This is a genomic window from Candidatus Abyssobacteria bacterium SURF_5, from assembly GCA_003598085.1.
In the GTDB taxonomy this organism is placed as follows: Bacteria; Abyssobacteria; SURF-5; order SURF-5; family SURF-5; genus SURF-5.
Map to the genome: position 1 here is coordinate 1 of QZKU01000145.1, position 57671 is coordinate 57671.

Here is a 57671-nt window from a genome sequence, read left to right on the forward strand (position 1 = left end):
CATCTCCAAAACCACAAAGGAAACCCAACAGAGCCAATAAGAAGGAGCAGTCAGCAAAAATCCGCCCCCAAGGGCCGATTTAGATGCGTAAGCCCTATTGGAACGCCGGAACTTCCTTGAATTTACCCCCTGGTTTTGCTAAAATTAAGGAGATTTCCTGATTTTTTTAATTACCAGGAAAGTGGCCCATTGGGGGAGAACTCCGGGTACCAGACTGTTCGCAGCCATTCCCGGCAGCCCTCCACTAAATCATGATATTCAAGCTATTACAGAAAATCTTCGGAACGCAGCACGAGCGGGACATCAAGAAACTGCGACCGATCGCTGACGAGATCAAGGCGCACGAGCCCGCCCTGTTAGCGCTTTCCGACAAACAGCTCCGCGCCAAGACCTCCGAGTTTCGCCGCCGCCTGGGCGCGGGCGAAACGCTGGACGATATCCTGCCCGAGGCATTTGCCCTGGTCAAAGAGGCCTGCCGCCGACTCTACGGCAAGAACTGGTACGTGCGAGGGCACGAGATCACGTGGGACATGGTGCACTTCGACTGCCAGCTCATTGGCGGAGCGGTGCTGCACCAAGGCAAAATCGCCGAAATGGCCACGGGCGAAGGAAAAACGCTGGTGGCGACACTGCCCATTTATTTGAACGCGCTCGCCGGCAAAGGCGTGCACCTGATAACCGTGAACGATTATCTGGCCAGCCGCGACCGTGAATGGATGGGTCCCGTATATGAATTCCTGGGGCTGAGCGCCGGCTGCTTGCAGCAGCGAATGGACTCCGACGAGCGTCAGGAGGAGTACCGGGCCGATATCACCTCCGGCACGAACAGCGAGTTCGGGTTCGACTACCTGCGCGACAACATGAGCATCCACAAAGAGCGCCAGGTGCAGCGCGGCCATCACTATGCGATCGTGGACGAAGTCGACAGCGTCCTCATCGATGAAGCGCGCACGCCGCTCATCATCTCCGGGCCGGTCGAGCAGTCCAACGAGCAGTATGAGGCGCTTGCGCCCGCGGTCGACCGCCTCTACCACCAGCAGCAACGCATCACAAAGAAACTGATGGACGAGGCCGAGCCGCTCATCGAGAACGGAAGCGAATTCGAGGCCGGCAAAAAACTGCTCATGGTGAAGAAGGGCAGTCCCAAGGACAAGCGCTTCCTCGCGTTGATGGAAAATGCAAAGCTCCAGAGGTTGGTGCATCGCACCGAACTCGACCTGATGGGCGACAAACTGATGGGCGGCAAAGAGGAATCCCCGATCATGAAGCTCGTCTCCGACCTGTACTTCACGATCGATGAGAAATCCAATGTGGCCGATCTGACCGAAAAAGGCAGACGCACCATTTCTTCCGGCAAGCTCGATATGTTCGTCCTGCCGGAGATTGACGAGGAAGAACACGCACTCGATCGGGAACTTGAGGGCCTGCGGGCGGATAAGTCGCTCGATTACGATATCAAGCTCCAGCGCGAAATGGAACTCGAGGCCAAACGTTGGCAACTGTACGACCGCATGAATACCGTCAGCCAGCGCATTCACGCCGTCTCGCAACTGCTGCGCGCGTATTCACTGTTCGAGCGCGACGTTGATTATATCGTCTCCGACAATAAAGTCGTTATCGTTGATGAGTTCACCGGCCGCCTGATGCCGAGCCGCCGCTTCAGCGACGGCCTGCACCAGGCGCTCGAGGCGAAGGAGCGCGTGAAAGTCGGCGAGGCAAACCAGACGCTCGCAACCATCACCCTCCAGAATTATTACAAAATGTACGACAAGCTGGCCGGAATGACCGGAACGGCCGACACCGAGGCTCAGGAATTCCACGACATCTACAAGCTCGACGTCGTGGTTGTCCCGACGAACCGTCCGCTCATCCGCCACAATTTCTCGGACTGCATCTATAAGACCGAGCGGGAGAAATTCAAGGCGGTGATCAACGAGGTCAGGGAAATGCACAAGCTTGGCCGCCCGTCGCTCGTCGGCACGATTTCCGTGGAGAAGTCCGAGTTGCTCGGCAAGATGCTTCGTACCGAGCGCATCCCCCATCACATCCTTAACGCGAAATATCATGAGAAAGAAGCCGAGATCGTCGCGCGAGCGGGCCAGCGAGGCGCCGTCACCATTGCGACCAACATGGCCGGCCGCGGCACCGACATCAAGCTGGGCGAAGGCATCGCAAAGCTCGGCGGACTCCACATCATCGGCACGGAGCGTCACGAGAGCAGGCGCATCGACAATCAGCTCCGTGGTCGTGCGGGCCGGCAGGGCGATCCGGGTTCGTCGCGCTTTTATATCTCACTCGAAGACGACCTGATGCGCCTGTTCGGATCCGACCGCATCATGAAGATCATGGATCGCCTCGGCATTGAAGAGGACCAGCCGATCGAGCACTCGCTGGTCTCGCGCTCGATCGAGACGGCGCAGAAGCGGGTTGAGGCGCACAACCTCGAGATCCGCAAGCATCTGCTCAAGTACGACGACGTCATGAACAAGCAGCGCGAGATCATTTACGCCGAGCGCCAGCGCTCGCTCGACGAAGATAACCTGAAAGAGCACATGCTCGAGATGGTCGACGACCTCCTTGAAGAGAAAATGGAGGAGTTCGTGCCGCCGGACACGCTGCCCGACGAGTGGAACCTGCGCGGTTTGTCCGATTGGCTGCGTCGCCACCTCGCGATCCTCGTCCGGTTCGACCACGTCGACCTTGAGACCGTCGAGGCCGAGCACATATTCGACCGGCTGCAGCAGGCGGTCCGGGCGGCATATGACGACCGCGAGCGGCGATTCGGACCCGAGACAATGCGCGAGATCGAGCGTGTCGCAATTCTGCGATCGGTTGATTCTCGATGGAAAGATCACCTGTACGCGATGGACCTGCTGAAAGAAGGCATCGGCCTGCGGGCCCACGGCGGCAAAGATCCGCTGGTCGAGTACAAGCACGAAGGTTACAACCTGTTCAGCGAAATGATCGCCGACGTCAAGCTGGGCGCCGCGGAATTCCTCTTCCGCGTGCAAGTCGGCGAACCGCAAAAAATCCAAAAGAAGCTCGAACCGAAGCCGCAACCGGCGGAGGCGACATTGACCTCGCACGATTCGTCATCGCCGGGCGCATTGAGCGAAGCGCCGAAACAGCCGGCGCGGCTTATCGCCGGCGACGGATCGAGCAAGCCGGCAAGAGTTCCCGTCAAGGTCGGCGATAAGATCGGCCGCAACGAGCCTTGCCCGTGCGGCAGCGGAAAGAAATACAAGAAATGCTGCGGCTCGTGACTGCGGCAATCAGCACAAACCGTCCCCTACCACACCTTTCATGAAGCATCCGGCTCGGCCGGCGCATCGGACGGCCGTCCCGGCAACGAAACGAGGGAGCATGCCAGTAGTAAAATCCGGAAGAAGCAAAGTATCCATTGTTATCGCTGTCGTTATCTTTTGGGCGGTCATGAACGGGCAACTCGTGCGCAAGGAACTCTTCCTTACACGCCTGCCGACCGGCTCGACCAGCATCGCAGCTTCGCTCACGCCCGAGCTCTCCTTCAAGGAGCAGTGGATGGGCATCTACTACGAAGGCGAGAAGATCGGCTATTCCAATACCACGGTCAACCGAACTTACGGCTCGGAAAAACCCGGCTTCATCGTGCTCAATCGCACCTTCATGAAGCTCATGCTGATGGAACAGCCGCTGCAGGTAAATTTTGAGGGACTGCTCCATACCGATGGCGACTTCCGCATGCGCGCGTTCACCTGCAAACTGAACTCAGCCGACCACGAAATCCAACTCGACGGCAGGCGCGATGGGAATAACCTGCTGCTTGACGTGCTCTCCGGCGGGCGCGTATTTCGCAAGACGGCGACGGTCAATGAAGACGTCAATATCTCCAACAGTCTGACACCGCTCCTTTACCTGCCCGACTTGAAGGTCGGCGTCACGTACTCTATCCAGATCCTCGACCCGTTCACGCTCTCAACCAACATGGCGAAAGTGACGGTTAGGGGGATGGAGCCGTATGAATTTGATGGCAAAGAGATCGATGTATACGTGGTGGACACAAAGTATCAGGGCCTGACTTTCACGGCGTGGGTGACCGAGAGCGGCGAAACCCTGAAGGAGAGCACTCCGCTTGGGTGGACGCTCATCCGGGAAGATCGTTCGGTCGCACAGGAGTTCCGCAACCAGGCGGGACCTCCTCTTCGCTATGACATCGCCAAGATGATGGCCGTGCCGTCGGACGTCCGGATCGATACGCCCGAGCAGGCGCGCCGGCTCGAGGCTTTGATCACGGGCATCGATCTCGGCCAGTTCGAGCTTGATGGCGCATACCAGACGCTCGCCGACGCAAAACAGGGACTGATCCGCGTCGAGATGGTGAAAGCCGATCCTGCGCAGTGCGTGGCTTTGCCGGTGAGCGGCGCCGAATTCGCAGAGACGCTTTCTCCCACCGTTTTCATCCAGTCCGACGACGAGGCCATCCGCGCGCTCGCCGCAGAAATAGCCAATGGCGAAACCAACGGGCTTGTGGTGGCGGAGCGGATCAACCAGTGGCTGTTCGAGAACATCGACAAGAAAGTCACCTTCTCGCTGCCGTCGGCGGTCGAGGTGCTCGAGAAACGCGAAGGCGACTGTAACGAGCACACGACGCTCTTTGTCGCGCTGGCGCGCTCGCTCGGCCTGCCGGCCAAGATCGCCATAGGACTCGTGTACCACAAGGGAAGCTTCTATTATCATGCGTGGCCGGAGGTCTACGTCGGCCGCTGGGTCGCAATGGACCCGACATTCGGGCAGTCCGTCGCCGACGCGACGCACATCAAGCTGCTCGAGGGCGACCTCGAACAGCAGGCCAGGCTGATGCAGATCATCGGCAAGATCAAACTCAGTATTCGGTCGGTCTCCTACGAGAAAGCATAAGGAGTCGGCCGGGTCGGCCTTGACCGCATAGGCGGATGAGGCCTTCCCGCTCCGCCTGATATCGTGAATTTTTTTATCGTCTATCTCGCCGCCAAAGCGCGCCTCGCGCGCAATGTGATTCGATCGCTTCGAAACGAATCGAAGCTCAAGCTGGTAGTCGTCTCGACGTGGATGTTCATCTTCCTGACGGTCGGCTGCTGGCTGTTCTATAAGGGCTTCGATTTCCTCTTTAATTTTCCGGTCGGCGATCTCCTCGCGGTGCGCGTGCTCGCGCTTTTTTTCCTCACTCTGTTCGCGATGCTGGTATTCAGCAACATTCTGGTTGCCTTCTCGACGCTCTACAGGTCGTCGGAGACCGAGTTCCTTTTTTCGCTGCCGATGGACAGTCAGGAAGTCTTCCTGTGCCGGTTTGCGGAAGCGCTGGCCTACAGCTCATGGGCGTTCATTTTTCTAGGGATGCCCCTGATGATAAGCTACGGCGTCGTTTTCCGGGTCAAGTGGTATTTCTATCCGGCGCTCCCGTTGTTTTTCCTGCCGTTCGTCCTGATTGCCGGTCTCCTCGGCGCCCTCGTGATCATGGGACTGGTTCGCGTTTTCCCGCGGATGAATTTCAAGCTGATCATTGCGGTCATCGCGCTGCTTGGGATAGGATTCCTCGTGTTCCTGTACCGCTCATTCGCGGTTAGCAACCTCAGCCAGCTTGACGCCCTCGATAAGATTCTCTCCGCGCTCAGGACGACGCAGTCGCCGTTCTTCCCGAGCCATTGGCTGAATGAGGGCGTCCTCGCGGCGGGCGCCGGAAACCTGCGCGAGGCGTCGTTCTATTTCGGATTGCTGCTCAGCAACGCGCTGATGCTGTTGGTGATTTCTCTCTGGCTTGCGGGGTTGGGCTACTATGGCGGCTGGGCCGGCCTGCGCGGGTTCAGCCTGAAGCGTTACTACCCCGCGGGCAGAGGCATCCTGAACAGGCTCGAGCGATTGCTGCCGCTGAACTCGCCGATACGGGCGCTCGCGATGAAGGACCTCCGCATGTTCTGGCGAGATCCGTCGCAGTGGACGCAGTTCATCGTATTCTTTGGGCTGCTGATCGTCTACGTCGGCAATCTGCACAATTACGAGAAGTTCCTCGCTCCCGAGTGGCAGACGCGAATCGCGTTTCTGAATTTGGCGGCCGGCGCCCTCGTGCTCTCGGTTTTGACGACGCGCTTCGTCTTTCCGTTGTTCAGTCTGGAGGGAAAACGTTTTTGGATCGTCGGCCTCGCTCCGATCAAGCGCAGCCGGCTGCTCCTGCAGAAATTCTTCCTCAGCATCGCGATGACGCTGGTGTTCACCGAGGCGCTGATGGTCGTCTCGAGCATGGCCCTCAACTTGAGCGCTGTCGCGGTCGTCGTATGCTGCGCGACCATGTTCCTGATGAATTTCGCGATGGCGGGGCTGGCGGTCGGCCTGGGCGCCATGTATCCAAACTTCAGGGAGGATAATCCGGCGCGTATCGTTTCGGGCCTCGGCGGCACGCTCAACTTCATTCTCAGCATGATTTACGTCGCGGTGGTCGTGCTGCTCGAAGGGATTGTCTTCTGGCAGTATACAGTGCGCGGAGGCGGAGGGGGCCTGCTCGCCTACCTGCACATGGATTTCCACGAGGCGATCCTGCTGGCATTTGGCCTGGTCGCCGTTATCAGCATCATCGCCGCCGGCCTGCCGATGTACCTCGGCATCCGGAACGTCAATCGCCTGGAATTCTGAGGGAAAAGCCCCAGGCGCCGCGGCGCTTAACGAGCCGCGGAAAGCTTGACTTTGCCCCCCGCGTTGCTATAATAGACTTGGTTTCGGTTGCGCTCATGCGGGCCGCATGAGCGGCTGAATACGGGCGGTTAGCTCAGATGGCGAGAGCGCCTGCCTTACAAGCAGGAGGTCACTGGTTCGAGCCCAGTACCGCCCACGATAGGGATTGCAGGTCTATAGACTCACCTGCAATCCTTTTTCTTTTAGATATTGTTTCACCTGCGGGATGGTGAAGGTGCGGTAGTGGAAAACGGAGGCCGCCAGAACGATCTGCGCGCCGCCCTCGACAACCGCCTGATAAAAATGCTCGAGCTTTCCCGCGCCGCCCGAGGCGACGACCGGAACTGTTACCGCGTCGGAAATGGCTCGAGTGAATTCAAGATCATACCCGTCACGCGTGCCGTCCGCATCCATGCTGGTCGGCAGGATCACGCCGGCCCCCAGCTTCTCGCATTCTTTGGCCCATGCGACGGCGTCCTTGCCCACCGGTTTCGTGCCGCCGGAAACCACCAACTCGAATCCTGACGGCATTTTCTTGTTACGCCTGGCGTCAACCGCAACGGTGATCGTTTCCGATCCGAACTTTTTCGCGGCCTGAGAAACCAGCTTGGGATTCTTCACCGCCGCACTATTCATTGATACCTTGCTGGCGCCGGCCTCAAGCACCATCTCGATGTCTTCAAGACTCGAGATGCCGCCGCCAACGGTGAGCGGAATGCTGATCACGGCGGAAACGTTCCTGACCCATTCGAGACGCGTCTGCCGGTTTTCGAGGGTGGCCGCGATATCGAGCATCGCGAGTTCATCTGCGCCCTCCTGCTGATAATAGCGCGCGTTCTCGACCGGATCGCCCGCATCCTTCAAGTCGACGAAATGCACTCCCTTGACAACCCTGCCGTCTTTCATATCGAGACAGGGCATAATCTTGATCAATGACATATTGCTTCCTCTCGGTGATTCTCCCTACGTTTCGAAATTTTCGGAGCTTATTCGTAGATTTTTTCTTCGACCTCTGCCGCGCCTACCGCATCCTGTTCGACGTCGCGCACCTGGCCGTCCGCCGCGGCCAGTTCTTTATAATATTCGTGCTGGATCAGCAGGTTCATGATCTCGTTGGTGCCGGTCCAGATCATCGAGAGCCTGCAATCGCGCAGGTACTTCTCGACCGGATAAATATTCGTGTATCCGATGCCGCCCATGATCTGCATCGCGTTATTGATCACTTCCCATGCGGTCTCGGTGGCCACCTTCTTGGCCTGCGAAACGAGCCGGCGCGGGTTATCGCTTGTATCGGCCGCGCGCGCCGCAACATAATTCAGGCTGCGCGCCGCATCGAGTTTTGAGATGCTGTCGGCGACCATGAAATTGACGGCCTGGAACTTCATGATTTTCTGCCCGAATGCTTTGCGCTTGGTGCTGTAACGAGCGGCGATATCGATTGCCGCCTGCGCCATCCCGATCGAGCCGGCGGCGCTGGTCATGCGCTCGGGCACCATCATTCGATTGAAGATGAGGCCGCCCGCATTCAGCGGCCCGATAAGGTTCTTTGCCGGCACTCTTGAATCGTGAAACAACAGGCGTCCGGCGCCGCCGCCTCTCGTCCCCATCAGCCCGTACACGTGTTTCACCAGCACGGTGTCGTCGCGATCGACGATGAAGAGGCTGATCGATTCGTGCGGATGGTTTTCGGGCGCCGTCTTCGCATAGACGGCAAAGAAATCCGCGCCTTCCGCGCCGACCACAAATCGTTTCTGGCCGTTGAGGATGAAGCTGTCTCCGTCGCGCGTGGCGATTGTGGTCGCTCCGAAGAAGTCGCTGCCGCCGCGCGGTTCCGTCAGCGCCTCCGCACAAAAAATCTTGCCCTCGAGCATCGGGCGAAGATACTTGCGTTTCTGTTCGTCGGTGCCGAACTCGTTCAGCGCCTCGCCAACGATGCTGACCAGGGAATACAGGCAGGCGGGCGAAGCGCCGAGCATACCGATCTCCTCGATAGCCGCCATCTCGCCGACCCAGCCGAGCCCGCGGCCGCCCCACACCTCGGGGAAGCGAAGCCCGAGCAGCTTGCGCCGAGCAGCCTCCTGTGCTATCTCGCGCGGATACATTACTTTTCCTTCGTCCATGTCTTTGAGCAATTGCGCAGGAATGCTCTTGACGAAATCCCTGACTTCCCGCTTTACCGCCTTCTCTTTTTCATTGAGCAGCATGTCAAACATGGAAATCTCCTTTCTCAGGCCTTTGCCCGAAGAGGAAGACGCAGGTCGGAATCTCCTTGCGCATTGGCCGAATTCGGTGCCTACAGCTTGCTCTTCTTCGAAGCCGTGCGGTTCGCCGATTGTTTCCTGCCGTCACTCGACAGATACTCCTCGAGCCTCCGCATTCCCTCCTCAATATTGTCCAGTGAATTCGCGTACGAGAACCTGACGAAACCTTCAGCGTTCGAGCCGAAATCGATGCCGGGCGCGATCCCGACGCCGGCATTTTCGAGTACCTCAAAGGCAAACGCCAACGAATCCCGCGTGAATCGCCTCGCATTCGCCAACACATAGAATGCGCCGGTGGGCTCCTTCACCACCTTGAAACCAATTTCCCTGATTCGGCGGAGGATAAGCTTGCGGCGCTCATTGAAACATGCCACCATCCGGTCGACGTCCGGCTGAGCCTCCTTCAGAGCCGCAACGCCCGCCCACTGAACAAACGTATTCGCAGCGATGAAGAAATTCTGCTGCATCTTCTGGATCAGTCGCTGGTATTTCATGGGGGTGATGATATAACCGAGCCGCCAGCCGGTCATCGAGTACAATTTCGAGAAGCCGTTCAGAACAAATGCGTCATCCGTGTATTCGAGCGCCGTGTGTTCTTTCCCCTTATAAACGAGGCCGTGGTATATCTCGTCGGAGACAACAACTGGCCCGACCGAAGCAAGCTGCCGGATCACCTCTCCGTCCATTACATGGCCTGTCGGGTTGGCCGGCGAATTGAGAAGAACGGCTCTGGTTTTGGGACGGACCCGCCGGCGCACGAGTCCCGGCTCGAGCTCATAACCGGTCTCTTCTTTGACGTCGACGAAGGCGGGAGCGCCGCCAGCATACTTGATGAATTGCGGATAGCAGGCGTAATGGGGATTGGGGAGAATAACCTCATCGCGCTCTTGCAGGATGCAGGAAAGCACGAGCAGAAAGCCGGGAGACGTTCCCGAAGTGACGACGACGCGATCGGGAGAAATATCGACGCCATAGCGCGCACGATAGGATTCGCAGACTGCCTCACGCAGCGGCAGGATCCCCACGCTTGCCGAATAATGAGTCCTCTCGTCTCGCAAAGCTTTGACGGCGGCCTCTTTGATGCATTCCGGCGTCGGGAAATCCGGCTCGCCCACCTCAAGATGAATGATATGGCGTCCCTGTCGCTCGAGTTCCTGCGCGCGTTCGAGCACTTCCATCACCAGGAACGGCGGAATATCTATAGGACGTTTCATGGAGTCACCGGAAAAACCGATTTCAGGGGAAGCGGGCACATCGCTACGGGTACGATATTATACGACCGAAAACGGCATCGGCACGAATGTCACGATGAAAATCACGGCCGCGGCCGCGCCAATCAGTTTTCGCCTGCCGTCAAGTGGAACATGGGGATGAGTCGGCGGGGGATGACGCAGACCGAACGCCATATTGAGCATGCCCCATATGGCCCAGCCGAACCAGCCGTAAATGCCCATCACCAGTAAAACGACAACGACTGCGACCGAAATATGATAATGCCGCCTGCCAAACAATGCGTAGGAGATGTGGCCGCCGTCCATCATGCCAACCGGCAGCAGATTCATCATCGTCACCAGCAAGCCGATCCATCCGGCAAGCGCTATCGGATGCAGATTTATCGCGTAGCCGTCCGGTATCGAGGAAAAGAAAATGCCGGCGAGAACCTCCAGCAGAATCGACGACCCAAAATTGATCCCGCCGGTGATATCCGGTACCGGATATGACAACTCGAACCCGATTACCAGCGCCGGAATCGAGAACAGGAACCCGATGATTGGGCCGGAGGCCCCGATATCCAGAAGCGCGCGCCGGTCTGGAACATTCGAGTTCACCTTGATTACCGCCCCAAAGGTACCGACGAAGGTTGGAGCGGGGATGAAATACGGAAGAGTCGCATCGACGTTGTGGCGCCGCGACATGAGGTAATGGCCCAGCTCGTGTGAGAGCAAAATACCCATCAGAGTCAGCGAGAACGGGATCCCGCGGTAGAGCAGATGAGGATGAGTGACCGGATTGACTTCCGCAAGCATTGCGCCCGCAAAAATGGTGGTGAACAGCGTGGCGATAAACAGGATGATGTTCGTCGATATCTTTCGGCGCACCCGCGCCAGGGATGGGGCGTGCTCGTATCCATTAGCCGGACTAAAGACTTCCGGCTCTATCCCCCCAGCAGACTCTATACGCCCATTATCATTCATTTGCAAAATTCCTTGCGACGAAGCATCTTTGAGCTAATTCTAGCATACAGGCGAGAAGGCCTGCAAGAACACCTCTGGAGGAAACCGATGGGGACGTGAGCAACTCGCCCGGCCTGCGCCAATGAGAAGCTATGACCCAGCACCCTCGGCACAAAAAAAGCAGGCCCGGCATTTTACCAGGCCTGCGCCTGCTTGGGTCGGGCTGGTCAACGGCGGTCGGAGAGAGCCAGACCCTCTGGAAAAGAGACGCTGCGTCTTCGGCGATACAGGCGTAACGTCCTTCTTGAAATCGCAGTCGCGCAACATGCAAATTAGATGCCAGCTGACCGGAAATTGAATTGCATTGCATGGTGCGCTTATCGAGATGACCCATCATCGAACGGATGCTCCGCGTTTTCGGGACAAATCTGCGCGAACGAGCACGCGTTTTTCCCTCAAAAAGTTTTGGGCGATCCAACATCCGCGGTCGAAGCTCCAACAGGAATCCGGTCGACGCCCTTTTAGCTCCCTAAAAAGGACCGATATGGAGTTTTTTGAGAAAGAAGATATCCAGGCTCCGCCGCACACGATTGTCTTTCTTGACAACAAACGCAAGCGCTTGATACGGTATTGCCGAATAGTTGGCGGCTTTATATAAAGGCATGTATTTTATGGCATTAATGCTCGGACTGGATATTGGAACGACCGGAGTCAAAGCGCTTGCGGTCAGGCCGGATGGCGCGGTCGCGTTCGAAAGTTTTTCCAGTTGCGAGATATCTTCTCCTCAACCGAAATGGGCCGAACAGAATCCGGAGGACTGGTGGCGGGCTTTTTGCCGATCCACAAGCCAGCTCTTGGCCGCGGGGCTGAAACCCGGTGAAATCGCCGCCGTGGGCCTGTCCGGCCAAATGCATTCGTCCGTATTTCTGGATTCACAACTGCGGGTGTTCCGGCCGGCCATCCTGTGGTGCGACGTTCGCACCACGCGGCAGTGCCGGGAGATAACCGAGCGGGCCGGTCTCGATCTTTTGCGAAATGAGGCCTCAAATCCGGCGCTCGAGGGATTCACCGCACCCAAAGTCCTCTGGCTGCGAGAGCACGAACCGGCGCATTTTGAGCAACTGCAACACCTTCTCCTGGCAAAGGATTACATCCGTTTTCGCTTGACCGGCGAACTCGCGACTGATTTTTCCGATGCGGCCGGAACACTATTGTTCGATGTGGGCGCGAGAAAATGGTCGCGTCGCATCCTGTCGGCGCTCAACCTTGATCCCGCCATCCTTCCACCCGTCATCGCTTCGCAACAGATTTCCGGCACAATCACGCATCACGCGGCGGAGGAGACCGGACTCCGCGCCGGAACCCCTGTTGTCGGCGGGGGCGCCGACAACGCGTGCGCCGCCGTCGGCGCAGGCATCGTCGAGGAGGGCGTAGCGCAGGCAAGCATCGGCTCCTCGGGGGTCTTCCTGGCAGCGTTGTCCTCTCATCGCGCGGACGAGCATATGCGGCTCCATTGCATGAATCACGCGGCCCCAGACATGTGGTACCTGATGGGGGTGATGCTGACGGCTGGCCTCTCGCTGAAATGGTTCAAGGAAGCTTTCTGCAACGAAGAAGCGGAGCAGGCGCGGCGCGAGGGCCGCGACGTCTATGATCTTCTTTCGGAATCAGCCGCTTCCGTGCCGGCAGGATCCGAAGGCCTGATCTTCCTGCCGTATCTCAACGGCGAGCGCACGCCGCATGCGGATTCGGGCGCGCGCGGCCTGCTGTGCGGCCTGACGCTCCGGCATCAGAAAGCCCACATGGTCCGGGCGATCATGGAGGGGATCGCGTTCGGCCTGCGCGACAGCCTGGAACTGGTGCGCCAACTCGGCATCGAGGTTCACGAGATCATCCTTGCAGGCGGTGGAGCGAAAAGCCCTCTGTGGCGCCAAATCCAGGCCGACGTGTTCGGGCAACCAGTCCGCACGCTCAAGGTGTCGGATGCCGCCCCCTTCGGAGCGGCGCTCTTGGCCGGGGTGGGCGCCGGCATCTTCGCGGATTGCGCGCAGGCGACGCTGGCCACTGTCCGAAAAGCCGAACAGGTCGCCCCTGTCCCTGAGCATGTGCGCGTATATAATGATCATTATCCCCTATATAAGAAACTCTATGCCCTAAACCGGGACGTTTTCCACCGCCTCGGGACCATGACGTAGGGCGCGGCCACGAAATTTTCTTCCGGTTCTAAGACCCCAAGCACTCGCCCTTGTCTAATTGAATAATTCACCGGCGACAAACCCGAATTTGCGTGTTATATTTAAAGATAAAAGGGAGAAGGCTCTGTCCGACCTGTCCGACGCGTCCGATCTGTCCGACAAGTCACCGGCTCATTGGCAGTTGTTTTATGCCCCCAAACCGGACAAAAAAGCTCTTATTTGGCGGCCGTTATGATATAATGAAGCACATGCTCTACAGCAAAAAGCGTATCTAATACGTATGTGGGCCCCTCGGGAAGGCGGGAGTGAAAGAAGATGCCGAAGAAAAGAAGATTAAAGCTGAGCAAAAAAACGTATGTACTTGAGCAGGACTATTATCATTATGAGCTGCGCGATGTGACGGAGCCGAATCTTCATCGCACCATTTTCTCTTATGAAGATATTCCGAAAATCCCTTTTAATCACCGGCACGTTCCCATAGCAATGCCGAATGAAATCTGGATAACGGATACCACCTTCCGCGACGGACAACAAGCGCGGCCGCCGTACACGGTCGAGCAGATCGTTCAGCTTTACAAGTTTCTTCACCGCCTGGGCGGCGCCAAGGGGAAAATCCGGCAGACCGAGTTTTTCCTTTATACGGAGAAGGACCGCGAGGCCGTCCGCAGATGTCAGGAGCTTGATTACAAGTTTCCGGAGATAACCGGCTGGATTCGCGCAAACCGCAAAGATCTTGAACTTGTGAGAGAGATGGGCCTGAAAGAGACCGGCATCCTCACGTCCTGCTCGGATTACCACATTTTTCTCAAGCTCCACAAAACGCGGAAACAGGCGCTCGAGGATTATCTGGACGTCGTCAAGGCCACGCTCGACATGGGGATAATCCCGCGCTGCCATTTCGAGGATGCCACGCGCGCCGATTTCCTGGGGTTCGTGATCCCGTTTGCGCAGGAATTGATGAAGCTGTCGAAGCAGTACGGCATTCCGGTCAAGATCCGCATCTGCGACACGATGGGCTACGGCGTTCCCTACGACGGAGTATCGACGCCGCGCGGGGTTCAGCAGATTCTGTACAACATGCTCAACTACGGCGGAATCCCGAGCGAGTATCTGGAGTGGCACGGTCACAACGATTTCCACAAGGTGCTCATCAACGCATCGACTGCCTGGCTATATGGCTGTGCCGCCGCTAATGGAACTCTGCTTGGGATTGGCGAACGCACGGGGAATCCGCCGCTCGAGGCGCTGGTGCTCGAGTATGCGGCGCTTCGCGGCGACCTCGACGGCATGCACACACCGGTGATCACCGAGATCGGCCATTATTATCGTTCCGAACTTGGCTACAATATTCCGGCGAATTTCCCATTTGTCGGGGCCGAATTCAATACCACGCGCGCGGGCATCCACGCCGACGGCGCCCTCAAGAACGAGGAAATATACAACATTTTCAATACCGAGAAGTTTCTGCACCGTCCGCTCGTCGTCGCGATCAACGACAAGAGCGGGCTCGCCGGCGTCGCGTTCTGGGTCAACTCGATGCTCGATCTGAAGGGTGATAAACGGCTCGACAAACAGGATGAGGGTGTGAAGAAACTCTACGATTGGGTGATGGCGCAGTATGAGAACGGTCGCACCACCGAAATCTCCAGCGACGAAATGCTGCACGCCGCCCAGCAAATCATGCCCAAAAGGTTCAGGAAGTTCTGAGTCTCGCGCTTTTCAATTGAACTGGCAGAGAAGTTCTCATCCCTCCTGGCCGGCTTTCAGATACTTCAACTGGAATTTGCCGTCGACATATTCGAGGTACGAGAACTGTTCCTGCATGTCGCCGACGTTGAAGTAGCGCCTGGCTTTTCCATCGATCGAGATGGTTTCGTCGTGCGGCATGTGCGAATGGCCGGCGATCACGATATCAAATCCTTCCTCAAGCTTCCGGCGCGCATATTGCTGAATGCCCTCATCCTCTCGCAGTTTGCCCGCAACCGACGTGCTTTGCCGGCTGAACCGCGAAAACCGCTTCGCAATCCGCAGCAGCAAGTCCGGGTGGACCCAGCGTACGAACCACAGGATCGCCCGATTTCTTATGATTGCCTTCAGCACCAAGTAGCCGCGGTCGTATTCGTTAAGGCCGTCGCCGTGACAAATAAAAATGCGCCGCCCGTCCAACTCGATCTCTATCGGCGCATAATGTATCTTCATGCCGATGGTGTTTCTGAGAAAGTCGCCCGCCCAGTAGTCGTGGTTGCCGACGATCAGATGAACCTCGATTCCGCTCTTGACCGCTCCCGAAAGCGCAGTGAGGAAATGGAAATAGCGAGACAGAATGACCGACTCGTACTCGAACCAAAAATCGAAGAGGTCGCCGAGAATATAAAGCGTGGACACCCCCCTCTGGGGCATCCGATCGATGAAATCCGACAGCACCCTGCCTTTCAACTCCTCGTTTGTGCCGGAGCCCAGGTGTGCGTCACAGAGAAATAGAATCTTTTTTCCTCTCATGTCTCCCACAGGTTACCATGCATGTTACTTCGTTTCCTCAAGCTCCTTCATCATCTCGACGAACACGCGATGCGACCGCTGGACGTGCAAGTGCAGCGTATCCAGGAGCATTTCGGCCGGGTCCCGGTCGGCCGCGGCCCGAATCCCTAGTCGAAGCGCCAGCTTGTTCAGCGCGTCCACCTCCGCCGGCAGCTCCTTGAGCGGGCGGTCGTGCATCAGGCGCAAGCGGTTCTCGATGCGCCGGAGAAAAACCAGGCCGGCGATCAGGTCATCGTGTGCTTGCCGCGGGATCCTGCCGGTGCGGGCGAGCCGATCGAGCGCCTCGAGCGTATTCGGCGTCCGCAGTTCCGGCAGACCGTCCCCATATTTGATCTGCAAGAGCTGAACGAGAAACTCGATTTCGATGATGCCGCCTTCTGCATTTTTTATTTGTACGCCCTCGTGCTCCTCTGTTCGCGCGTTCGCGAAGATCTTCGACAGCATTTGGGCGGCATCTCTCACAACATCCGCCGAAAAGAAACCAGGCTGATAGATGAGCGCTTGCACAAATTCCTTCAGGCGCTCGCCAAGGTGCGCATCGCCGGCCACCGGACGCAATTTTGTCATGGCCCTCTTTTCCCAGAGGGCGCTCTTTCGGCGATGGTATTCCATGAAAGCATCGGCCGAAACAGCCAGCAGTCCCTGCTCGCCATCAGGTCTCAGCCGCGCATCCAGTTTATATAGATAGCCATAGGGATTCACTTCCGCCATCCTTTTCATTATACGCGCGGCCAGCGCATTAAAGAACTGCTGATTCGATATGGCGTCGGCAGTACCACCGCCAGTACCGCCGTCAGCCGAATAGACGAAAATAATATCAAGATCGGACGCATAGTTTATCTCGCCGCCGCCCAGCTTGCCTAATCCGAGAATCGCCAGCGTGGCAGGGCGGTTATCATCCGCTCGCGGCTGGCCGAAACGCGCCAACTCCTCCGCAAGACATTGCCGATAGACGCGTTCGAGCATGACTTCGGCGACCGAGGACAGCTCTCGGATCACCTCGGCGATATCCGCCAGCCCGAGAATATCGCGTAATCCGATCCGCAAAATTTCACCGTTCTTGAATCGCTGGATCGATTCGTAGAAGTTGGGGTTGATCTCCAGAAATTTTCCCAAGGCCCTGTCGATCAGCTCGCGCGAACTTTCTTCTTCCAGAATTCTCGTGCTCATGAGGAAATCGAGCACGCCGGGATCATTCACGAACAATCGGATGAGATAATCGCTATACGATGCAAGCGCCACGAACAATTCGATGGATTTCGGGCTGGTCGAGAGTACTTCATACAGATTCGACGGCGCCCCCATCGCCGTTATGCATTGCTGGAGATTGGTGAGTCCCATGTCGGGATCAGGCGATTGCGACAGATACTGGATCAAAAGGGGGGCGATACTCGAGAAGAAGGTGCGCGCGCGGGAGGTGTATGGCGATTGCGGCGGGCCATCCGCAAGAAATCGCAGATTGACATATGCGACGGACGGATTGCGAAATCCATAGCGGGAAAGCGCGCTCCGAATTTCCTCCTGGTCAGGCTCGGGATTCATCATCAGATCGACCACAGGCGAGACATGTTCATCCGCTGAGAACAGCTTGCTGAAGAACTTGTTGAAAAGCTCGCGCACGCGGCCTGTCTGCCGCCGGTGTTCGTCGGCCAGCGCCTCGCCTGCCGATTTTGCCGGTTGATCCCGATACCCGAGGCTGCGTGCTATCACCTGAAGGGATTCGGCATCCGTTGGCAAAACGTGCAATTGCCGGTTCTGCATGATTTGCAGCCGATTCTCAAGCCGGCGCAAGAACTTGTAGGCATCCACGAGAGAGGAGAACTCGGCGGACGTCAGGTACCCGATCTGTTCCAGTTTTCTGAGAACCGTCAGCGTATTAACACCCCGCAGCTGTTCGTTCTTCCCGCCGTGCAACAATTGGAGGAACTGAACAATGAACTCGATATCCCGGATCCCGCCTCGCCCGAGTTTTACCTCGGTCAGCGTCCGGCCGTGCTTGTCAACCTCGATCTCGCTCCGGCGCTTGAGATTCTGAATCTCGCGAATCCCGCGGTGGTCGAGGTATTTTGGATATACAAAAGGCCTGATCTCCGTGAGGAAGGCCTGCGCGAGCGCCAGGTCTCCCGCCACCGGCCGCGTCTTCAGGAGGGCCTGCCGCTCCCACGTCTCCCCGAAAATCTCATAATAATTCAGATGGCTTTCGAGCGAACTCACCAGCGGTCCTTTGCTTCCCATCGGGCGCAGGCGCATGTCCACTCGATACAGATGGCCCCGATCGGTCACGCGCGACAGCAAGTCGATGCACTTCTCGGCCACCTTCGAGAAGAACTGATGATTGGAAATCGGCTCGATCCGTTGATCAGGCGCCCCGGCGCGGGTCTCGCCTTCGTTCGAATACATGAACATCAGATCGATGTCGGAACTATAATTCAATTCCTCGCCGCCGAGTTTTCCGAAGGCCAGTACGACGGCAGCAGCACGGCGGTTTGTTTCATTTTCTCCAGGAATTCCGTGCCGCCGCAACACTTCCGACTGCGCGCTCTCGAAGGCAGCCTCGATACAGATATCCGCGAGAGCGGTCGTTTCTTTCAAGATTGCCTCGACATCCACTTTTCCGCATATGTCTCGCGCCCCGATGTGGAGCATCTGTCGCTGGTTGAATTCGCGCAGCACATCCAGTTTCCCAAGATAATCGGGCGCATCCTCGAGGCGCTCGGATAATTCCGATCGCAAACTTTCACGATCTGCGGGCGTATCTGCGAAATCGTCCGAAAGAATGCTCAGAAAAAGATGCGGCTGGCGAATCAGAATATCGGAGAGGTATTGACTCGCGCCGAGAATTTTGAGCAGGACGCCCAGCACCCGCGGTTTTGCCGCCAGATAATTGAAATGCGATTCCCGGTCGCGGATTACCTCCACAAGGCGCTCCCAGTTGTTCAACGCCATATCCGGATCGGCCGCTGAACTCAGCTCCTGCAGAACATCCGGCAGAATCCGGCAGAACAACTCGTAGCCGGGACCGTGGCCAGCCAAGAGCTTCAAATTCTTATCCGCCGTAACCGGATCGCGAATACCGGCGCCGGTCAGAACGCGGCGGACGGAGTCGAACGGAATCTTTTCAGTGAAGAAGATTTCCGCAAGTCGCTCGTGCTCTTGCAAATGAGACAACCTTTTCTTTTCCGGAAGTTGTTCAACCTGGCTTATTATAACATGTTCGCCTCAAACGCCGGGGCGCAAAATGCCTTCGAGGAATCGCCCGGTCTGCCGCGATGGCGGCTATCGGCTCGCTCGGCGAAACCCGCCGGCGAGCACCAAGCGCCCCTCCTTTTTTGAAAGTGAGAGGGGCTGTGTTTCGCAGTTTCGGCAAACCGCCGCCTGCAGTAAAGACAAGCGAGCAGAAGAGTTGCCGCACTGCACTCATTGGCTTGACTGCAAATTTTCCACACTGTATAATGAGATATTCGATTATCGGGGGCCGCTTCTACATAGGCCGCCATTGGAGTATCCGCAGCTGTTATCCTGACAGGACCAGCGGGGAGCATCAATTGTCTACAGGGGGAGAAGTTTTCTATGCCGCCTGCCATTGAAATCAACGGTTTGACTAAAACGTACCGCACACTGTTCGGCCTCCGACAAGTGACCGCGGTTGACGACCTGAACCTGACGGTTGAGGAAGGAGAAGTCTTCGGTTTTCTCGGTCCGAACGGGGCGGGCAAAACGACGACGATCAAAATCTTGCTCGGAATCATTTATCCCACCGCCGGCGAGTGCAAGCTCTTTGGGGAACGGTTCGCCTCCAATTTTGCATTCGCTCCGGAATCCGCCAACAGCAGGTTGAAGGCCAACATTGGTTATCTTCCCGAAGGTCCGTATTTCCATGAGTTCCTTTCCGGCCGGGAGGTGCTCTCGTTCTACGGCAAGTTGTACGGCCTGCGCGGAAATCATTTGAAGAGCCGGATCGATGAGACGCTCGATATTGTGGGAATGCAGTACGCAGCCGACCGGCTTGTGCAGCATTACTCGAAGGGAATGCGCCAGCGAATTGGATTGGCGCAGGCTCTGCTGAGCGATCCAAAGCTGATGATCCTTGACGAGCCGACGGTCGGCCTCGACCCGATAGCTCGCCGCGAGATACGCGACCTGATGATCAAATTGAGGAATCTGGGGAAGACGCTGTTCGTGTGTTCGCATGAATTGAGCGAAGTCGAGATGATCTGCAACAAGATTGCAATTATCAACCGCGGAAAGATGGTCACGCATGGAAAACTCCTCGATCTGATGCTGCAAGACCGCGCCGTGGAAATCGACGTGACCAATCTCCAGGAAGCTGTGTGGAAGAAACTGGAGACAGAAGGCTGTTTTGTCGGGAAGGCGGAGACCGGGCTGACTATGGTCCGCCTGCCCGAAAACCGCAGCCTTTACCAGATATTGGACATTCTAAAGGCTGACGCGACCGAGATAGTCGCGATCAGACCAAAAAAAGAATCTTTGGAGGATTTGTTCATTCGATCTGTGAAGGAGGAAGTCGCGTGAATTCGCTGGTAATCGGGATGAACGCATATCGGGAATCGATACGGCGCAAAACCCTCATCGCTTTCTTGTTGTTCGCCATGCTCGTCATCGGCAGTTCCACGTTTTTGACCGTGCTCTCGCCGGGCGAGGAAATCAAGATGGTCAAAGATGTCTGCCTGAGCTGCATCTCCTTTTTCGGCATGTTGATCGCGGTATTTTCCGCCGGCGCCCTGCTTCCGGGGGAGACCGATAACAGGACCATTCACACGATCCTGTCAAAACCGCTGAAGCGCGTGACTTATCTGGCGGGCAAGTACTTGGGAGCCCAGTTCACCATCCTGTTGAATATCGGATTAATGGCCGTCCTGTTCCTCGTCCTGCTGTATCTGCAATCCCGCAGATACGTTGACGAGACAGCGCCTTCGTTTTCCGTTACCGCGCTGGTCGCCTCAAAAGCCATGCTGCTGGTCTACTTCGAATTGCTCGTGCTCTCGGCGCTCGCGTTTGCCGTCTCCACCATGTCCACCTCGGCAACTCTTCCCGTGATCGGCGGCATCTTCATTTATATCGTCGGCCATTCGGTCAATTACCTGAAGAACCTGAGCGAGCACGCCTCCTCCGAGATGATGTCGTTCATCATCAGGCAGTTTTACCTGATCCTGCCGAACTTCAGCAACTTCTACTTGAGAAATCAGTTGATCCATAACGACCCGTACGTGCCGCAGGGAATCGCAAAACTGTTTGTTTACGCCCTGCTCTATGCCGGGTTCGGAATGCTGATTGCCTACATCTTGTTCCGAAAGAAGGATGTGTAAGCGCATGAGCAAGTTGAAGGAAAAAGCCATCTTCGGAGTTGTCGCCTTAGCTTTCCTGATTCCGATCTCGCTTGTCCAATCGGACATCGAGAGCGACACAGGAAGAATCACTTTCCTGCGATGGGTGGATAATCAAGAGGCTTACAGCCAGCAGGTGATCCAGCGCATCATCGTCGAACAGGACGAGCGCGACCCTGCGGAAACAGCCCTCTTTAATCAGGTAACGGAGCTCGGCCGCTCGTTAAATCCCGATTTTTCGGAGCTTCCGGTGCCCGCTAAGTGGAAACTGATTAATCGGCCGGAATTCAACCCCTTATACATGCAATTCGTTGAATTGATCAGGCAGTCCAAGGCCTCCCTGATCGAGGGTGGAATCGAGTGGAGCAATCCCGATGTCAGCGCAAATGTCGGCGCCCTCGTGCTGGGGTTCAGAAAACTGGTTGCCGATATGTTGTGGCTCAAGGTCGACGAGTACTGGCATCGCGGACAGGTGCAAAGAATGCTCCCAATGATGGAGACAGTGACCACGCTCGACCCCCATTTCATCGAGGCGTACGCACTTGGGGCGTGGCACCTGGCCTATAACGTGACGGTCATGTTCCACTCCGCTGAAGAAAGAATGAAATATATCGAGCAGGGGGTCAGTCTCCTCAAGAAGGGCATCAAGAACAATCCCCGGAGCTCCAAGCTGTATGCGGAAATGGGATTCACCATTTACTTCCGCAAGCTCTCCGATTGGGAAAAGGCCGCGTATTATCTGGGCGAAGCGACAAAGTACGAGCACGAACCCTGGGTGGAGCGGGCATACGCCCTCTCGCTCGAGCGCTTGCGAGAAGAAGAAAAGGCGTTTGCGCTCCTGGAAGATTACGACCGCAGGCATCCGGACTTCAAGATGCAGAAGCTCACTATGAAGCGTCTGGAAAAGAAGCTCGAGGCCCGCAAGTTGGAGCGCGAAGGCGATCTTGAGGCTGCTTTCGAATTATGGCGGTTCCTGAAGGATGACGATCCCTCTGATTTCATCGCCCCGCAGGAATACCTGCGACTAAAAATGGAATTAGAGAAGGCTAACGGCCTCACGTCGTGAATCGCACCGAACAATTTTGAAGAACCCCCGGCCTCCTCAGCGCCGGTTGGAAGCCGGCAACGGGGGTTTTTCCTCTTTCCACAGCCGGATCGGCTTCTGTTTTTACCGATATTAAGAGGATATGCGGTTCGTCATGAGCATTCAGTCGAACCTGGAGAACCTCCGCCGGCGGATTTCCGACGCCGCTCAACGAGCAGGCCGCAACCCAGCCGATATCAAATTGTGCGTCGTAACAAAGACTATTCCCGTTGCGAGAATACAAGAGGCAATCGCCTGCGGTGTCAGCATCATCGGAGAAAACCGCGTGCATGAGGCTACGCAAAAACAACCGGCGCTCGGGCGTTCGGTCGAGTGGCACATGATAGGCCACCTGCAGTCAAGAAAGGCCAGACAGGCGGTAGAATTGTTTGACATGGTGCAGTCGGTCGATTCCGTCTCAACGGCGGCCGCGCTGGAGAAACGCTGTGCGGAAATCGATCGCCCAATGCGGGTTCTCATCGAGGTCAACACCTCTCATGAGGAACAAAAGTACGGAGCGCCGCCCGCCGATGCGGAACGCCTGGTGCGCCAATTAGGGAAAATGGGACATCTGCGAATCGAGGGGCTGATGACCATGGCGCCCCTCGTTTCAGATCCCGAACTGGCGCGGCCCTGCTTCCGGGAACTGCGGCAAACCGCGCAACGGCTGCGGGAACAGGATTTTCCGGGCGCCTCGTTTGATGTCCTGTCAATGGGCATGAGCAATGACTTTGAAGTGGCTGTCGAAGAGGGGGCCACTCTGCTGAGAATAGGAAGCGCCGTATTCGCGAAATGAACGAGAAAGAAAACCATGGAACAGCAACTTGAGAAACTTCGAGCGGATGCGCTCGAAAAAGTGGGACAGGCTTCTGATTTATCACAATTGTCGCAGGTCCAAACCGAGTTCCTGGGACGCAAGGGAGAGCTGACAAAACTGCTCCGCCTGATGGGCTCATTGCCACCCGACCAACGCCCTGCTTTCGGCCAGAGCGCCAACCGAGTCAAACAGGAAATCCAGGACGCGATCGATCACAAGAAGAGCCTCTTCGAGCGGGAAGAGCGCGAGAAAAAACTGAAAAAAGAAAGCATCGACGTCACTCTTCCGGGTCTCAGGCCACCCATCGGCCATCTGCATCCGATCACGATCGTCTTTGAGGAAATCCGGAGAATTTTCGAGGGACTTGGCTTCCAGGTGGCTACTGGGCCGGAAGTGGAAACAGATTATCATAATTTTGAGGCCCTCAATTTCCCGAAGGATCACCCGTCTCGCGATATGCAGGCCACCTTCTTCATCAATGATGACGTGCTGCTGCGCACGCACACTTCTCCCGTTCAGATTCGCGCAATGACCGCACAGAGACCGCCGCTGAGAATTATTGCCCCCGGGAAAGTCTTCCGCCGCGACGACGATATCACGCACAGCCCCATGTTTCACCAGGTTGAGGGGCTTGTGGTGGACGAACAGATAACCCTCGGGGACCTGAAGGGCGTGCTTGAAGCCTTCATTCACCGCCTCTACGGCCCGCAGACCGCTCTGCGGTTCCGCCCCAGCTTCTTCCCGTTCACCGAACCGAGCGCGGAAGTCGATGTCCAGTGTGTCATCTGCGGCGGGAGCGGTTGCCGCACGTGCAAACAGTCAGGATGGCTCGAGGTATTAGGCTCTGGTATGGTGCATCCGAACGTTTTTCGCGCAGTCGGCTATGATCCCGAAGAGTATACCGGGTTTGCCTTCGGCCTGGGAGTCGACCGGCTCGCAATGCTGAAATACGGCATCGACGATATCCGCACATTATATGAGAACGACATCAGATTCCTCGAGCAATTTTAGGTGGATTGGAGAATGTAACGCATGCGCGTTTCACTGAATTGGCTCAAAGAATTCGTTGCCGTACGCCTCTCACCCGCCGATCTCGCTCACAAATTGACTATGACCGGCACCGAGGTGGATAGCGTACAGATCATAAAGTCCGCCTTTGAAAAGGTAACCGTTGGGCGCATACTGAAGATTCGGCGGCATCCCAACGCCGACAAGCTGGTCCTGTGCGAAGTCGACGTCGGCAATTCGTCACCGCTGAAGATCGTTTGCGGCGCACCCAATATCAAAGAGGGCGACATCGTGCCCGTCGCTGTATCCGGCGCGAAGCTGGCGGGCGGCTTCTCGGTGCATAAAACCAAAATCAGGGGCGAATCTTCGGAAGGAATGCTCTGCTCGGAGCGCGAGCTCGGCATCAGCGAGGACCACAGCGGCATCATGATTCTGCCGCCCGACCTGCCGACCGGCGTCCCTCTTGACGAAGCGCTCCAGCTTTCCGACGCGTTGCTCGAGCTCGGCGTGACGCCGAACCGGCCCGACTGCCTCAGCATATTCGGAACGGCTCGCGAGGTCGCCGCGATAACCGGCGAAAAGACAAGGCTGCCCGACATCCGGATGCGCGAAGCGGGCGCACAGATAGAATCCCTCACGTCGGTCACAATCGAAGACGAAAAAGGCTGCCCCCGCTATGCCGCGCGCGTCGTGTCCGGCGTCACGATCGGAGCATCCCCCGCATGGATGCAACAGCGGCTCCTGAAGGCGGGCCTGCGGCCGATTAATAATGTCGTCGACATAACGAATTATGTGCTGCTTGAACTCGGTCACCCGCTGCACGCGTTCGATTACCACAAGCTTTTCGAGAACAGAATCGTCGTCAGGCGCGCACTCCCGAAGGAGTCGATCGTGACCCTGGACGGAGCCAATCGCGGCCTGACCGAACAGATGCTGGTCATCGCCGACGCCGAAAAACCGGTTGCGATCGCCGGCGTCATGGGCGGAGCGAATTCAGAAGTGACCGAGCAGACGAAGACTGTCCTTATCGAATCCGCATATTTCGACCCCGTTACGATCAGGCGCACATCGAAAGCGCTCGGGTTGTCCACGGAAGCTTCGTTCCGATTTGAGCGTGGCGCCGACCCGCAAATGCTGACGGTCGCGCTCGACCGCGCCGCCGCACTCATGGCCGAAGTTGCGGGAGGCACTGTCGCCGCCGGAAGCGTCGACCAGTACCCGCACCCGTTCAGCCCGAAGGAAATCTCGGTGCGCCATGAGCGGATCAGACGGATTCTCGGCATCCGGGTTCCACCTGACAAAGCGATATCCATTCTCGATGCGCTCGGATTCGAAATTGTTTCCACCACCGGCGAGTCGGTCCGCGTGCGCGTGCCGAGTTACCGGCCCGACGTGGGCGAGGAAATCGATCTAATCGAAGAGGTTGCGCGCGTCTACGGATATGAAAACATTATTGCGACGTATCCCGAGGACAGGGCGCTCATGACGCGAGGACTGCCGGCAAAGTCGGCCGAAGAGGAAGTGAAAGCCCTGTTGAAGGGATGCGGTTTCACCGAGATCATCACGTTCAGCTTCGGGGACCCGGAAGAGATGAAGGATTTTTCGGGCGACGGCTATCCGGCTGCGCCGATCCGAATGAGGAATCCGCTGGCCGAGGACGAAAGCGTTTTGCGGACAACCCTTATGCCCGGACTGCTCGGAACAATCCGCAGCAATATCAATATCGGGAGGAAAAACCTGAAACTCTTCGAGGTCGGCAAGATTTTCTGGCCGGCTCCCGGAGAAACGCTGCCGGATGAACACGTGTCCGCCTGCGGCGCGGCGACCGGGCTGAGGAACTCTCTCCACTGGAAAGAGCAGCCTGCCGAGGTCGATTTCTTCGACTTGAAAGGCGTAGTTGAGACGTTGCTCGATTCTCTCGGTTTCGACGCGAGAGCTGTCAAATCTGCAAGACCCGGATTTCATCCGGGCAAATGCGCCGATATCGAAGTGGCGGGAAAAACGGTCGGCCGGGTGGGAGAGATTCACCCCGATATCATTCAGAAATATGAATTAAAACAAAAGACCTTCCTTTTCGAATTGGACCTTTCAACGCTTCTCTCGTGCCCGAAAACGGAAAAGGAATACCTGAGCGTTTCCCGCTTCCCGTACTCCGATCGCGATATGGCTGTCGTGGTCGATGAGAACATCGAAGCAGCCAAGCTGGTTTCCGCCATCACAGAGGCCGGAGAAGAGATCTTGAGGCGGGTGCTCCTGTTCGACGTCTATCGAGGTGCGCAAGTGGAAAGCGGAAAGAAAAGCCTCGCTTTCAGCCTCAGGTTCCAAAGCGTTCAGCGAACACTGACCGATGAGGAAATCACCGCCGCGTTCAATAAAATCGTCCAGTCCGTCCAAACGCGCTTCGGCGCCCAATTGAGAAAGTAATGAAATGGACGAGAAGCTGGCCAGACTCGAAGAACAGATGAAGCGCTTGGTCAGCAGCTTCCGCGACGCCTGCGAGAAAAACGAGCACCTCCGGCGCCAGAACGAACGCCTGCTGAATGAGCTCCTGGAGAAAACGCGGCAGATGGAAGTGCTCGAAGAGCGCGGCGAACTGCTGCTTGAAGCGCAGGCGGAAAAGAAAAAGCTCGAAGCGCAGCGCGAACAGATCCGAAAAGAAATCAACGCCCTGCTCGAGCGAGTGCGTGCGCTGAAGGGCGAACAACACAGATAGACAAGATGGGGACGGAAAATCTTCCCCCAGTTGTGCAGACGTCTTGAAAAAACTGTACGGTCTCTGTTGTCTTTAAGTTCTCCTTTGGTTTTCGAAAGGCGAAGACGATCATGAACCGACCCGCCGCCGTGACGGTCACCGTTCTCGGGACCGAGCTCAGTTTCAGAACCGAAGACCCCGAGTACATCAAACAGTTAGCCGCTTTTGTTGAAAACGAAATCCGCACAGTCGTGGATTCCGGAAAAATATCATCACAGACCAAGGCGGTTATCCTCGCGGCCTTTACCATGGCCGATGAATTGTTTCGGCTGCGCAAGGAAAAGGAACAGGTCTCCAAGCGAATCGAATCGATGCTTGAGATGGCATCAAATATGCACTGGGAGACTCCGGCGGCGCCGCCACATCCGGCCACGGAAATCTGAGGAACACGGGAGCGATTCCACTCCGGAATCTCTTGCCGTCGCCAATTCGTTCGTACGGAATTTCGCTTTTCTTGCACCGAAATGTTCAAACAAGACTTATTCGCTTCAACCAGTGCAGGGAGAAACATGATCGAGATCGCCGACCGCATCTACTTCATCGAGTCCGAAAACAGAGGGCGCTATCCGAACTCGCACTCGCTGTTTGTCGATGACGATTTGGGTATGGTTATCGACCCGGCCTGCCGCGAAGAATTGATGCTTGAACTGGCTGCGAGTCATAAGACGAGTATCATCCTCAACACTCACTACCACGAAGACCACAGGATCTACAATTACTGCTTCACCCGCGCACAGCTTTACACACATGAGCTCGATGCCCGCGGCTACGGCTCAATCGAGGACTTCATGCAGGATTTCTCGGTTGTCAACAGCGATACGCTCAAGAACTTCTGGCGCGATTTTCTGCTCGACAACTGCAAATACCGCCCCTATACAGTCGCTCAGACTTTTTCCGACGGCTTCCAGATCGACCTCGGACATACCGTTGTCAAAACGATTCATACCCCCGGCCACTCCGCAGGCCACAGTTGCTTTTATTTCCCCAAGGAACAGGTGCTGTACCTGGGCGATATCGACCTCACCTCCTTCGGGCCATGGTACGCCAGCCGGAATTCCGATATCGACGCCTGGCTGACCTCGATCGAGCGCGTCCGCCGGTTGAAACCTAAAATCGTGGTTACCTCGCATGGCGACGGCCTGGTGACTGAGAACCTCGACGCCCGAATCCAGACGTATGCTAATACAATTCATCAGCGCGATAACCGCATCCTCGAGTTCCTGCAGCGCCCCCGCACAAAAGAGGAGATTCTGGACCTCGAAATCGTCTACCGGCGCAATCATAAATCACCCGACTCTTTCTTCTACTGGGATGACCGTATGATGATAGAAATGCACATTTTTCGGCTGGAACGGCAGGGTCGATTGAAAAGACTTGACAGAAATTATGTTATAGGATAAAATGTTCACTGATAACCTATATCCTGAGGCGGGGCTTCTTTCCTCGGTTACTCTCGGCAATTTTCTTGACATCGAATCAAAAAGGAAGTAAAATGTCTCATAAAAGGGGAGGGACGTAAAGTTTGGCCGCTGGTCGGTAGCAAAGAGGTACTTGATTTTTTGATGTAATTACTTGCAGATACGCCACTTATAACCGGAGAATGTTTTCAGTCCCGCTGTCTAAGCACCCTCGCATGGAACAGCGGATCGATCCGGACCCGGCGGACACATGGGACCGGGTAATCAGGGAGAAGGAGTAGGAGCGGTGAACAGGCGTTGCGTAGTGACAGGACTGGGCGTGGTTTCATCGGTGGGGATCGGCAAGGAAGCGTTTTGGGATTCACTCGTTCATGGACGTTCGGGCGTTTCCTATATTACGCGCTTCGATACATCAAAACTGCCGGTTCATCATGGCGGCGAAGTAAAGAACTTCAATCCCACAGACTATATGGACGAACTCCGGGCGCAAATGTCCGGCCGTTACGTTCATTTTGCCGTTGCGGGCACAAAATTGGCGCTCGAGGACGCCGGCATCGAGCCTGATATGTATGACCGGTCCAGAATGGTCATGTATGGCGGCTCGACCGCGCCGGCGGCTGATTCTATCGAGAGCCACCTTCGAATCGCAATCACCGACGACCCGTTCAATGCGCCCCCCTATGCGCTTGCCTCTATCGCAATGCATTCCGCCATAGGAGAAGCCGCCCAGACCGCAAATGTTTTCGATTCCTCGACCACAATCTCCACACACTGCACTTCCGGCCTGAACGCCATAGGGTTCGGACTCGATGAGATTCGCAAGGGTCGAAAGGATATTGTGGTGGCCGGCGCAACCGATTGTACGCTCACCTACTACGCTTTCATCAGCTATATCCTCGCGGGTCTGCTGGTGCCGGAGGAAGGGGTTCCACCCGAGAAGATCATGCGCCCGTATGACAAGAACCGTCGCGGCGGCGTGATGGCGGAGGGAGCGGGATTCCTCGTGCTTGAGGACCTGGAACATGCGCGCGCTCGCGGGGCTCACATTTACGGCGAAATCATTGGACACGGGTATAAAGATAAAATCAACCTGTCGAAGTCGACAATGCTGACAATGTCCAGCGCCATCAGGGCGGCGCTTGCCAACGCACGAGTAAGACCAACCGACGTGGACTACGTTCTGGCGAACGGCAATTCAACTATCGTGCAAGATAAGATGGAGACAAGGACCCTGAAGGAGGTATTCGGCGAGCACGCTTATCGATTGCCCGTGAGCGCCATAAAGTCAACGATTGGCATACCGAATTCAGCCATCGGTCCGATGCAGGTGATCGCTGCTTGCCTCGCGTTTGAATCCAACCTGATCCCTCCCACGATCAATTATGAAACCCCCGACCCCGAATGCGACCTCGACTACGTCCCAAATCACGCGCGGTTCAATCGGGTGAATATGGCGGTTGTCAATAATTATGGCATGGACGGCGCCTGCGCCGCCGTACTCGTTAAGAGATACGGCAACGGGGAGGCCGTCTCATTTGGCGGCAGAGACGGCGCATGCAAAAGTGACGGCGACAGCTGAATGGATCCGAAACCGATAAGCATTCTCGTTACTGCACTTTTCATTTTCATTCTCGGCACCTATGTCTTCGCCAAGAATTCCAAAAAGATCATTAATATCTCCTTCCTTGGCCTCGCCTATAGCTGCGGCCTGTGGGCGCTCGCGCTGTTCACCATCAGTATCGAAACCCGCTATGAGGTGTTGAAGTTTGCGGGCCATATGGCATTCGCCACCGGCGCGCTCCTCACCTGCAATTTCCTTCTGTTCGCGTATGTGTTCCCGGATAAAAGAGATGAATTCCCGCCGCTGCGAACACTGCTCATCATCTGTGCGCCGGGCGCTCTCATGGCGCTGCTCAGTTTTACGCCTTTTATCATGAAAGATATTGCGTACGAAGGCGAGAAGGTCAGGCCGGTATACGGGGCCGGCATCTACATATTGATGTTGTACCACGTCGCCTGCGCCTTCATCGGTTTTTTCCTGCTGGCGCGGAAATTCCTCAAAACGAAAGTCCGCTTTGAGAGGGTGCAACTGAAATACACCTTCTGGGGAACCCTGCTTTCGGCCATCGGAATCGTCACGTTTGCGCTGCTTCTGCCCATTGCCGGCGTCTCTCAGTATTCGGGTCCCTTGAGCGCAGTCTTTATCGTGATTGCCAGCGCAAGCCTATCATACGCCATCGTGCGGCACCGCCTGATGGATCTGGGCGTGGTTTTCAGAAATGTCCTCATCTATATCGGAACGGTCGCGGCGCTTGGCGCCGTTATGGGACTGGTGACTCTCTTCACCCCTGTCCTGCGCCTGCAGCTCGAAGCAGTTGCCTTCCTCTCGGTTCTGGCGGCTTCGCTCCTGGTGTATCCTGTGCGCAACGGCATCGAGACGCTCGTGGACAGGTTCTTCTTTCACGGCCGCTACAATTATCAGGCCGCCCTGACCGAGTTCAGCCATTCGATGACGAAAATCCTGGACCTCGAAGACCTGCAGAACCGGATCGTCCATGAGGTGGCCTCCATCCTGCAGGTAAAAAGCGCCACCATCTTGCTTCACGAGACGGGCGAGAAGAAATACACGGTGAGAGCCGCGATACCCATAGAACTTGCTGATGCTCACCATGAGATCGGCGCAGACAGCCTCATTATCCGGCAGATGATGCAGGATCACACGCTGCTCGTGAAAGAGGAAATGAAACGCTCGCTTCCGGTCTCCCGATTTCAGCCGATCGAGAGCGAGTTCGACCAGATACACGCAGAGGTGATCATCCCGCTGTTCTATCGCGAAGATCTGCTCGGACTGCTCACATTGGGCGAGAAAATCTCGTCCGATATCTACTCGGTCGAGGACATCAATCTGCTCGTCACGCTCGGCAATCAGGCCGCCGTCGCGCTGGAGAACGCACTGCTGCACCACACCGTCATCATGCTCAAGAATCACAACGACAACATCCTCAAGTACATGAGCAGCGGAGTCGTCGCCATCGACAAGAACCGGATGATCAACACCTGCAACGACAAAGCCAGGGAAATTCTGCGACTCCCCCAGGACGGCGTCATCCATGGCAAGATCGATCTGCTTCCGTCTCCCCTGCGCGAGATGCTTTCCGACACCCTCGCCGGCAAGAACCGGTACTCGAATCAGGAGGTGCAGATATTATCACCCAAAGGCTCGATCTGTTATCTGAGCGCAAGCACATCGCTGATCAAGGAAGAGAAGGGCGTCGTGACCGGCGCACTGCTGGTGGTAAACGACCTGACCGAGATCAGGATTCTTGAGGGCGAGATGTGGCGGGCAGACAAGCTGGCCTCTCTGGGCACACTTGCCGCCGGCATGGCGCACGAAATCAAGAACCCGCTCGTCTCCATCAAGACCTTCGCCCAGTTGCTGCCCACCCGCTTCGAAGATACGGAATTCCGCGAAAAATTCTCATCCATAACGGTTGACGAGGTCGAGCGAATAAATTCTCTGGTGGAAAAACTCCTCGAATTCGCGCGACCGACGGCGCCGCTTTTTGAGACGGCTGACATCATCGACCTCATCGAAGAGGTCCTGCTCCTGCTCAGCAACGAGACGTCGAAGGTGGGCGTGACGGTCGTCCGTAATTTTGACGTCGATTCCGCTCCCATCGTCTGCGATAAGAGCCAGTTTAAGCAGGCCCTGCTCAATTTGTGCCTGAACGCGCTGCAGGCGATCGAGGCGTCCCGCAACAATTCCCATAAGGAATTGCGCGTCAGCGTCTCGCTCAGGAAAAGCAGATACTCCGGCGGGACTTCCCGCGACCAGGTCTCGGAGATGTTCTACGGCCTGGACATACCGGCCACCATCGATGACGCCCAGACCGTTGTCATCAAGGTGCGTGATTCAGGACAGGGCATCAGTCGCAAGAACCTCGGCAGGATTTTCGATCCGTTCTTTACGACGAAAGAAAAAGGGCTGGGGCTGGGACTGGCCGTCGTTCACGGAATCATCAAGGAACACTCGGGCAGCATCACCGTAGACAGCAAAGAGAATGTGGGGACCGAGTTCACCATCTCGCTGCCGGTGACACAGATATTCGCGAAGGAGAGGGCATGATATGGATGTAGTCGTCATTGCATCAAATGAAAACAGCATTCAGGAATCTCTCCGGATGCTGCTCGGCGAACGATACATGGTTCTGGTGGCGCGCTCGCTCCCGCAGCTCATCAATATCGTAAACGATCACCCGGTTGATGTGGTCATTCTCGATGAGTTCCTTGGGGCGGAGAACTGCGCCTGGGCGTTCGACCAACTGCGCTCGGTTTCGCCCGAGATTACCTGCATCGTGCTGGCGCTCCAGACCATATCCGAGGCGGCCAGCGAGCTGCGCGCCAAAGGCGCATACGATATCGTGAGCAAACCCTTTGACCGCGAGGTCCTCCTGACCGTTATCTCGCGGGCGGTCGAAAGATCGCGCCTGATGGCGCGGCTGGCGGCGGCAAAACAACCCGTCCGCACCACCGAACCGCTCCCCTTCGACGCCGTCGAACCGTCGAGCGAGCGAAAGGAGATGCTCGATTCGCTGCGACGATTCCTGCGGGCCGTCACCGACGTGCTTGCGCCCGAGCGCCTGCATGCCCTCGTGCTCGATGCGGTCGTCGAGATGTTCTCGCTCAATAAGGCCGTCCTGCTCCTCTGGAACGAGGAAAAACAGCGGATGGTGATGAAGGCGGCGGTGGGCCTCCAGGTGACCGGCCTCGAAGGGTACGAGGCGCCGTGGAAAAGCCTGATGCAGTGGCTCCACCGGCACGACCAGATTCTCAATCTTGACGACCCGGCGCGGGAGGCCGAGCCGGGCGAGATGCTCGAAGTGCGGAAAGAAATGGCCCTGCTCCAAGGCCGCCTGTGCGTGCCGCTGACGGCAAAAGGAAAAATGAGCGGCGTGCTCGTGCTGGGCAGGAAGATAACCGGAAAACGCCTCTCGGACGTCGAGATCGAGTTCCTGTACCTGCTTTCCCAGCAGATCGCCGCAATCATCGAAAATGCCCGGCATCATCGCGCTGTCCTCGTACAGAAGGAACGATACAAAGACATCCTGCAGGGCGTTACTTCCGGCCTCATCGCGACCGATGCCGCCGGCAGGCTCCTTCTTCTGAATAAGGCGGCCGAGCAAATCCTGAAAGTAAAGGCGGCGGATGTCACCGGACATGACGTCCAGCGGATCGGCTCGATGTTCGCCGATATCGTCAATCGCACGTTGCGCGAAGGAAAATCGTTTTGCAGGCATGAGGTGACCGACCCGGCCACCAAAGCGCTCCTCGGCATCAGCACCTCGGTCTTGACCGACGACGCCGGGAAACCCGTCGGTGCGGTCGCGCTCTTCACCGATCTGTCCACCGTCAAGTCCCACGCCGGAATGGATGTCGATGAAGCATGGCAACGCTGCGCGCTGTGCATGGCGCAGGAGATCAAGAACCCGCTGGTCGCCATCCGGACCTTCACCCAATTGTTTCCACAGAATTATGCGGACGAAAAATTCCGAACAGAATTTGCTCAAATTGCGCTCAAGGAGATAGATAAGCTCGATGCCGTCGTCGAGAAACTCCTTAAATTCTCTCAGCCGCTGCAACTTCGTCCGGAACAGGGCAACATCAATAACCTTATCGAAGAGGCCCTCAACCAGGCCCTGCAGGATGCGGACAAGCCAAACGTGGTGATTAACAAAAATTTCGAGACGGCCAACGGCATTGGAATGTTCGACAGGAATCTGCTCGGCGAGGCTTTTGTCCAGGTATTCCGGAATGCGCTGGATTCGATGCCTTCGGGCGGAACCCTGAACATCTCGGCTGCAACTCGAACCGGCGAGACCTCCGCCGCCGGCGCCCAGGGAAATGGGTCCTCGGTGCCGACCGTCACGGAAATTTGTATTTCCGACTCCGGCTCCGGAATCGCACCGGAGGATATGGGCAACCTGTTCAAGCCGTTCTATTCCAAGAAGGTCAAAGGGATGGGCCTCGGCCTGGCGATATCCCGGAAGATCATTCAGGGTCATAAAGGCGACATAAGCGTCTTGAGCGAACCGAACCGAGGGACGACCGTGAAGGTAGTTTTACCACATGGAGCATAAGATGCATAAAATTCTTGTGGTCGATGACGAATTAAGCGTGCGCGAAGCGTTGCGCATCATCTTGAAGGACAACTTCGAGGTTATCCTGAAGGATTCCGCCGAAGCGGGACTCGAATACTTGAATTTCAATGAAGTGGATCTCGTGTTTCTCGATATCCTGATGCCGGGGATGTCGGGGCTCGAGGCGCTCAAGATCATCAAAACGCGGCCGCAGCCGCCGGAGGTAGTCATCGTTACGGCGACGCGTACCGTAAAGAACGCCGTCGAGGCGATGAAGCACGGCGCATTCGAATACGTAACCAAGCCCTTCGACGTCGATGAGATCAAGTTGATCGCCGAGCGCGGAATCGAAAATCATCACCTCGTCCTTGAGTGCTCATCGCTCAGGCAGCAGATGGAAAACGAGAAGGAGCGGTTTTACAAGGAGCTCGAGGGCAAGGTGCGCGAGCGGACGGCGGAGCTCGAGGAAGCCAACCGGAAACTGCGGGAGACACATGAGCAGCTGGTGCGGTCGGAAAAACTGGCGTCTCTCGGCGAGTTGGTCGCAGGGGTCGCCCACGAACTCAACAATAAGCTGCTGCCCGTCCTCGCGTACGCGCAACTGCTGAAAGAGCAGAAATTCCCCGACGGCATCCTGCGCTACGTCGATACCATTGAGCGTTCGGCCTCGGCCGCGGCCTCGGTCGTCAGTTCGCTGCTGAATTTCTCGCGTCCCTCAAGCGCCACCAGAAACCCGGTGGACCTGAACGCGACCATGCGGGAAACCCTTTCTTTGCTCGATTACAAGATCAAGGCCGGCCGCGTGCGCGTCAAAGTCGAGCTCGAGGAAAGGATTCCGCTTACCATGGCGGATGAAAAGCAGATCGCCCAGGTGTTCCTCAACATCATCAATAATGCGTTTCAGGCGATGGAGCCGAACGGAGGCGAACTGAACATTCGCTCCACGCGAAAAGGCGACAACATCTTCTTCACGTTCACCGATACCGGCTGCGGGATTTCCGAGGAACACATGCTGAAAATCTTCGACCCCTTCTTCTCAACGAAAGGCAGCGGAGGCACCGGCCTCGGCCTCAGCGTCTCGCACGGATTGATTAGCGCCCACAAGGGCGAGATCACCGTAAAAAGCAAAGTGGGCAAGGGGACCACGTTCACCATTCGACTTCCCATCACGAGAGTCATGGAAGAAAGCGCTGTCAAGGAGGAACCGATCCGCTATACTCCTCAGAGGACAAAGCCCCGCGTTCTCGTCGCGGAGGATGATCCCGATTGCATGCTGGCGATCACCGATATTCTGAAGGCCGAACATGAGGTTATTTCGGTGTGCAATGGCCAGGAGGCGGTGAAAAACCTGAAGAAGGAGAATTTCGACCTCCTGATTGTGGATTGCAGAATGCCGGGCTTGAACGGGGTGGAATTGTATCGGTGGCTCATCGAGAACAAGAGCGAGCTCCAGCGGCGCGTCATCTTCATGACCGGCGATATTTTCGTGCCCGAAATCAAGTCCTTCCTAGAGAAATCCGGCTGTCCGTACATCACGAAACCGTTCGTTATGGATGACTTCAAGCGAACGATTACCGCCGCTCTCACGGCGCCATAGGCGGAATGCGACCTGCACATATGATTGCAAACCTCGTCAGCAAGCGCCCGTGGTATATCCTCATGTTTTCCGTTCTTGTCACTCTTGTGCTCGCAGTCGGAATACCCCGCCTCAAAATGCGCCCTTTCTTCGAGGGAGATCTCCCGGCCACCGATCCCGTCCTCGTCGCCAACGAGCACTATAGCTCCATATTCGGCAAGGACGAGGTGGCTTATCTGGCGCTGGTGAGGGATGATTCCATTTATCACGCCGACACGCTCGAAAAAATCGCCGCAATTACAGAAGAATTGAATTCGCTCGATCATGTGCTGGCCGAGCAAACGCTCAGCCTGGCCACCGCACGGAAAGTGACCTGGCGCGATTGGGGGCTCGACGTGCGAAAACACCTGTCGCCGCCGCCCGAATCGTCCGATGACATCGAGCGCCTGCGCCAGGACGTGCGACACGATCCCGATATCTACGACCGGCTCGTTTCGAAGGACGAAAAGGCGACGCTCCTTATCATCAGGCTCCAGCCGGGCTATAACCAGCGGCAGTTGTATCGGTCGCTTCATGCAATCGCAGATGAGTATGCCGGACCCGAGCGGATTTATCCTTTCGGACACCAGGTTATGAATGAAGAGGCGAATCTGGGAATCCTCCACGATGCCCGCGTCCTCGGTCCTGCGGCGCTGCTGCTCATGGCGGTCGGCATCTCGATTTTCTTCCGGTCGCCCCGCCTGGCGATCGGACCGGTGCTGATGGTGACCATGAGCATCGTGTGGACGATCGGCTTCATGCATTACATCCGCTTCCCCATGTCGGTGCTCAGCTCTTCGATACCTGCAATGCTGATAGCGATCGGCAGTTCTTACATGATCCACGTGATTTACAGCTACATCGAGCAGTCATCGAAGGGAAACGCGGCGGAAGCGATGGCGCAGGGGATTCGAAAGGTGGGTCCGCCGATCCTGCTTGCAGCCGTAACCTCAATGGTCGGCTTCCTCACCTTGATCGTTTTCAAGATTCTCACCATACGCGAGTTTGGGGTCACGGTGGCGATCGGCGTGGGGTTTTGCGCGCTCCTCGCCCTCATGGTGCTGCCGTCGATTATTATCTTGCAGAAGAAGTCCGTTCCACCTCGATCCATTAAGAACATGGATGTTCTCGATAGATTTCTGGCGTGGATCGGGCACGTCGGGGTGAACCATCGATACCGGGTGGCGATCGCGGGGTTGGCGCTTTTGATAGTATCCGGCCTGGGCGTATCTCGCATCAAGATCGGATACGCTCCCGAGGAGATTTTCCCGGAGAATCACCCGGCGCGCACCGTCGTCTCCCTCTTCATCAACGAGTTCAACGGGCCGTACTCGATCAACGTGATGTTTTCGACTACCGAAGTCGACGGGCTGAAGTCGCCCGACGTTCTGCGGCGGATTGACGATTTTCAGGCGTTCGCCGAGAGCCTGTCGAAGGTCAAACATTCGACCTCGATCGTCAATATCGTGAAAAAGATGAACCGCATCCTCAACGAGGATGATCCTGCTCACGACAAGGTTCCTGAAAGCAGAGAAATGGTGGCGCAGTTGTTGCTGCTCCACTCGATGACACAGGACCCCGTGCAATTCGAGAACCTGGTGGACTACGATATTCAGCGCTGCAAAGTCGCAATTGCCACGACCGCCATCGACAGCATGCAGCTCGAAGCCATCTTTGATCGGCTTGCCGAATATTGCAGCACGCACTTCGGCGAAGATGTAACGGTCTCTTTCGGCGGACGCAGCCTGATCTGGATGGCGATGAACGATTACATCATCCGCGGCAAGATCATGAATATCATCATGAATACCGTGCTCATCTGGATCATCTGCGCAGTCGCCTTCCGTTCGGTCCGATTTGGACTTGTCGGAATCATGCCGCTCACGCTGGCGACTCTCGCAACTTTTGGGCTGATGGGGCATCTTGGAATCAGGCTCGATACGGCCACCGCGGTTTTAACCGGCATCTCGGTTGGTGTCGGAGTTGATTTCGCCATCCATTTCATTTCTCGCCTGCGAAGCGAGGCGCGCACAGCTCAAACACTGAATGACGCGGTCGGGGTTACCGTTATCAAAAGCGGACGCGCCATCGTCTTTGACGCTGCTTCTAATATCCTCGGGTTCATGACGTTCATCTTTTCCGGCTTTGGGCCGGTGCGCAACCTGGGCATCCTGATGTGCTTCACCATGGTGGCGTGCCTCCTGCTCACCCTCCTCCTTATTCCAACCCTCCTTGCGCTCTTCCCGATACCGTTCCGCCGTTTACGGGAAGAAACGCTCTTTCTCCGGCCCGTCTCCGTCGAAGCAACACGGCCTGATTGATTGTTCTACAGCTATTGCGGAATTGGATCAAGATCTTCCTGAAAAGTACGGGTATGAAGGGGCGTGCGGGAGAGTGCTATCTCCAGATGGCGGAATGAAATCTAAGATATGTTTTGACTGCCGATCCTTTTACCCGTGCCTTCCTCGAACAGGAGCAGCTTATCTTGTGGAATCGAATAGGCAACGCGACTGCCCGGCGCCAAATCCAGGAACCCGAGCGACCTCGCGCAAAAGCTAATGCTCCCATCTTCGAGGTGAATGACTGTCTCGCCGGCCATTGGTTCTATCAAATGCACCAGCGCCGTCCCTGACAACGAAGCATTTTCTCCGGCGTTGCCAAGCAAAACATCTTCCGGCCGGAAGGCAAGACTGATGCGAGGCGGCACCGGCGAAACGTCCAATTGGAACTTCTTTCCTTCGTCATTTCCGCAGACAAGCTCGGTGCGGCCGTTCTTCATTTCGGCGCGGCACTCGACGAAATTGATCGGCGGGGTTCCCAGAAAGCCGGCAACAAACAGGTTCCCGGGGCGGCAGTACAAATCGGACGGCGTCCCCACTTGTTCCAGCACGCCCGCTCGCAAAATTGCGACGCGCCGCCCGATGAGCATGGCCTCGTGCTGGTCGTGCGTAACATAAACGACTGTCGCTCCGAGCGCGTCATGAATCTGCTTGATCTCCTGGCGCAGCTGCACCCGCAGGGCCGGATCGAGATTGCTCAGCGGCTCATCGAAAAGAAACACCTTCGGCTTTCGCACCAGCGCCCGTCCGAGCGCCACCCGCTGGCGCTGGCCGCCCGATAATTCTTTTGGTTTGCGTTCGAGCAGCCCATCGATCCCCAGCATCCGCGCGGTCTCCAGAACACGGGCCTGAATCTCGCTCTTGGGAACGCGGCGCATTTTCAGGCCGAACCCGAGATTTTGCGCAACGTTGAAGTGCGGGTACAGCGCGTAGTCCTGGAACACCATCGCGATGTCGCGCTCGCGCGGCGGCGTGTGCGTTGCCGGTTTTCCGCCGATAAAGATTTCGCCTGAACTCGGTTTGTCGAGGCCGGCGATCAGGCGCAATATCGTGGATTTTCCGCTGCCCGACGGCCCAAGAATGACCAACAGTTCGCCCTCATCGACTTCAAGACAGACTCTGTCGAGGGCGACAACTTTATTATCGAACACTTTGGTCAGACTTTTTAGCACCAGCGCAGACATCGATTCATCCCATCAATTCCGAAATCTTTTTGTTCAGCTTCCGCCGGCGGCGCACGTTTGAGCCGAGAAGAACAGTCCACCGCAACACGTAGTAAGCGACGATTCCCAGAAACGCGCCATAGAGCGCTCCCCACATGATGTCCGGCGTCGCGCCCACGAGCGCGCCCGTCACCTTGAAGGCGGTATTCGCATCATCGACTCGCTTCGACAGGTCCTCGCCGAGCACGATCCTGAGGGAATCGCCCAACCGCTGCTCTTCGCCGATCAGCGGATATAACGCCTTTGCGGCCTGATATTCAGCGCCGGCTATCAAGCCTATGAAGGGCGCTCCATAGCGCAGGACGAATCCGCTCGCTCCCGAAAACAGCCTGCCGGCCAACGAGCGCCTCCGCAATGGACCGTAGCGGCGGGCCATCTCACGCACCTCGTCACGGTCGATTGTGGCAGGAAGATAATCAAGCTCCCGGTCGAGCAACTGGTTCCGCGCAATGTTCCGCTTCAATCGCTTTCCAACCGTCCCCATTACTTCTCCCTCCGATCAAAGATGCAGCGGCCTTTGGAGGATCTCTCTAGTTATGGTAGTTTAACCGACCGCTTCTGTCAACCCGCTCAGCCAGAGCGATCCGGGCACCTGCGATTCTTGACTTGTCGCCTCCGCCGACTTTATAGTGACAGTGAATTTGTCCAACGGTCGCGATGAGAACTGCCCAATGCAGTGGGGACTGACACCACATACGGAAGTGCGAAGGGACCGGCTCCGGGAAGTGATGCCTTTTTGAATTCGCAGGATGGCGCCTGTCCCCAAAGCAAGAACAGCCGTCCAACCGTCGGACAGTCTCGCAGTCACACTTCGGCGGATTAACGAGGCGCATCAGACAGAGAGGAAAGGAGCGGCTACATGGACTACAGCCATTACAAGGATATTGCCGTCGAGCGCAAAGGCCGGATTTTGTCGTTGACCCTGAATCGACCCGAAAGTCTTAACGCCGTTACGCCCGCCATGCATGCGGAGCTTGCCGCTATTTTCAGCGACATTCGAAAGGACGATGAGGCTGACGTGGTGACGCTGACCGGCGCGGGCAGGGGCTTTTGCGCAGGAGCCGATCTGAAGCATCCGATCCCCGACAAGGAAACCGCCGACCGGATATTCGTTGAAGGAAAGGAAATCATTCTGAATATCCTCGAGATCGACAAGCCGATCATCACCGGCGTGAACGGCCCGGCGGCCGGCCTCGGCGCCACGCTTGCCGTGTTCGGCGATATCGTCATAGCGTCTGATCGCGCCCGCATCGGCGACACGCACGTGAAAGTCGGGCTGGCAGCCGGTGACGGAGGCGCCGTCATCTGGCCGATTCTGGTCGGCGTGAACAAAGCGAAGGAGCTGCTGATGACCGGCGAGGTGATCGACGCTCAGGAAGCCCTGCGGATCGGGCTCGTCAATCATGTGGTTCCGCACGAGAAACTGAATGAGACCGTCATGGAGATGGCGCAACGGCTCGCTTCCGGCGATACCATGGCCATCCGTAACACCAAGAAAGCGGTCAACCTGTACGTGAAATGGATGATGAACCAGGTATTCGAGTATTCGCTCCTTCTGGAATACCAATGCGCAATGAGAGTTTTCGGGCGCTGAACTGCTATTCGTGCGTTACGCTCGATTTGACCTGGTAATAAAGAACTCCATCCCGAAGGACTTGGTGCAGGAGATTTTCTTCGAGGAGTTTCTGCAGATGTTTCACTGCTTCATTTCGGTGAATTCCGAGCCCTTTCGAGATGTCTTCGAGCGTGCATGGACGGCGTCGCAACAGAGCAAGCACTTCCTCAGTCACCCTTTGCTGCTCCGGCTCGGCCGGATGCCGGCCATATGGCGTTATTACCTCAGCATTCTCAAAAAAATCGCAGATACGCGCCATTTCAGCGTCGGGCACCCTCTCGGCCCAGCCTTCCGCGGGCGGACGGATCACCGTGTTCAGTTGGAGCTTGTCCGCAACAATTCGCTCCGCACATTTTTTTATTCGATCAAGGGCGGGTGCGGACGTGTTGATGTTATTGACCAGAAACACTTCAAGCCATAGTTGTCCGGAATATTCCTTTCGGAAGAGAGAAAGTCCTTCAACGACCTGATCGAATTTCAATTCGGGAGCGGGCCGATTGATCTTCTGGAAAAGAGCTTCGTCGCCCGCATCGAGCGAGGGCACCACAAGGTCGGCCGGCAGAAGGTCCGCCCGCACCGCCTCATCCCATAAGAGCGATCCGTTCGTGAGGACGGCAACAGGAATCGCGCTCTTGTGCTTGATCGCTTTGATGAGCTTGCCGATTTCCGAGTGAAGCGTCGGTTCTCCCGAACCCGAAAGCGTTATATAGTCCGGCCGCTCGCCTCCTTCAAGCTTCCGCCAGAGCTGGCTCAAGATGTCCGAAAGCGGAACGTATTCTTTACGAGCAATGGTTCGACAAGTTGTCCGGCCTAGCTGACAGTATATGCAATCGAAGCTGCATGTCTTGAAGGGAACCAGATCAAGCCCCAGAGAGCGCCCCAACCGCCTCGAGGGAACCGGCCCAAAAACGTACCTGCAGTTTGGCTTCGTCATCTCTCTCCGTAGTTGGGTGACCACCGACTATGAAATGGCCGCCTGAGCACAAGCGGCGCCCTCACCAGCCGGTTGGCTTCGCCAACCCTGCCCCCTCGCTTACTGCTCCCTCGCCATAACCGAGCCGCACTTCGGACATTTGACCTGATAGCATGGCACTCCCCGCTCGTGAGTCGCTTTATGGCCGCAGTTGGGGCACACGCAATTGCCGCCGGGTCCCAGCCGGAAACCGCCGCCTCTTCCCATCCCGCCGCCCATCCCGCCGCCGCCTCCGCGGCGTCCCGAACCTGTTCCAGTCATCTCAGTTCCTCCTCGCATACTTGGGTAACCCAAATGCTTGTTTAAAAGTTGCCGAGGCGTCCCTATATCAGCTTAACCTTCCCATCCAAAATTGAATAACGCCTCAGTCCGGCACATCGTTCTCCACTCACTCTCGTTCTGAGCATCAATAATGCCAACGAAAAAGACTCTCCGCTTGCCAAGTCGCAAGGCATTGACAACACGTGCTTTAAATCCTTGCCTGTTGAGCTTTTGTCAACGCCACGAGGAATGGGGATTGCAGCCGCGCAAAACAATGTCTCTTCTCAATTGCACTCTTGCAAAAGAATTGGGCGATCTCGCTCACAACGAACTGCGGGAATGTATCCGTGCGGATATGTAGAGGATATGGATTGGATGGTGCGGAACAACGCGCTCGATATATTTTCCACCGCATTGGCGGCCGTATGATCATAAAACGAGCAGGATTGTCCATCGGAAACGTCTCTTCCGTTGATTCGGGTGGAGCGACCACCGATAGGGGAAGCCTCTATCGCGCGCGTGTTTCGCTGTCAGCGCAGGACGAATAAAGTTTAGGAAGCCTCCTCACGAGGACATGCCAGCGCTTCCTCTACCGCCGCGAGAAATTTATCCGGATCGACGGGCTTATCAAACACCGCGGCCGGTTTTCTGACGGCGAGGTCGCGCCCGGCAAGGCCGCTGACCACGATGATGGGCGTATGCTTCAGCTCCTTGTCTCTGGATAACTTGCGCGCGAAATCCGTGCCGGTCCTCTTCGGCATCAGAAGGTCGAGAATCACAAGATCCGGCTTTTCGCGGCGAGCCGCTTCGTAGGCCTCCTCCACGTTGTACGTCGGAATCGGTTGGTAGCCGTTCTTTCGCAAGAGCGTCTCGAAGAAGACCACTACGTGTTTCTCGTCATCCAGAATCAGAATCTTCTTCTTTTCTTGATCGCCGTTCTTCATTCGTTTATCCTTTCGTATGACCGGCAGCTCAGACCGGTTGATGCCGAGTGATGATCTTTTGTCATGTTGCTCCTCCTCGAAGCCTTCCTTTCGCTGATCTCATGCCGATTCGTTTGCGATTGGGCGCACGGCGGAAATCCCGCCAGTTCTTGGATGTCACACTTCTTTCAGAATATCGTTTATGTAGTACTTGGAGTACAGAGCGCTCACCGGATTGTTTGCGAGCGACTTGTCTTTTACGAACAGGGTGGACATGGGCGCCTCGCTGTATCGCGCGAAAATGCAGTCGCATCCCACGCACAGTCCCACCGCCGCGTTGATATCCGTCTTCAGGCTGTTCAGTACGCGCGCCTGCCCGATCGGATTGCAGCACATCCCTTCGACGGCCGTTATGGCATCATGCTGCGTCTGCCCCCCGATTCTGCAGCACACAGTGCTCACCTTGAAAAAGCGCCGGAGCAGGCGCGTGAGTATCTCGACTTCCTGAAACATCTCCACGCAGAAAGCGATCCCGATATGTTTGTATTCCATGCCGAGGCAGTAATAAATAAACTCGGCAATGCGACACAGCTTCCTGTCTGTCTCCGCGGATATATCCGCAGTGACTTCCATCGAATGCCGAAGGTCAGAGTACTCGTCCGCCAAGAAAAGGTCCTTCGTGTCATTCGTGCAACTCTTGTTCTCCATGCACGGACGATCGATACATTCCACACAATCGATCCTGTCCTTCTTCTGCGCGGATTCTTCTACCGGCTCCCTGTCGAGCAGGATCGCCCTCACGCTCGAAGCAAGCGCGCCGGCCTGGTTCGATAATCCGAACCCTGTCTCCAAACGGCCGCTGAGAAGGGCGGAAAGGATATCCTCTACTTCAGCCGCCACGTTGTAAATGACTCTTATCCCGAATGAATCCGCCCTCTCGATAAAATCCTCTTCTATTGCGCCGCAGATGAAGAGATCGATGCGCAGATTTACCAGTTGCGCGAGCCGTTCTTCATCACTCATGCCGCCTGTATCTATGATTTTCCTCGAGACCACTTCATTGTCTTTAATGCTGACGAGCAACATCTGGTCCGAATAGATACACCGGGGAGATACCCGCGTGCCGAATAAGGGGATTGCAACTCTCACAATCTGGTTCCTGTTCATTCCCTCAGCGCGCGAAGCGCATGTCCTCCAACCGAATGAATTGCCGGCGCACTCGCTCTTCTCTTGCCCGCCGGAATTCCTTCCAAAAACAATTCGGGCAATAACTGTGCCAAACCCCCGCGCCGTTGTTTCCGTCGCGGACGGAGCGGCAACATGCCCCCTTTATCGACGTTCACTGCATCTTCTCCGCAAAAAGCGGAGCGCTCGGGGACGCCGCCGGTGTTACATCGGGTGCTGCATGCAGCGCTGCACCGCAATAGTTCTTGATCGCGCGCTGCCCGCCCGCCCGTAAGACTGCGGCAACCCGTAAGCCGCCTTCGAAAAATTTTCTTTAGCGGAGCGACAGCCAGTGTCGATGTATTCCGCGGCATGACCTGCCGCGGCCGTGCGGAGCATTTGACGGTGGCATAGTTTTTGCCCAACTAAAAGACGGTGGTGGCATCCGACGCCATGAGGAAACGGCGAGCGAGCATTGAGCCGCCCCGCAAATGGAGCTTGAGAACAGGAGGTTCTTCATATGGCTTCTGTTTCCCCGATGCTTGAAATAACCGACGCCATCATGGAGGTCGGCGGCAAGACTCTGAAGGTATGCATGCAGTGCGGCACGTGCACGGGAGTATGTCCCTGGAATCTGGTGGACGAATTCAGCCCGAGGCTCTTGATCCGGCTGGTCAGCCTGGGCATCGAAGGATATGAACAGGACAGCCTGTGGAATTGCGTCACCTGCGCCACGTGCGTCACCCGGTGCCCCCGTGGAATCGATATCATCGATGTCATCAGATCGACGCGGAGCGTCATGCTCGAGAGCGGAATCGTGCCGCCGGCCTATCGCGTGCCTCTCGCAAGCCTGCGCAATGAGGGGAATCCGTGGAGCTCTCCCCGCTCGGAACGCGCGGATTGGGCGGCAAAATTGAATATTCCCGAGTTCTCCGAGGCGACCGAACATCTGCTTTTCGCCTGCTGCACCCATGCGTATGACGCCCGAAACAGGAAGGTCCTGAAGGAGACGGCCGAACTGCTTCTAAAAGGAGGCGCCTCCGTCGGCATTATCGGAACCGAGGAAAGCTGCTGCGGCGACCAGGCGCATAAATGCGGCGCTCTGGAAACATATACGGCGCTGCAGGAAGCCAATACCGAGCTTTTTGCCGCTCGCGGAGTCAGAAAGATCATCACCACGTCTCCTCATTGCCTGAATCTGTTCATCAAGGAGTATAAAGGCGAGTTCGATGCAGTCCATTACACGCAAGTCTTCGCGAAGCTCATCAAGGAGAAAAAGCTTGTTCCTGCAAAACCGGTCCCATTGAAGGTCGCCTATCACGATCCCTGCTACCTGGGCCGCCACAACAACATTTATGATGAGCCGAGAGACGTTCTCCGCAGCATTCCCGCACTGGAGTACGTGGAACTTCCCCGATGCAAGCAAAGGAGCCTGTGCTGCGGCGGAGGCGGAGGCGGCATCTGGTCTGAAATCGAAGTCGAAAAACGTTTCAGCGTGCTGCGCATACGGGAGGCGAAGGAAGCCGGCGCAAACGTGATAGCCACCGCGTGCCCGTTCTGCATGATCATGCTCGAGGACGGCCTGAAGGCTTCAGGCATCGATGAGAGCGAGATGAAGATTCTCGATGTGAGCGAGTTACTCTATGAATCGGTCGAATAAAACGGCGGGGAAATCATGAGCAGAGAATTTCCATTAAGAGAGGAACGAATCGGTTTCTATATCTGTCATTGCGGTATCAATATCGCATTCAAGGTCAGATGCGCTGAAGTAGCCGAGTATATCGGAACATTGCCCGGCGTCGCCGTCTCGCGCGATTACCTGTTCATGTGCTCTGATCCCGGGCAGGAGATTATCGAGAAAGACATCAGGGAGCTCGACCTGACGCGCGTGGTGGTCGCTTCCTGCTCCCCCCGCATGCACGAGCATACCTTCAGGGCGGCATGCGCGCGAGCCGGCCTCAACCCCTTCCGGGCATTTCATCATGTCTGCGTCCGGGAGCATGTATCCTGGGTCACTCTCGACGAAGACCAGGCCACCGAGAAAGCAAAACTGCTCGCTCGCGCCGGCATCAGGCGCGTGCGATATCAATCCGACCTCTTTCCCAAAACCTTCCCCGTCAATCCCAACACGCTCGTGGTCGGCGGCGGAATCACCGGAATGCAAGCGTCGCTTGACGTCGCAAAGGCAGGTTACAAGGTGTATCTCGTCGAGCGGCAGGCCACTATCGGCGGCCACATGCTCCAATACGACAAGACCTTCCCGACCATGGACTGCGCCGCCTGCATCGGTACGCCCAAGATGGTCGCCGTCGGCCAGAATCCGAACATCGAAATTCTCTCCCTGAGCGAGGTCGAAGAGATCAGCGGTTTCGTCGGCAACTTCAAGGTCAAAGTGAGAAAGCACGCCCGCTACGTGAAAGCTGACAAGTGCACAGGCTGCGCCGAATGCACCAAGTATTGTCCCATCATCGTGCCGAATGAATGGGATGTGAACACGAAGCAGCGCAACGCCGTGTACCGGCCGTTCCCGCAAGCGGTCCCCATCACGTTCGCCATCGATAAAAAGGACAGGGGCCCCTGCGTCCAGACGTGTCCCGCCGGCACCAATGTGCAAGGCTACGTCACGATGATCCGAGAGGGCAAATACAAGGAAGCCCTCAAGATAATCATGGAAAACCTCCCGCTCCCGGGCGTGCTCGGCAGAGTCTGTCCGGCCCCATGCGAAAAAGAGTGCAGGAGAGGCGAAGTCGATGAGCCGGTTTCAATCCGGAACCTGAAGCGCTTCGCCGCCGACCAGGCGGATTGGGAAACGCTCGAACTGCCCGAAATCGATATGAAGCCGCCTGAGGAAAAGGTGGCGATCGTGGGATCGGGCCCGGCAGGCCTTGCCTGCGCGTATTTCCTCGCCCGAAAAGGATATCATCCGACCGTCTTCGAGGCCTTGCCGGAGGTCGGCGGCATGCTGCGGGCCGGCATCCCCGATTACCGCCTGCCGCCCGAGGTGCTCAATCGCGAAGTGAATTATATCCGCCGCCTGGGAGTCGAGATCAAGACCAACGCTCCCATCGGCGGAGAAACAACAATCGAGAGCCTCCTCGCCAATGGCTTCAAGGCAGTGTTCTTGTCGACCGGCGCCCACAACGAATTCAAACTCGGTGTCGAGGGCGAAGACGCCGCAGGCGTGCTGAAAGGAATCTCGTTCCTGCGCGACGTGAATTTCTGCGCGAATGGAGAGGTGGGCAAGAAGGCCGTCGTTATCGGCGGCGGCGCGGTCGCCATGGACGTGGCCCGCGTCGCTCGGCGCAAGGGCGCCTCGGAAGTGCACGTCTATTGCCTTGAGAAGCGACACGAAATGCCCGCGTGGGTCGAGGAGATCGAAGCCGCCGAGGCCGAAGGAATCGAGATTCATAATGCATGGGGCGTCAAACGGATATTGACGAACGACGCGAAAGTCAAGGGCATCGAGTTCAAGCGATGTACCGCGGTATTTGACGAAAACAAGAGATTCAGTCCGCAGTACGATGATTCTGAAACCATAACCGAAAACTGCAATACGGTTCTGGTTGCAATCGGCCAGAGACCTGATCTGTCCTGCCTCAACGGCTCGAAGGATGTCCAGCTTACCCGAAGAGGCCTTATTGCCGCCGATCCGGTCACCTTGCAGACCAGCAAGCCCGGCGTTTTTGCGGGCGGCGAAATGTATTCCGGGCCCTCGCTTGTGGTGCAGGCGGTGGCGACCGGCAAGGAGGCCGCCATTTCCATCGAGCGCTACTTGAAGAGCGAAGACCTTGTTCTCGACAGGCCCGAGCGTCCAAAGGGCGAGAACTGGGCCCCCATCCCTGAAGACGTCCAGAAGGCCGCTCGTGCGAAAATGCCCGAACTCGCGCCCGCTGACAGAGTGAACGGCTTCGTCGAAGTCGAGACGGGCTTCACCGAGGAGCAAGCCAGAGCCGAAGCCGCCCGCTGTCTCTCGTGCGGCGTGTGCTGCGAGTGCAAGCAGTGCGTGCCCGCTTGCGAGGCGAAGGCAATCGACCACGATGCCAAGGACGAAATCGTCACGCTCGACGTGGGCTCAATTATCCTGGCCACCGGCTTCGACATCATGGACCCGACGCCGATGCAGGAGTACGGCTACGGCAAATACCGCAATGTTCTGACAAGCTTGGAATTCGAGCGCCTCTCCAACGCCACGGGTCCCACCTCCGGCAAAATCCTTCTCCGGGACCCGAACGACAGGTGGAACCACACCCGGCCCCCCAAGAGCGTCGCATTCCTGCACTGCGTCGGCAGCCGCGACAAAAACTATCACGACTATTGCTCGCGAACCTGCTGTATGTACGCGCTGAAAATGGCGCACCTGGTTAAGGACAAGTGCGGCCATGACACGCAGGTGTTCAATTTCTACATCGATATGCGGTGCTTCGGAAAAGGACAGGAGGAGTTTTACCGCCGCATCCAGGATGAGGGCGTGAGGATGGTCCGGGGCAAGGCCGTCGAGGTGACCGATAAGGCGGAGGACCCGAGCGAAGAAGGAATGCTCATCGTACGGGCGGAAGACTCGCTGATCGGCAAAATGCTGAGGGTGCCGGTCGAGATGGTGGTTCTGTGCACGGCCATGGAACCGCGGCCGGACGCCCTGGAGGTGGCCAGAATCTTCGGCCTATCACTCAGCGCCGACGGCTTCTTCATGGAAGAACATCCGAAGCTCGAGCCGGTCTCGACCCCAACCTCCGGCGTCTTCCTCGCCGGCGCTTGCCAGGGTCCGAAGGACATAACTGATTCAGTCGCGCAGGCAAAAGCGGCCGCCAGCGAAGCGCAGGCGCTTTCCACCCTGGGGAAAGTGATCGTCCCGCCGATGATAAGCCATATCGACGAAGACATCTGCATCGGCTGTCAAGTCTGCATCGGGTTGTGCCCGTACTCTGCGATCGAATTCGACGAATTCAAAAAGGTTAGCGTGGTGAATGAGGCTGTTTGTAAAGGATGCGGGAGCTGCGCCGCCTACTGCCCGAGCGGCGCCGCCGACATACGCCATTTCACCCAAAAACAGATTTTCGGTGAAATCGAGGGAATCCTCGTAGGAGCCAAGGAGACACGCGATGAGTAAGGAGTTCGAACCCACAATTGTTGCTTTCCTCTGCAACTGGTGCACGTTCACCGCTGCGGACCTCGCCGGCACGTCGCGCCTCAGTTATCCCGAGAACGTCAAGATAATCCGCATGATGTGCAGCGGCATGGTCGATCCGCTCTATGTTCTCAAAGCCTTCATGGAGGGGGCGGACGGCGTTTTCATCGGAGGATGCTGGCCCGGCGACTGCCATTATATCAACGGCAACCTGAAGGCGCGCCGGCGAGTGGCGTTGCTTACGGAAATTCTGAAGCAGTTCGGAATCGAGGAGGACAGGTTCTGGCTGCGCTGGGTTGCCGCCAGCGACGGCGTCATGTTCCAGGAGTTCTCCAAACAGATGACTGAAAAGCTCCGACAAATGGGGCCGAGCCCGCTCAGTGTCAATCAAACAATCGCGTGAGGATTCGCTGAGGAGAATTGAGATGACGGAATACAGCAAACTGGTTGCTCAAGATGGTTCGATAAACAAATCGCTGGCCTCTTTTTTCAGGACCATGCTCGAGAAGAATGTCGTGGACGCCGTCCTCGTGCCGGCCCACCAGAATCCAAAGGGAGTCATGCAGACGCTGATTACCGCCCCGGAAGCGCTCGATGCCGTTGACCCCTTCGCGCCTGTAGCGCCGACGAATTCGGCAAGACTCGTGACCCGGCTCACGAACGTCCCCTCCGGGAGGCCGGTGGCGGTGGTGATGCGGTCGTGCGAGATACGGGCGCTCCTCGAACTGGTCAAACTCAAGCAGGCGAACGTCGACGACCTCCTTTTGATCGGAATTGACTGTCTCGGCAGATACGAAAATGCCGATTACTTGAAATACGAACAAGGCGGCGCCACGACCGAGGACTTCCTCAAAGCCGCTTGCGGAGACAAAGGAACCAAAAGCGCCGACGGGTTCGACGTTGCCGTCGCCTGCCGGATCTGCGAATATCCGGCGGCAGACAATGCGGATGTCCGCCTCTGCGTCATTGGCGCCTCTCCGGGCGAGGTCTTTGTCGAGTGGGCCACGGAGAAAGGGCTGAATGCACGCAAGGCGATGGGACTCGAAGCGGAAGCAGGCCCGGCCGGCCGCGACGCGGCGGTGCAACAGATCAAGAAAACGAGAACCGCGCAACGAGACAAGGTGTTCTCCGATATGTATGAGCACGTCGGGAGCATGGAGAAGCTGCGGGATCATCTGGCTGGTTGCATAAATTGCTATAACTGCCGCGCGGCCTGCCCCGTCTGTTATTGCAAAGAATGCGTCTTCGTCACCGATACCTTCCGCCACCCCGGCGACCAATACCTCTCATGGGGCGATAAGCGCGGCTTCATGAAGATGCCAACCGAGACAGTGCTGTTCCACCTGACTCGCATGACTCACATGAGCGCGCTGTGCGTGGGCTGCGGCCAGTGCTCGAGCGCGTGCCCGAATGATATCCATGTGACCGAGCTTTTCAGGTCGGTCGCCAACAGGACTCAGGCCAGATTCGACTACCATCCGGGCAGATCGCTCGATGAGCCTCAGCCGCTGGCGGTGTTCTATGCGGAAGAGCTTACGGAAGTAACCGGACAAGTTAAGTAGGAGAAACCAATGACTGAGGAAAACGCTGTCGGAACAGTGCTCGTCGTGGGCGCCGGCATCGCCGGAATCAAATCCGCCCTCGAATTGGCCGAGACGGGTTATAAAGTTATCCTTACCGACAATTCGCCTTCTGTCGGCGGCATCCTGCAAAAGCTCGACCATCAGTTCCCAACCGACCACTGCGGAATGTGCAGGATGCTGCCGCTGGTCGGACGCGAACACGCGTCGCAGCACTGCATGCGCAAAAGCCTGTTCCATGACAACATCGAGATTCTTCCGTTCACCGAGATCACATCCGTTAAAGGAGACGCAGGCGCCTACACAGTGGAGCTGCTCAGACGGGCGCGGCATGTCAATACCGATATCTGCAACGGACTCGGCAAGTGCATCGACGTGTGCCCGGTGGAAGCGCCCGACGAATTCAATCAGGGCCTTACCCGGCGCAAAGCCATCTACAAGCCTGTCCCTCATAATGTCCCCCAAATGCTGCTCATAGATATGCAAGCCTGCACCAGGTGCGGCGAGTGCGTGAAGGCGTGTCCGGTGAACGCGATCGACCTGGAGGCGCAGGACGAAGCGAGCCTGGTCGAGGTGAATGCAATAATACTCGCGGCCGGCGCGACTCTCTATGATCCCGCCACAGATGATGACGCGAAAGCATATGCGGTCTCGCCCGACGTCGTCAGCTCGTTGGCCTTCGAGCGCATCTTGAGCGGATCGGGCCTCTACGACGGGACGATCCGCCGCCCGTCGGATGGCAAGCCCGCCAAACGCATTGCCTGGATTCAATGCGTCGGCTCCCGCAACCGCAGGAAGGGCCGAGATTATTGCTCGTCCATTTGCTGCATGTTCGCGCTCAAAGAGGCGGTGCTCGCCCATGAAAAGGGAGGGCCGGACACCGAGACAACCATCTTTTACATGGATATGCGCACCTTCGGGAAGGAGTTTTATCAGTACCGCGAGCGGGCCGAACGCGAATACGGCGTGCGCCTTGTTCGCTGCCGCGTTCAGAGCGTGTTGCGGGAGGCCGACGGCTCGCTGCTGGTCCGATACCTCGATCAGAAAACCGGAGAATTTGTCGAAGACTCCTATGACATGGTGGTGCTTTCGACCGGTCAGGCGCCTTTCGAAGACCATCGCAGGCTCGCCGAATTGCTCGGCTTGGATCGCGCGCCCTCGGGACTGCTCCCCCTGCTCGACTTCGAGAAAGTGAAGCTGGTGAAGCCGGGAATCTTTATCTGCGGCTCGCTGATGGGGCTCACCGACATCAGCGAGGCCATCACCAGCGGGATCGCAGCGGCAGGTGAAACATCGAAAATGCTTCTTGCCTCCGGGATCAAAAGGCTGGAAGACGAGCCGGCTCCGGAACGGCCGGTGGACAAACAGGCTCCGCTTGTATCGGTCGTTCTGTGCAGTTGTAAAGGAGTCAAGGCGCCCGAAGGGCTCGACCTCGAGCCGCTGATCTCGACCATCAAGAAATATCCCGGAGTGGGTGAAGCTCATCTCGTGGAGGCGCTGTGCCGGGAAGAGGGAGAGCAGGAGCTTAAGGAAATCCTCGAGCAGACAAAATGCAACCGGCTCATCATCGGAGCCTGCCTCCCGTACGTGTACCGGCAGCGGTTCAGGAAGCTGGCTCAAACCGCAGGTTTCAATCCGGCCCTGGTGGAGATATTTGATCTGTTGAGCGCGGCGAGACATGGCCTGCCGGAGACAAACGGGACCGATTGGGTGCAGTTGGCTTTAGAGGAAATGAGCGCGCTGCTCGAAAAACTTAAGCTGGCGCAGGCGCTTCACTCTCATGCTCTGCCCATCCATCAGACGGCGCTCGTGGTCGGCGGCGGCGTCGCAGGTATGCGAGCCGCCCTCTCCCTTGCCGATCGAGGGATCAAAACACACCTGGTGGAAAAATCCGACCGGCTCGGCGGGCATGCGGCCAATGGATTGCATTACACGATTGACGGATTAGACCCCGCCGGCCTGGTCTCCGAACTGAACCGGAAAATCGAGGAGCAGCGGAACCTGACAGTCCATTTGAACAGCGAGATTATTGGCTCCAAGGGTGCGCTCGGACGCTTCACTACCGAAATCCGCAGCAGCGACAGCAACCAAAAACTCGAGCACGGCGCGGTGATCATAGCCACCGGCGGTCATGAAGCCAAAACCACTGAATACGCCTACGGCCAGAGCGAGCGCGTTGTGACCCAGGTTGAACTGGAGGAGCGACTGACAGCCGGGGAACTCGATGCGGCAACTCTGGAGAACGTGGTGATGATTCAATGCGTCGGCTCGCGGGAGAAAGGCGCGCGCGAGTACTGCAGCCGCATCTGCTGCGCGGCCGCATTGAAGAACGCATTCAAGATCCTTGAGAAGAATCCTGCGGCCCGCATCTACATCCTCAATCGGGACATGATGACCTACGGCTTCCTCGAGAAATACTATACCAGGGCGCGAGGCGAAGGGATCATGTTCATCAATTATGAACTCGATCAGAAGCCGCAGGTGGAGATCGTTGACGACAAGCCGCTCGTGAAATTCACCGATCCGGTCCTCCAGATGCCGCTCGAGGTGACCGCCGATCTGCTGGCGCTCGCCACCGGCATACAGCCCCCTTCATCCAACGAACAGCTTGCCCAAAGCTTCGGCTTGCCGCTCACGTCGGAAGGCTTCTTTCAGGAGGCCGATTCGAAATGGCGGCCGGTCGAATTCAAGAAGCTGGGCGTCTTTCTCGCGGGCACGGCGCACAGCCCGCTGCCACTGAACGAATCGCTCATGCAGGCTGAGGCCGCGGCGCAGAAAGCCTACGCCCATATCTCCCGACGCACGATTCAAACGGCACGAGCCGTATCCAAAGTGCACGACGCCATCTGCGCCCGCTGCCAAATATGCGTGGAAATCTGCCCGTACAATGCGCGCGCGTTTGATCCTGAACAGAACTGCATCGTCGTCGACTCGGCAGCATGCCAGGCCTGCGGCCTGTGCGCGGTCGCTTGCCCGAACAAAGCCGCGGAAGTGCAGGGCTGGAGCGAGAAACAGACGCTGGCGATAATCGACGCGAAGCTGAGAAGCACCGGCCATTCGCGGCGGCGGGCCGGCAAGGAGGTAACAACGTGACTGATCTTGCGACAGCGAATAAGGACCTGTGGCGGGACGTCTTCGACAGCGAAGACCTGCGCTATTGCTTCAATTGCAGCACCTGCATCTCCGGCTGTCCCGCATCCAATGCGAACCCGCCGCTTCTGATCAGGAGCCTTGTTCGCATGGTAATCCTCGGGCTGGAAGACGAATTGCTCGAGCAGGACACGCCGTGGACCTGTGTCACCTGTTCGCGGTGCGAGGAGTTCTGTCCCATGGATGTGAAACCGTTTGAGCTGTGCCTCGCGGTGCGCCGGTGGCAAAGCCGCAACGACGAGACGCGCATCCCGCCGTCGATCGTCGAGATTTACAGCCGGGGCTACACGCAGGCGGTGGAACGAAACACTGAACAGAGAAAATCACTCGGTTTGCCCGAAAAACTGCCGGTAATCACCGAATATCCGGAACTGCTGGAAAAGTTCCGGCAAATGCTCATGCAAACCAAGGTGATCAGCGATAACGCCTATATGTTCGAAGGGGTGTGAAATGGAATTCGGACTCTTTCTCGGATGTAATACCCCCGCAATCAGGCCGGACGTCGAGCGCGCAATCCGGCTCACCATGCCGAAGCTCGGAGTCGATCTGATAGACCTCGAGGGCTACGTCTGCTGCCCGGCTTTCGGCACGTTTCCCTCAGCCGATGAAGACTCCCACCTGGCGGTCAGCGGTTGGAATCTCTCGCTCGCCGAGCAGAAGGGGCTCGATCTGCTGGTCGAATGCGGCTCGTGCTACAGCTCATTGCGGATGGGGAGGGAACACATCCTCCATGATGAAAAGAAAAGGGCGCGCGTGAACGAACTGCTGCAGCCGGTGGGGAGGACGGTCGAGGGCAAAACGAAGGTGCGCCATATCAGCGACGTTCTCTACAACGACGTAGGCCTGGAGAAGATCGCCGCCAGCATCGACAAGAAACTCGAAGGATTGCACGCCGTCGTGCAATACCCCTGCCACACTCTGTTTCCCAGCGAACACGTGGGTTTTGACAGCCCGCCGGCGCGGCCCCATATCATGCGTGACCTCGTCGAGGCGCTGGGAGCGAAAGTCGACGCCTTCAGCCGCGAGTACCAATGCTGCGGCGGCGCTGGCGGCTTCCATGGAACTTCTTCCGCTGAAGCGCGCGCTTTTGCGCAAAGCAAATTCGACGCCATTAAAAAAGAGACGCAGGCGGATTTTATTGTCGTCTCCTGCATTACCTGCCTCATGTTCCTCGATAATGTTCAAAAAGAGTTGAATGAAGGCAACGGTAAATACAATCTTCCCGTTTTTGATTACAACCAGATACTGGCGCTCTGCATGGGCTTCGATCCGAAACAGGTGGCTCCCATCTGCAGCGTTCCAAGAGACACAATCATTAGCAGGCTCTGAAGCCTGCTTGAGATTCATGGGAAACGTGATTTTATGGTTGAAAGAGATTTTACGCAGTGGCTTCACGCCGAGCTTTTTGATCGGGTCCCGAGCAACGTCGCGATAATTAATCGAAAGTATCACATCATCGATGCCAACCAAAACTTCTCCGCCGAGTTCGGTGAGTGGAACGGCAAGTTCTGCTATGAGGTTTTCAGGGGACGCAAGACTCCGTGCCTCTCCTGCAAGGCGGACTTGACGTTCGCCGACGGCAAGGGGCGCGTGAGCGAAGAGCGGCGCCTGAACCGCAACGGCAAATATTCCTACTATGTCGTATATTTTGAGCCGATCAAGAACAGCGCGGGCGACATCCTGTACGTGATCGAGATGTCCTCCGATATCACCGAGACGCGCCTGCTCCAGAGAGAGCACGACATCATCTTTGACCGCGTCCCCTGTTATGTGGCCGTCATCGACAACGACATGACAATCTCCCGCAACAACGAGCTGTTCCGCAAGACCTTCGGCGAATCCATCGGGAGAAAATGCTATGATATCTATCAGCACCGATCCGAGCCGTGCGAGGATTGCCCCGCCATGCAAACATTCACCGACGGTCAGACGCACGTCGCCAGCAAAACGGGTTTGGATAAAACCGGCCAGCCGGTTTATTATCACGTGACCACTGCTCCTCTCTCGCGGGAAGGTCGTGAGCCTTCGCACGTGATCGAAATGGCCCTGGACATCACCGAGGTAAAGCAACTGGAACGGGAAGTGCTCGAGGCCGAGCGGCTCGCGGCGGTCGGAGAGACAGTGGCCGGCCTGGCGCATGGCATAAAAAACGTGCTCCAGGGCCTCGAGGGCGGCGTCTACGTGCTGAAGACCGCCATGGAAACCGATGACAAGGACCTCACAGGGCAAGGCTGGGACATGCTGGAGGAAAATGTCGACCGCATCAGCGCCTACGTGAAAGACTTCCTGAATTTCGCCAAAGGACACGCGCCGCACGTGGAGCGGGTCGATCCGGTGCAGGTGGCAAAAGCGGTTTATGACCTCTACAAGGATGTGGCCGACCGGAGCGGCGTAAAGCTGCTGTTCGACCCTCAGGAAGGCATCGATCCCGCCAACCTCGACCACGAAGGTATTCACGTGTGCCTCTCGAACCTGATCTCCAACGCCGTCGACGCCTGTGAAATGAGCGACAATCCGCATTGCGAGGTTCGGCTCTCGGTGTTCGAGCGAAACGGCAGTCTGATCTATGAGGTCGCCGACGACGGCTGCGGAATGGACTACGAAGTCAAAAAAAAGGTGTTTACGACCTTCTTTTCCACCAAAGGAACCGCCAGGGGAACGGGTCTGGGATTGCTCGTCACCCGCAGGATCACCCAGCAGCACGGGGGGAAGGTCGTCTTCGAATCAATCGAGGGTGAAGGCTCCATTTTCCGACTGAAGTTCCCGCGAAATCGGCTGCCCGAATTGTCCCAGCCGCAGCCGGACAACGGGGAAGCCGCTGATCAATGAAAAGGAGGGTATGCCGGTGACGCAACCTTCGGAAAAAACCGTTCTCGTGGTTGATGATGAAAAAAACGTGAGGCTCTTTCTGAAGACCGTTCTCGAGAAGGCCGGTTTCAGAGTCGAGACCGCCGCCGACGGTCTCGAGGCGCTGGAAAAGGTGAAGGCGAATCCTCCGGATGTGATTTCGCTTGACCTCGTGATGCCAAAGAAATCGGGAGCCACATTTCTGCTCGAAATCCGCAAAGACAAGGAACTGCAGAACATCCCGGTAGTCTTGGTCACCGCCCACGCAAAGGATGCCTTAGGCAAGGAAGATTTTGATACGATCATGTCCGGCGAAACGATCCGAAGCCCGGAGTCGTACCTGACAAAACCGGTCAAGGCCGAAACCTATCTCAACAGCATAAAGCGCGCGCTCGACACCAAACACATCAAGACGCTGGTGACCGCCGGAGTCACCGGGTCAACAT

General features: G+C 56.9%; 42 protein-coding genes and 1 tRNA gene (1 of these 43 running past the window's edge). 30 read left to right on the forward strand and 13 right to left on the reverse strand.

Features of this window, described 5'->3' with window-relative positions; genetic code table 11:
* The first annotated feature begins 251 nt into the window (after window positions 1–251).
* The 4 genes from secA to C4520_21830 all read left to right on the forward strand — a co-directional run bounded on the left by secA (window position 252) and on the right by C4520_21830 (window position 6841).
* Window positions 252–3263: a preprotein translocase subunit SecA gene (gene secA / locus C4520_21815; protein ID RJP13992.1), complete on the forward strand. Its 3012-nt coding sequence runs from the start codon at window positions 252–254 to the stop codon at window positions 3261–3263.
* Between the two features lie 40 nt (window positions 3264–3303).
* Entirely contained in the window at window positions 3304–4896 is a 1593-nt protein-coding gene (locus C4520_21820; protein ID RJP13993.1) for a hypothetical protein, read from the forward strand.
* Window positions 4897–4959: 63 nt separating this feature from the next.
* Complete coding sequence (locus tag C4520_21825) at window positions 4960–6642, forward strand: hypothetical protein (GenBank protein ID RJP13994.1); 1683 nt, start codon at window positions 4960–4962, stop codon at window positions 6640–6642.
* A gap of 122 nt (window positions 6643–6764) precedes the next feature.
* Window positions 6765–6841, forward strand: a tRNA-Val gene (locus C4520_21830).
* Window positions 6842–6855: 14 nt separating this feature from the next.
* Here C4520_21830 and hisF read toward each other — a convergent pair.
* The 4 genes from hisF to C4520_21850 all read right to left on the reverse strand — a co-directional run bounded on the left by hisF (window position 6856) and on the right by C4520_21850 (window position 11137).
* Entirely contained in the window at window positions 6856–7620 is a 765-nt protein-coding gene (hisF, locus tag C4520_21835) for an imidazole glycerol phosphate synthase subunit HisF (GenBank protein RJP13995.1), read from the reverse strand.
* A 47-nt stretch (window positions 7621–7667) separates the two neighbouring features.
* Entirely contained in the window at window positions 7668–8894 is a 1227-nt protein-coding gene (locus C4520_21840) for an acyl-CoA dehydrogenase (GenBank protein RJP13996.1), read from the reverse strand.
* An 80-nt stretch (window positions 8895–8974) separates the two neighbouring features.
* Complete coding sequence (locus C4520_21845) at window positions 8975–10156, reverse strand: pyridoxal phosphate-dependent aminotransferase (protein ID RJP13997.1); 1182 nt, start codon at window positions 10154–10156, stop codon at window positions 8975–8977.
* 57 nt (window positions 10157–10213) lie between these two features.
* Complete coding sequence (locus tag C4520_21850) at window positions 10214–11137, reverse strand: site-2 protease family protein (protein RJP13998.1); 924 nt, start codon at window positions 11135–11137, stop codon at window positions 10214–10216.
* Window positions 11138–11787: 650 nt separating this feature from the next.
* On the opposite strand from C4520_21850, the gene xylB reads away from it, so the two are divergent.
* Entirely contained in the window at window positions 11788–13311 is a 1524-nt protein-coding gene (gene xylB, locus C4520_21855; GenBank protein RJP13999.1) for a xylulokinase, read from the forward strand.
* 315 nt (window positions 13312–13626) lie between these two features.
* Window positions 13627–15018: a 2-isopropylmalate synthase gene (locus C4520_21860; protein ID RJP14000.1), complete on the forward strand. Its 1392-nt coding sequence runs from the start codon at window positions 13627–13629 to the stop codon at window positions 15016–15018.
* Window positions 15019–15054: 36 nt separating this feature from the next.
* Here C4520_21860 and C4520_21865 read toward each other — a convergent pair whose 3' ends face one another.
* Complete coding sequence (locus tag C4520_21865; protein RJP14001.1) at window positions 15055–15810, reverse strand: UDP-2,3-diacylglucosamine diphosphatase; 756 nt, start codon at window positions 15808–15810, stop codon at window positions 15055–15057.
* 24 nt (window positions 15811–15834) lie between these two features.
* On the reverse strand, window positions 15835–19008 hold the full coding sequence (locus tag C4520_21870) for a bifunctional [glutamate--ammonia ligase]-adenylyl-L-tyrosine phosphorylase/[glutamate--ammonia-ligase] adenylyltransferase (protein RJP14002.1): 3174 nt from the start codon (window positions 19006–19008) through the stop codon (window positions 15835–15837).
* Window positions 19009–19419: 411 nt separating this feature from the next.
* Between C4520_21870 and C4520_21875 the strand changes: the two genes are divergently transcribed.
* The 14 genes from C4520_21875 to C4520_21940 all read left to right on the forward strand — a co-directional run bounded on the left by C4520_21875 (window position 19420) and on the right by C4520_21940 (window position 38346).
* Window positions 19420–20382, forward strand: a complete 963-nt coding sequence (locus C4520_21875; GenBank protein RJP14003.1) for an ABC transporter ATP-binding protein — start codon at window positions 19420–19422, stop codon at window positions 20380–20382.
* Window positions 20379–21176 carry a hypothetical protein gene (locus tag C4520_21880; protein RJP14004.1) on the forward strand — a complete coding sequence of 266 codons (798 nt, stop codon included), beginning with the start codon at window positions 20379–20381 and terminating at the stop codon, window positions 21174–21176. The genes C4520_21875 and C4520_21880 overlap by 4 nt, the downstream gene beginning before the upstream one ends.
* A gap of 4 nt (window positions 21177–21180) precedes the next feature.
* On the forward strand, window positions 21181–22260 hold the full coding sequence (locus C4520_21885) for a hypothetical protein (GenBank protein RJP14005.1): 1080 nt from the start codon (window positions 21181–21183) through the stop codon (window positions 22258–22260).
* Between the two features lie 121 nt (window positions 22261–22381).
* A complete protein-coding gene (locus tag C4520_21890) occupies window positions 22382–23074 on the forward strand; it encodes a YggS family pyridoxal phosphate-dependent enzyme (protein ID RJP14006.1) in 693 nt (230 codons plus the stop codon).
* Window positions 23075–23089: 15 nt separating this feature from the next.
* Window positions 23090–24106: a phenylalanine--tRNA ligase subunit alpha gene (locus C4520_21895; protein RJP14007.1), complete on the forward strand. Its 1017-nt coding sequence runs from the start codon at window positions 23090–23092 to the stop codon at window positions 24104–24106.
* A 21-nt stretch (window positions 24107–24127) separates the two neighbouring features.
* The gene (locus tag C4520_21900) at window positions 24128–26527 is read left to right on the forward strand and encodes a phenylalanine--tRNA ligase subunit beta (GenBank protein RJP14008.1); all 2400 of its coding nucleotides are present in this window, start codon (window positions 24128–24130) and stop codon (window positions 26525–26527) included.
* Between the two features lie 4 nt (window positions 26528–26531).
* On the forward strand, window positions 26532–26816 hold the full coding sequence (locus C4520_21905) for a hypothetical protein (GenBank protein RJP14009.1): 285 nt from the start codon (window positions 26532–26534) through the stop codon (window positions 26814–26816).
* Between the two features lie 110 nt (window positions 26817–26926).
* A complete protein-coding gene (locus C4520_21910) occupies window positions 26927–27238 on the forward strand; it encodes a cell division protein ZapA (GenBank protein RJP14010.1) in 312 nt (103 codons plus the stop codon).
* A gap of 81 nt (window positions 27239–27319) precedes the next feature.
* Complete coding sequence (locus C4520_21915; protein ID RJP14011.1) at window positions 27320–28255, forward strand: MBL fold metallo-hydrolase; 936 nt, start codon at window positions 27320–27322, stop codon at window positions 28253–28255.
* Between the two features lie 268 nt (window positions 28256–28523).
* Complete coding sequence (locus C4520_21920; GenBank protein RJP14012.1) at window positions 28524–29852, forward strand: beta-ketoacyl-[acyl-carrier-protein] synthase family protein; 1329 nt, start codon at window positions 28524–28526, stop codon at window positions 29850–29852.
* Complete coding sequence (locus C4520_21925) at window positions 29853–32399, forward strand: PAS domain-containing protein (GenBank protein ID RJP14013.1); 2547 nt, start codon at window positions 29853–29855, stop codon at window positions 32397–32399.
* Between the two features lies 1 nt (window position 32400).
* Window positions 32401–34410, forward strand: coding sequence for a response regulator (locus C4520_21930; protein RJP14014.1), 2010 nt, complete (start codon window positions 32401–32403; stop codon window positions 34408–34410).
* Window positions 34400–36007 carry a response regulator gene (locus C4520_21935; protein RJP14015.1) on the forward strand — a complete coding sequence of 536 codons (1608 nt, stop codon included), beginning with the start codon at window positions 34400–34402 and terminating at the stop codon, window positions 36005–36007. Before C4520_21930 ends, C4520_21935 begins: the two co-directional genes overlap by 11 nt.
* Before the next feature lie 5 nt (window positions 36008–36012).
* The gene (locus C4520_21940) at window positions 36013–38346 is read left to right on the forward strand and encodes an RND family transporter (GenBank protein ID RJP14016.1); all 2334 of its coding nucleotides are present in this window, start codon (window positions 36013–36015) and stop codon (window positions 38344–38346) included.
* Between the two features lie 101 nt (window positions 38347–38447).
* Here C4520_21940 and C4520_21945 read toward each other — a convergent pair whose 3' ends face one another.
* Window positions 38448–39548: an ABC transporter ATP-binding protein gene (locus C4520_21945; protein RJP14017.1), complete on the reverse strand. Its 1101-nt coding sequence runs from the start codon at window positions 39546–39548 to the stop codon at window positions 38448–38450.
* Between the two features lie 4 nt (window positions 39549–39552).
* Window positions 39553–40071 carry a hypothetical protein gene (locus C4520_21950; protein ID RJP14018.1) on the reverse strand — a complete coding sequence of 173 codons (519 nt, stop codon included), beginning with the start codon at window positions 40069–40071 and terminating at the stop codon, window positions 39553–39555.
* A 375-nt stretch (window positions 40072–40446) separates the two neighbouring features.
* Here C4520_21950 and C4520_21955 point away from each other — a divergent pair, with 375 nt between their 5' ends.
* Window positions 40447–41181 carry a hypothetical protein gene (locus C4520_21955; GenBank protein RJP14019.1) on the forward strand — a complete coding sequence of 245 codons (735 nt, stop codon included), beginning with the start codon at window positions 40447–40449 and terminating at the stop codon, window positions 41179–41181.
* Between the two features lie 4 nt (window positions 41182–41185).
* Here C4520_21955 and C4520_21960 read toward each other — a convergent pair whose 3' ends face one another.
* The 5 genes from C4520_21960 to C4520_21980 form a co-directional block, all read right to left on the reverse strand.
* Window positions 41186–42136, reverse strand: a complete 951-nt coding sequence (locus tag C4520_21960; GenBank protein RJP14020.1) for a radical SAM protein — start codon at window positions 42134–42136, stop codon at window positions 41186–41188.
* 99 nt (window positions 42137–42235) lie between these two features.
* Window positions 42236–42436, reverse strand: a complete 201-nt coding sequence (locus tag C4520_21965) for a hypothetical protein (protein RJP14021.1) — start codon at window positions 42434–42436, stop codon at window positions 42236–42238.
* 551 nt (window positions 42437–42987) lie between these two features.
* On the reverse strand, window positions 42988–43380 hold the full coding sequence (locus C4520_21970; protein RJP14022.1) for a response regulator: 393 nt from the start codon (window positions 43378–43380) through the stop codon (window positions 42988–42990).
* A 156-nt stretch (window positions 43381–43536) separates the two neighbouring features.
* Window positions 43537–44526 carry a DUF1847 domain-containing protein gene (locus C4520_21975; GenBank protein RJP14023.1) on the reverse strand — a complete coding sequence of 330 codons (990 nt, stop codon included), beginning with the start codon at window positions 44524–44526 and terminating at the stop codon, window positions 43537–43539.
* A complete protein-coding gene (locus tag C4520_21980; protein ID RJP14024.1) occupies window positions 44523–44702 on the reverse strand; it encodes a hypothetical protein in 180 nt (59 codons plus the stop codon). The genes C4520_21975 and C4520_21980 overlap by 4 nt, the downstream gene beginning before the upstream one ends.
* Before the next feature lie 341 nt (window positions 44703–45043).
* Between C4520_21980 and C4520_21985 the strand changes: the two genes are divergently transcribed.
* The 9 genes in view from C4520_21985 to C4520_22025 are tightly spaced (at most 33 nt apart) and all read left to right on the forward strand, a layout consistent with a single transcriptional unit that may run on beyond the window.
* Window positions 45044–46183: a (Fe-S)-binding protein gene (locus C4520_21985; protein ID RJP14025.1), complete on the forward strand. Its 1140-nt coding sequence runs from the start codon at window positions 45044–45046 to the stop codon at window positions 46181–46183.
* A gap of 15 nt (window positions 46184–46198) precedes the next feature.
* Window positions 46199–49630, forward strand: coding sequence for a 4Fe-4S dicluster domain-containing protein (locus C4520_21990; protein RJP14026.1), 3432 nt, complete (start codon window positions 46199–46201; stop codon window positions 49628–49630).
* Complete coding sequence (locus C4520_21995; GenBank protein RJP14027.1) at window positions 49623–50051, forward strand: hydrogenase iron-sulfur subunit; 429 nt, start codon at window positions 49623–49625, stop codon at window positions 50049–50051. The genes C4520_21990 and C4520_21995 overlap by 8 nt, the downstream gene beginning before the upstream one ends.
* Window positions 50052–50073: 22 nt before the next feature.
* Window positions 50074–51210: a formate dehydrogenase gene (locus C4520_22000; GenBank protein RJP14028.1), complete on the forward strand. Its 1137-nt coding sequence runs from the start codon at window positions 50074–50076 to the stop codon at window positions 51208–51210.
* Between the two features lie 9 nt (window positions 51211–51219).
* Window positions 51220–54321: a CoB--CoM heterodisulfide reductase iron-sulfur subunit A family protein gene (locus C4520_22005; GenBank protein RJP14029.1), complete on the forward strand. Its 3102-nt coding sequence runs from the start codon at window positions 51220–51222 to the stop codon at window positions 54319–54321.
* Window positions 54168–54827 (forward strand): hypothetical protein, encoded by a 660-nt coding sequence (locus C4520_22010; protein RJP14046.1) that lies wholly within the window; start codon window positions 54168–54170, stop codon window positions 54825–54827. Before C4520_22005 ends, C4520_22010 begins: the two co-directional genes overlap by 154 nt.
* Window position 54828: 1 nt before the next feature.
* Window positions 54829–55707: a heterodisulfide reductase gene (locus C4520_22015; protein RJP14030.1), complete on the forward strand. Its 879-nt coding sequence runs from the start codon at window positions 54829–54831 to the stop codon at window positions 55705–55707.
* Between the two features lie 33 nt (window positions 55708–55740).
* Window positions 55741–57207 (forward strand): PAS domain-containing protein, encoded by a 1467-nt coding sequence (locus tag C4520_22020; GenBank protein RJP14031.1) that lies wholly within the window; start codon window positions 55741–55743, stop codon window positions 57205–57207.
* Window positions 57208–57217: 10 nt separating this feature from the next.
* Window positions 57218–57671, forward strand: partial view of a response regulator gene (locus tag C4520_22025; GenBank protein ID RJP14032.1) — the 5' portion only. 110 nt of this gene lie beyond the right edge of the window; 454 of the gene's 564 nt are visible here — the first part of the coding sequence; its start codon is at window positions 57218–57220; its stop codon lies beyond the right edge, outside the window.

Coding starts and splice junctions, on each gene's coding strand:
- C4520_21930 (RJP14014.1), top strand. CDS start 32,401: ATGGATGTAGTCGTCATTGCATCAAATGAAAACAGCATTCAGGAATCT.
- C4520_22000 (RJP14028.1), top strand. CDS start 50,074: ATGACGGAATACAGCAAACTGGTTGCTCAAGATGGTTCGATAAACAAA.
- C4520_21995 (RJP14027.1), top strand. CDS start 49,623: ATGAGTAAGGAGTTCGAACCCACAATTGTTGCTTTCCTCTGCAACTGG.
- hisF (RJP13995.1), bottom strand. CDS start 7,620: ATGTCATTGATCAAGATTATGCCCTGTCTCGATATGAAAGACGGCAGG.
- C4520_22020 (RJP14031.1), top strand. CDS start 55,741: ATGGTTGAAAGAGATTTTACGCAGTGGCTTCACGCCGAGCTTTTTGAT.
- C4520_21820 (RJP13993.1), top strand. CDS start 3,304: ATGAAGCATCCGGCTCGGCCGGCGCATCGGACGGCCGTCCCGGCAACG.
- C4520_21890 (RJP14006.1), top strand. CDS start 22,382: ATGCGGTTCGTCATGAGCATTCAGTCGAACCTGGAGAACCTCCGCCGG.
- C4520_21915 (RJP14011.1), top strand. CDS start 27,320: ATGTTCAAACAAGACTTATTCGCTTCAACCAGTGCAGGGAGAAACATG.
- C4520_21845 (RJP13997.1), bottom strand. CDS start 10,156: ATGAAACGTCCTATAGATATTCCGCCGTTCCTGGTGATGGAAGTGCTC.
- C4520_21885 (RJP14005.1), top strand. CDS start 21,181: ATGAGCAAGTTGAAGGAAAAAGCCATCTTCGGAGTTGTCGCCTTAGCT.
- C4520_21840 (RJP13996.1), bottom strand. CDS start 8,894: ATGTTTGACATGCTGCTCAATGAAAAAGAGAAGGCGGTAAAGCGGGAA.
- xylB (RJP13999.1), top strand. CDS start 11,788: ATGGCATTAATGCTCGGACTGGATATTGGAACGACCGGAGTCAAAGCG.
- C4520_21965 (RJP14021.1), bottom strand. CDS start 42,436: ATGACTGGAACAGGTTCGGGACGCCGCGGAGGCGGCGGCGGGATGGGC.
- C4520_21975 (RJP14023.1), bottom strand. CDS start 44,526: ATGAACAGGAACCAGATTGTGAGAGTTGCAATCCCCTTATTCGGCACG.
- C4520_21935 (RJP14015.1), top strand. CDS start 34,400: ATGGAGCATAAGATGCATAAAATTCTTGTGGTCGATGACGAATTAAGC.
- C4520_21950 (RJP14018.1), bottom strand. CDS start 40,071: ATGGGGACGGTTGGAAAGCGATTGAAGCGGAACATTGCGCGGAACCAG.
- C4520_21960 (RJP14020.1), bottom strand. CDS start 42,136: ATGACGAAGCCAAACTGCAGGTACGTTTTTGGGCCGGTTCCCTCGAGG.
- C4520_21970 (RJP14022.1), bottom strand. CDS start 43,380: ATGAAGAACGGCGATCAAGAAAAGAAGAAGATTCTGATTCTGGATGAC.
- C4520_21865 (RJP14001.1), bottom strand. CDS start 15,810: ATGAGAGGAAAAAAGATTCTATTTCTCTGTGACGCACACCTGGGCTCC.
- C4520_21910 (RJP14010.1), top strand. CDS start 26,927: ATGAACCGACCCGCCGCCGTGACGGTCACCGTTCTCGGGACCGAGCTC.
- C4520_21925 (RJP14013.1), top strand. CDS start 29,853: ATGGATCCGAAACCGATAAGCATTCTCGTTACTGCACTTTTCATTTTC.
- C4520_22005 (RJP14029.1), top strand. CDS start 51,220: ATGACTGAGGAAAACGCTGTCGGAACAGTGCTCGTCGTGGGCGCCGGC.
- C4520_21920 (RJP14012.1), top strand. CDS start 28,524: ATGGGACCGGGTAATCAGGGAGAAGGAGTAGGAGCGGTGAACAGGCGT.
- C4520_21900 (RJP14008.1), top strand. CDS start 24,128: ATGCGCGTTTCACTGAATTGGCTCAAAGAATTCGTTGCCGTACGCCTC.
- C4520_22015 (RJP14030.1), top strand. CDS start 54,829: ATGGAATTCGGACTCTTTCTCGGATGTAATACCCCCGCAATCAGGCCG.
- C4520_21905 (RJP14009.1), top strand. CDS start 26,532: ATGGACGAGAAGCTGGCCAGACTCGAAGAACAGATGAAGCGCTTGGTC.
- C4520_21895 (RJP14007.1), top strand. CDS start 23,090: ATGGAACAGCAACTTGAGAAACTTCGAGCGGATGCGCTCGAAAAAGTG.
- C4520_21875 (RJP14003.1), top strand. CDS start 19,420: ATGCCGCCTGCCATTGAAATCAACGGTTTGACTAAAACGTACCGCACA.
- C4520_21955 (RJP14019.1), top strand. CDS start 40,447: ATGGACTACAGCCATTACAAGGATATTGCCGTCGAGCGCAAAGGCCGG.
- C4520_21850 (RJP13998.1), bottom strand. CDS start 11,137: ATGAATGATAATGGGCGTATAGAGTCTGCTGGGGGGATAGAGCCGGAA.
- secA (RJP13992.1), top strand. CDS start 252: ATGATATTCAAGCTATTACAGAAAATCTTCGGAACGCAGCACGAGCGG.
- C4520_21945 (RJP14017.1), bottom strand. CDS start 39,548: ATGTCTGCGCTGGTGCTAAAAAGTCTGACCAAAGTGTTCGATAATAAA.
- C4520_21860 (RJP14000.1), top strand. CDS start 13,627: ATGCCGAAGAAAAGAAGATTAAAGCTGAGCAAAAAAACGTATGTACTT.
- C4520_21940 (RJP14016.1), top strand. CDS start 36,013: ATGCGACCTGCACATATGATTGCAAACCTCGTCAGCAAGCGCCCGTGG.
- C4520_21990 (RJP14026.1), top strand. CDS start 46,199: ATGAGCAGAGAATTTCCATTAAGAGAGGAACGAATCGGTTTCTATATC.
- C4520_22010 (RJP14046.1), top strand. CDS start 54,168: ATGCCAGGCCTGCGGCCTGTGCGCGGTCGCTTGCCCGAACAAAGCCGC.
- C4520_21985 (RJP14025.1), top strand. CDS start 45,044: ATGGCTTCTGTTTCCCCGATGCTTGAAATAACCGACGCCATCATGGAG.